This is a genomic window from Desertimonas flava, from assembly GCF_003426815.1.
Lineage (GTDB): Bacteria > Actinomycetota > Acidimicrobiia > Acidimicrobiales > Ilumatobacteraceae > Desertimonas > Desertimonas flava.
Genome location: NZ_QKYK01000018.1, coordinates 1 through 57,266 on the forward strand (window position 1 = coordinate 1; position 57,266 = coordinate 57,266).

Sequence of the window (57,266 nt, forward strand, 5' to 3'; positions counted from 1 at the left end):
CCAAGCCGACCTCGACGAGATCGCAGCGCTGCTCAACGGCCGCCCACGCAAGACCCTCGCGTGGGATACTCCAGCAGAACGGTTCAACCACTTTGTCGCGACCGCCGCTTGAATCCGCGGTTTTCGTCACGATCCAGCCCTAGATCACCGAATGCCGGGTTCGCCTCTGCGAGCGCGCTGGGTCGGCACTAGCGCCCGAAACGCGACGAGCCGGACCCGCATCGGGGGCGGGTCCGGCTCATCAGTGCGGTTCGACCGCAGTCGCCTCAGTCGGGCTGGGCGGCAGCGTCGCCGACTGTCGGCGGCTCGTCGCCGAGACCGGGATCGGTCGGGGCGTCGGGCGCCGGAGCGGTGGTGGCCAGTTCGACCGCAGCCGGTGGCACGAAGCCCTCGACGGCGGAGAACTTGATGCGCTGCTGGCCCGGGTTGTCGGGGTCGTCCTCGGTGTCGACCACGATGATCTGGCCGGCCGAGAACTCCTTGAACAGCAGCTTCTCCGACAACGGGTCCTCGACGAGCCGCTGGATCGCCCGGCGCAGCGGGCGGGCGCCGAGCTGCGGGTCGTAGCCCTTCTCGGCGAGCAGCGACTTGGCCGACTGGGTGAGCTCGATGCCCAGACCCTGGCCCTCGAGCTGGCCGATCAGGCGCTTCGTCATCGTGTCGACCATCTGCATCACCGCGGCGCGGTCGTGCTCGTGGAAGACGATGACCTCGTCGATGCGGTTGAGGAACTCGGGACGGAAGTGCGTCTTCAACGCATCCATCACCTTCTCCTTCATCCGCTCGTAGCTCATCGCCGAGTCGGCGGTGGTGAAGCCGACGTTGGCCTTGCGCAGATCGGCGGTGCCGAGGTTCGACGTCATGATCAGCACCGTGTTGCGGAAGTCGACCGACCGCCCCTGGCTGTCGGTGAGGCGACCCTCTTCGAGGATCTGCAACAGCGTGTTGAACACGTCGGGGTGGGCCTTTTCGATCTCGTCGAAGAGCACCACCGAGAACGGCTTGCGCCGCACGGCCTCGGTGAGCTGACCGCCCTCCTCGTAGCCGACGTAGCCGGGAGGCGACCCGACGAGCCGGCTGACGGTGTGCTTCTCCATGTACTCGGACATGTCGAGCGTGATCAGCGCGTTGTCGTCACCGAACAGGAACTCGGCGAGCGTCTTGGCCAGCTCGGTCTTGCCGACCCCGGTGGGACCGAGGAAGATGAACGAGCCGCTCGGCCGCTTGGGGTCCTTGAGGCCGGCGCGGGTCCGGCGCATCGCCTGGGAGACCGACGCGACGGCCGACTCCTGACCGACGATGCGCTTGTGGAGCTCGGCCTCCATGTTGATCAGCTTCTGCGTCTCTTCCTCGGTGAGCTTGTACACCGGGATGCCCGTCCAGATGCTGAGCACCTCGGCGACCGCTTCCTCGTCGACCTCGTCGAACAGGTCGACGCCCGACTCGCGGACCTCGGACTCCTTGGCGGCCTTCTCCTCGAGGAGTGACTTCTCCTGATCACGGAGGCGACCGGCCTCCTCGAAGCGCTGCTCCTCGACGGCCGACTTCTTCGCTTCCTGCACCTGCAGCAGCTTCTGCTCGACCTCGCGCAGATCGGGCGGCGTGGCCATGCGCTTGATGCGCAGGCGGCTGCCGGCCTCGTCGATGAGGTCGATCGCCTTGTCGGGCAGGTGACGGTCGGAGATGTAGCGGTCGGCGAGGTTGGCCGCGGCGACCAGCGCCTGGTCGGTGATGGTGACCCGGTGGTGCGCCTCGTACTTGTCGCGGATGCCCTTGAGGATCTCGATCGTGTGGGCCAGCGTCGGCTCGTCCACCTTCACCGGCTGGAAGCGACGCTCCAGGGCGGCGTCCTTCTCGACGTACTTGCGGTACTCGTCGAGCGTGGTGGCGCCGATGGTCTGCAGCTCGCCGCGGGCGAGCATCGGCTTGAGGATCGAGGCGGCGTCGATGGCGCCCTCGGCGGCGCCGGCCCCGACGAGCGTGTGGATCTCGTCGATGAACAGCAGGATGTCGCCGCGGGTCTTGATCTCCTTGAGCACCTTCTTGAGGCGCTCCTCGAAGTCGCCGCGGTAGCGGCTGCCGGCGACGAGAGCGCCGAGGTCGAGGGTGTACAGCTGCTTGTTGCGCAGCGTGTCGGGCACCTCGTCGGCGACGATCATCTGGGCGAGGCCCTCGACGATGGCCGTCTTGCCGACCCCCGGCTCACCGATCAGCACCGGGTTGTTCTTGGTGCGGCGCGAGAGGATCTGCATGACGCGCTCGACCTCACGGCTGCGGCCGATCATCGGATCGAGCTTGTGGTCGCGAGCGAGCTGCGTGTAGTTGCGGCCGAACTGGTCGAGGATCTGGCTGTTGCCGCCCTTCTCGCCGCCGGCCTCCTCCTTCGAGGACCCCCCGACGCCGGCCGGAGCCGACTCGCCGCCGCCCTCGGGGCGGTTGCCGGAGCCCTGGTAGCCCGACAGCAGCTGGATGACCTGCTGGCGCACGCGGGAGAGATCGGCGCCGAGCTTGATGAGCACCTGGGCGGCCACCCCTTCGCCCTCCCGGATGAGGCCGAGGAGGATGTGCTCGGTGCCGATGTAGTTGTGGCCGAGCTGCAGCGCTTCGCGCAGTGACAGCTCGAGCACCTTCTTGGCGCGCGGTGTGAACGGGATGTGCCCCGATGGCGAGGAACCGCCCTGGCCGATCATCTCCTCCACCTGGCTGCGCACGGCCTCGAGGGAGATGCCGAGGCTCTCGAGTGCCTTGGCCGCGACGCCCTCGCCCTCGTGGATGAGGCCGAGGAGGATGTGCTCGGTGCCGATGTACGAGTGGTTCAGCAACCGCGCTTCTTCTTGCGCAAGCACGACCACTCGACGGGCCCGGTCGGTAAATCGTTCGAACATCTGCGCCCTTTCTCTGGGCCACCCTGAGTACGTCACGAGCGGGATCGTCCGCACCGTCACGCCCGGTTGGGGGGTCGGATCACCAGTGTACCGGCGATCCCCGGACGGACGGAGGAGATGGTGCGGTCGGACACGGTGGTACTTCTCGGTCGGCCTCGGCGGTCGCGGGACTAGCCTGGCGTCGATGCCGGACCCCTCCCGCCGCCGCCCCGGGCCCGAGGGCGACAACTCGCCGTTGCTCGCGCTGCCCTCGGCTGCCGCGGACCGGGACCGCATCGAACAGGCCATCCACGACGCGGTGCAGACGCCCGACCCGTACCTCACCGAGTTGGCGTCGCATCTCGTGGTCGCCGGCGGCAAGCGGCTGCGCCCGCTCGTCACCGTCGTGGCCGCCCAGGTCGGTGGTGCCGAGGCCAGTGACGACGTCGTCCGCGGCGGCGTCGCGTGCGAATTGGTCCACCTCGGCTCGCTGTACCACGACGACGTCATCGACGAGTCCGACCAGCGGCGCGGGGTCGAGACCGTCAACGCCAAGTGGGGCAACCTGCAGGCCATTCTCGCTGGCGACTTCCTCCTCTCGAAGGCGTCCGAGCTCGCCGCCGCCCTCGGCACCGAGGTCGCCGCCCTCCTCGCCAGGACGATCGGCTGGTTGTGTCAGGGCGAGATCGAGCAGCTCCGCCACACCTACGACACGAGGCGCCCGGAAGAGAGCTACTTCTCGTCGATCAACAACAAGACGGCCGTGCTCTACGGCACGGCCGCGCGCATCGGCGCCCTCGTCGCCGGCCACGACCGGGCGATGGTCGACGCCCTCACCGAGTGGGGCAGCGCCTACGGCATGGTGTTCCAGATCGTCGACGACATCTTGGACATCGTCAACACGAGCGAGCAGCTGGGCAAGCCGGCCGGCCACGACATGGAGGAGGGCGTGTACACGCTGCCCGTCCTCCGGACGCTCGAACTCGACCACGGGGTGGGCGACGAGTTGCGGTCGCTGCTCGGCAAGCCCCTCGACGCCACCGAACGGGACAAGGCGCTGGCCATCGTGCGGGCGAACGAGGGCGTGGAGAGTGCGCGGGCCACGGCCCGGCGGTTCGTCGCCGACGCCGAGACGGTGTGCGACCGCCTGCCCGCCGGCGACGCCACCGACGCCCTCCGGGCGGCGCCGGGCGTGCTGCTCGAGTCCGTCGGCATCCCCGCCTGAGCGCTGCGCCGGCCCGGCAGAGCGGTGAACCGGATCACCGAACGGTTCACCTGAATTTCCCGCGCGATGGTGGAAGTGTCGTCTGTCGTGCTATCTTGCCGGCAGCTTCGAAAGGGGCGGAAAAACGACTCTTGCGGACGAGTCGACCTTTCCGGAGCAATCGAAAAGGCGGACACTCATGTCTCTCAGCACGTCGGCGCGCATTGCGGGCGCGTCGATGCTCATCGCCGTCGGCGGCGCGGTCATCGCGCTGCCCCAGACGGCGTCGGCTCACTACAACAACGCGTCGGCGTCGTGCGACGGCCTCTTGGTCGAGGCGCGCTACTACGAACCAGGCGCCGGCAGCACGATGACGGTCACCGTCAACGGTGTCACCACGTCGTGGACGTTCGAGGAGGAGACCTCCCGATGGTTCCCGTTCGTGTCGACTCAGCCGAACACCTGGACCTATCAGATCGACGCGCCGGGCACGGAGTACGACGACTACGACTCGGGCACGGTGGACGGATGCGACATGTCGACCACCACCACGGAGGCGCCGACCACGACCGCGGCTCCGACCACGACTGAGGCGCCGACGACGACTGCGGCTCCGACGACGACTGCGGCTCCGACCACGACTGCGGCGCCGACCACGACTGCGGCTCCGACCACGACGAGCCCGTCGCCCACCACGCAGCCGACGACGCCGGAGGCCCCGACGACGGCGCCGCCAGCAACGACGCGGCCCGCCCTCCCCACGCTGCCGCCCGCGACCACACCCCCGACGTCGAGCAGCAGCACCACCACCGAACCGTTCGAAGCCACGTCCAGCATCTCGGCCTGCGCTCCGGCGGCCGTCGTCGATTCGACCGAAACGACCGTTGCCGGCATCGACCAGGACGGACTGGTCAACCCCGACGTCAACGACGAGGCGGCCGACCCAGATCTGCGGTGCGAGGGTCGTCCCCTCGCCGACACGGGAGCTGGCCCGGCCGCGACCAGTGCTCTTGGTGCTTCACTCATCGGACTGGGCGGACTCGCCCTGTTCGCCGGTCGTCGCAAGCACGCTTCGGCCTGATCAAGATCGCTGAGTGCGACGCTCGTCATGCGAGTGTTGCGCCGGCGTCGAGGCGGGCGGTGCGCCCACCACCACACCCTCGCACCGCCCGCCTCGCTTCAGACCGGCATCGGTAGGAACCATCCCATCGCACGCCGGCCACTCGACGGTGAGGACGGCGCCGGGAACGAGCAGCTCGCGCCACGAGCCGCTCACCACCTCGAGCGCCATCACGTACGGGACCTCCGAGTGGTACCGCTCGCAGGACCCGGGTGATTCGTCGAGACACGGGGCCATCTCCGCCCCGTCGACCAGCCGCCCGTCGGCGTCGAAGAACGAGACCGACAGTGGCAGCGGGGTCTGCCACATGTAGAAGGCGGCCGTCGTCGGTCCGTCGAACACGAACAACATGCCATCAGCGCCACCGAGATCGGTGACGCCCATCAAGCCTCGCTGCTGGAGGGCCGGAGTGTCGGCCAACCAGAAGCACAGACCGACCGCCTCCTCGGCACCGCCGGTGAGACGCCCTGGGATCATCAAAAATCCCTCGGGCGCCGCCGCAGGGATTGAGTCCGGCGGCGGCAAGGTTGCGGCGATCCGGGATGTCCGCCCTGGATCGCCGCAGCCGAGTTCTTCCCCCGGCCCCGATGACGACCATGGGCCCGTGACCGCTAGAGCGACGGCGAAGGAACCGGCGAGCAGCCGGCGCCGCTCGGCGCTCGGCCGGTGCGTCACTCCTGCCCGCTGCGGCGTTTCACCGCCAACCCGGCGATCTCCCGCATGATGCGGGCCAGGTCGAAGTCCTTCGGCGTGTACACCGCAGCCACCCCGGCGTCGACGAGCCGGGGGCGGTCGTCCTCGGGGATGATCCCGCCGACGATGACCGGGGCGTCGACTCCGTGGCGGGCCAGTTCGGCGAGGACGTCGGGCACCACGTCGAGGTGGGCGCCCGACAGGATGGACAGCCCGATCACGTCGGGGTCCTCGTCGCGGGCCGAGGCGGCGATCTGTTCGCTGGTCACCCGGATGCCAGAGTAGACGACCTCCATCCCGGCGTCGCGGGCGGCGACGGCGATCTGCTCGGCGCCGTTGGAGTGGCCGTCGAGACCCGGCTTCGCCACGAGCAGCTTGGGCGGACCGCCGTCGATCGTCCGAACCCAGTCGGCCACCTGCTCCAACGTCTCACCGCCATCGTGCCGACCGGTGGCCCCCGCCCCGGTCGCCCCGGCCACGCCGGTCGGACCGCGGTACTCGCCGAAGACCTCGCGCATCACAGCGCCCCACTCGCCGGTGGTGCCGCCCGCCTTGGCGAGGACGATGGACGCGGGCATGACGTTGTCGCCCTCGGCGGCGGCCCGACGGAGATCGGCGAGGGCGGCATCGACCGCGGCCTGATCGCGGTTCGCCCGCCAGGCGGCGATCGACGCGACCGCTTCGGCCTCCACCGTCGGATCGACCCGCAGGATCGCTCCCTCGCCGCCCAGCGGCGACGGTTCCGACTCGGTGAAGCGGTTGACGCCGACGACCACCTGCTCGCCCGACTCGATCCGGCGGGTGCGACGCGCCATCGAGGCGACCAGTCCGGCCTTCAGGCTGTCGACCTCGGCGAAGGCCCCGCCCCGGGCGATGATGTCGTCGAGCTCGGCCTGGGCGGCATCGACGAGATCGGCGGTGCGGCCCTCGACGACGTGTGAGCCGTCGAAGATGTCGTCGTACTCGAGCAGGTCGCTCTCGTAGGCCAGCACCTGCTGCATGCGCAGTGACCACTGCTGGTCCCACGGCCGGGGCAGACCGAGCGCCTCGTTCCATGCCGGCAGCTGGATGCTGCGCGCCCGCGCCGACTTCGACAGCGTGACGGCGAGCATCTCGAGCACGATGCGCTGCACGTTGTTCTCCGGCTGCGCCTCGGTGAGCCCGAGGCTGTTCACCTGCACCCCGTACCGGAACCGCAGCGCCTTGGGGTCCGAAACCCCGTAACGATCGCGTCCGATGCGCTCCCACAGCACGCCGAAGGCACGCAGCTTGCAGATCTCCTCGATGAACCGGATGCCGGCGTTGACGAAGAACGAGATCGACCCGAAGACCTGGTCGAACCGCTCGGGCGCCACCTGGCCGGAGTCGCGGACGGCGTCGAGAACGCCCACCGCCGTCGCCAGCGAGTAGGCCAGCTCCTGCACCGGGGTCGCACCGGCCTCCTGCAGGTGGTATGAGCACACGTTCATCGGGTTCCACAGCGGGGCGTGCTCGCTGCACCACGAGATCATGTCGACGATCAGGCGGCGCGACGGTTCGGGCGGGAAGATGTACGTGCCCCGCGACAGGTATTCCTTGACGATGTCGTTCTGCGTCGTCCCGCGCAGCTCGCGCGACTCCACCCCCTGCTCCTCGGCATTGGCCACGTAGAGGGCCAGCAGCCAGGCGGCGGGAGCGTTGATCGTCATCGACGTGTTCATCCGTCCCGGCGGGATGCCATCGAGCAGTGTGCGCATGTCGCCGAGGTGGCTGATCGGCACCCCGACCTTGCCGACCTCGCCCTTGGCCATCGGCGAGTCAGGGTCGTAGCCGGTCTGCGTGGGCAGGTCGAAGGCAATCGACAAGCCGGTCTGACCCTTGGCGAGGTTCGTGCGGTACAGCTCGTTCGACGCCTTCGCCGTCGAATGACCGGAGTACGTCCGCATGATCCATGGGGCGGCCGGTGGGCGCTGAGGAGTGTCCGTCATGGCGATATCGCTTCCGTGAGCAGTGAGAGATAGGAGGTACGGGGCACGGCGACGGCCCCGAGCGATGACAAGTGTGGCGTGAGCCATTGCACGTCGAGTAGCCGACCGCCGGTGGAGTTCAGCCAGTCGACGAGGGCGACGAGGGCGACCTTCGACGCGTCGGTGGCGCTGTGGAACATCGACTCGCCGGCGAACAGGCCGCCGATGCGCACGCCGTAGAGCCCGCCGACGAGTTGTCCCTGGTCGTCGCGACACTCGAACGAATGGGCCCAACCGAGGTGATGGAGCCGGGTGTAGGCGTCGAGGAAGGCGGGCGTGATCCAGCCGCCGGGTCGGCGCGGGTCGCCGCAGCGCGCCATCACCTCGGCGAAGGCGGTGTCGCGGGTGACCGTGTAGCGCCGGATGCTGCGCCGCAGCGACCGGCTGACGACGAGGCCGTCGAGCGGGATGATCGCCCGGGGGTCCGGCGAGAACCAGATGATGCGACGGCGCCCGTACGGCATCGGGAACAGGCCCGACCGGTACGCGGCCAGCAGTGTGCCGGGCTCGAGGTCGCCGCCCACTCCGACCACACCGTCGCGGTCGGCCCGCGACGGGTCGGGCAACCGCCACCGTGTCGGCGGTGGTTCGTACGGCTTCGGCGATCCCGACACGGCGTCCATGATGTCGGCCGGGACCGGGAATTCAGTACGCGTAGAACCCCCGGCCCGACTTGCGCCCGAGCTGGCCGGCGGCCACCTTGCGCCGCAGCGTCGGCACGGCTGCATAGTTGGGATCGCGGAACTCGGCGTAGAGCGCGTCGAGGATGGCGAGCGACGTGTCGAGCCCGACGAGATCGAGCAGCGCGAACGGGCCCATCGGAAAGTTGCACCCGCCCTTCATGGCCGTGTCGATGTCCTCGATCGTGGCCGTGCCGTTCTCGTACATCCGCACGGCGTTGTTGAGGTAGGGGAACAGCAGGGCGTTCACCACGAAGCCGGCGCGGTCGACCACCTCGACGGCGTCCTTGCCGCAGGTCGTGGCGAAGGCCATCGCCGTCTTGATGGTGTCGTCGCTGGCCGTGATGGGACGGATCACCTCGACGAGCGACATCGCCGGCGCCGGATTGAAGAAGTGGATCCCGCACACCTGGTCGGGTCGCTGCGTGGCCATCGCCATCTCCACGACCGGCAGGGTGGAGGTGTTGGTGGCGAGAATGCCCGACGGCTTGACGATCTGTTCCAGCTCGGCGAACAGCTCGCGCTTCACGTCGAGATCCTCGACGACGCTCTCGATGACGAGATCGCAGTCGGCCAGCCGTCCGAGATGATCGGTGGCGCACACGCGACCCAGCACGTCGTCACGTTCGGCCTGGGAGATCTTCTTCCTGGCGACCTGACGGTCGAGACTCGTCGTGAGCCCGGCGACGACTGCATCGGCACCGGCTCTCGTGCGGGAGCGGACGATGACGTGGTACCCCGACTTGGCCGCCACTTCGGCCAACCCCGACCCCATGATCCCCGAACCGACGACACCAACCGTCTGGATGTCACTCATGGCGAGACAGCCTAGTTACCGGTGGGTAACTAGTCGAAGTCGGATGAGACCCTGCGAACTCCGTACGCTCGGGCGTCATGGCATCTCTCCAGGGTGGCGGCACGTTGGCCTTCTTCGGCGGCGGACCGTTCGCGGCGAACGACGACACCGACCGCAGACTGATCGCCGCCGCGGGCGCCGATCGAGTCGTGGTCCTGCCCACGGCCGACGCCTTCGAGGAACCGGCCGCCCTGGTGGCCGCATCGATGTCGTGGGCCGAGCGGCTCGGCCTGGACGTGGAAGCCCTGATGGTGCTGCAGCGTCACGATGCCGACGACCTCGGCGCGGCCGGCGTCATCGACACGGCTGCGGCGGTGTACCTCGTCGGCGACTCGTCGATGCACCTGCGCAGCGTGCTCAAGGACACGCCGGTCCTCCGATCGATCGAGGGCGTGCTCGAGCGGGGCGGGCTGGTCGCCGCCGTCGGGCCGTCTGCGGCCGCGCTGTGCGATCCGATGCTCGATCAGCGAGGCGGCGCGTTCACGCTCGGCCTCGGGCTGGTGTCGGGCATGGCGGTGATCCCCGCCACCGAGGAGTGGAGCGAAGAGCGCCTGCACCGCACGAGGGCGCTGGCCAACACTCCGCTGGTCGAGCTCCCCACCGGGTCGGCGGCCATCCTTACCGCCGCCGGCTGGGAGCTCACGGGCGACGCCGTCGCCCACGGCGAACTGCCGACCTGACGGTTGGTGCCTCGCACCAACCGTCAGGTGGATGCAGCGGGCGGCGTCAGGATTGGGTGATGGTGACGGTCTCGAGCGTGATGTCGCGCGACGGCGTGCCGCCGGGGGTGCCGAGGGCGGTGATCGCCTGGGCGACGTCGAGGCCCTCGGTGACGTGCCCGAACACGACGTACGTGCCGTACTGCTTGAGGTAGTCGGCCAGCGGCCCGGTGGTGATGAAGAATTGGCCGCCGGCGGAGTTGGGAGCGCTCGTGCGTGCCATCGCCAGCGTGCCGGGCTCGTACGTGTAGCCGGTGCCCTCGTCGGGGATGGTGTAGCCCGGTGACGCGGTGTTGTTCTCGCCGCCGGCCTGCCACAGATCGATCGTGGGGTCGGACCGGAAGATCGGCGTGTCGTCGTAATAGTGGTAGCGGGCCAGGACGACGAAGTTGTTGACCGTCAACGGGGCGGTGTCGGTGGCCAGTTCGACGACCACATCGCCCTCGCTGGTGACGAACGTGGCCGTGTACGTCGCGTCGGGGTCGATGCACAGCCCAGGTGCGTCGTCGAAGTCGCGGACCGGTTCGTCGACGTCGTCGGGTGGGCAGGCGCCGGTGCCATAGCCGAGCCCGCCCGCGATCTCGGCGGCCGCCGGGGCGGTCCCGGTGCCGTCCGCGTCGTCATCGTCGCCGCCGCAGGACGCCAGAACGAGCGCGGCCACGGCCGCCACGGCGAGCAGGTGACGGGGGCGCATCAGCTGGTGGACGCCGGTCCGGTGTCGTCGGCCCTGGTGGACGCCGGTTCGGTGTCGCCGGCCGACCCGGCGGTGTCGTCCGCCGTCGTGTCGTCGGCGGCCGTGTCGGTCGTCGTGTCACCCGCCGCCGCGGCATCGGTGGACTCGGCCACAGCGACCGTCGTGGTGGTGGTCGGCGTGTCGTCGTCGTCGTCGCCGGCAGCGAGGGCGATGACGAGGATCAGCACGAACAGCGCGGCGACGATCGCCCCGCCGATGACGATCCGCTTGGTGAGTCCCCGCCGACGCTCGACCTTGGCCTCTTCGACCTGCTTGAGGGTTCGATTCGCCTTCTGACGTTGCCGCTTCTCCGTAGCCACGAGGTCGAGAGGCTACAGGCGCTGGACCCCGGCGTCGGAAGCGCCCGCCGGTGCCGTCGCGAACCGGCCCGTGGCGGTCACCACTGGCGACGTTCCGTCGCTGCTCGGCGTGACGTCGAACCAGCACCCTCCCAGGTTGGGGACGGGGCCGTCATGGCCGGGGTGGAGCGACAGGAGCGAGCGGATGATGCCGGCGTGGGCCACGACGAGGGCCCGCTCGGACGATGCCGCGGCGATGTCGCCGAGAGCGGCGATGGCGCGAGCGACGACCGACGTCGTGGGCTCGAACCCATCCGGCCAACGCCCCGCCTGCCGGTGACCGGGCCAGCGGGCGTCGATCTCCCGGTTGGTGAGCCCCATCCACTCGCCGACGCTCCGCTCGGCGAGTCGCTCCTCGATCGCCACACGAAGGCCGAGCCGCTCGGCGATGATGGCGGCGGTGTCGCGGGCCCGCTGCAGGGGTGAGCTCCACACGACGCCGTCGATCGACGGCACGAGTTCGGCGAGCGATCCCGCCAACTCGTCCGCGGTGCTCCGGCCGGCGTCGGACAGGGGTGGATCGGCGATGCCCTGCCACCGGCCGAGGGCGTTCCACTCCGACTGGCCGTGCCGGACGAGCAGAACGGGGCGTGGTGTCGACACGACCGCCGAGCCTAGGGTCCCCGCCCCGATCGTGGGCGATGAAGTTTGGGTCGTCCTGCACCGCAGGCCGTGCCGTGAGCCCGGCGACGTGGGGCGTCGCCGGGCGCACCCCGGCGCCGAGGGTTGGCGCCGGTACGCTTCGCGCTGTGGCTGTAGTGCGCATGTTCGCGGCGGCTCGCGCCGCAGCGGGGCGAGGGAGTGACGAGCTGCCGGGCGCCACGGTCGCCGACGTGCTCGCCGAGGCCCGACGTCGCTACGGGGCGGCGTTCGCCGACGTGCTCGCCAACAGCCGGGTGTGGGTCAACGGGGAACCGGCCACCGACGCGATGATCGTCACGTCTGACGACGAGGTCGCCGTGCTCCCGCCGGTGTCGGGCGGCGCCGACCTGCGGCCCTTGCCCGAACTGCGGGCTCGTCGGGACGAGCTCCAGGCCATCGACGACGCCGTCTCGTACGTGCGCCGCGTCGCCCAGGGTCGCGCCGACCTCGCCCGCGACGCGATGCATCGCTACAGCGACGACGGCGACCCGACTCCGGTCTACATCCGTCCCGACCTCGAGTCCGGCCTGCGCGACGTGTTGTCGGACCGTCTGCTCGGGGGTGGGGACCGGCCACCCCGACCCGCCGAGGACTTCAGCGATCACCCGCTCAGCGCCGAGCTCGATGCACTGTGCGCCGAGCACGGCTTCAGCCGGCTCGACGTGCTCGACTACGACGAGCTCGAGACGCTCGTGGCCCGGCTCGACGCGTTCGAGCAGCACGTCTCGGCGCAGCGGCGCGAGGTGTTCGCCGAGCTCGACTCCGTCACCGACGAGATCGCCGAGCACTACCGCACCGGCGGAGCTTCGGCATGAACGTGACGCCTCCGTCGCCGACGGAGATCCGGCAGGAGTTCGAGCACCGGTTGTCGGACCTCGGCGACTTCATCCGCAACCAGCGCGAGATCGCCCGGATGTCGGTGCGACGGCTCGCCGATCTGGCCGGGGTGTCGAACCCCTACCTGTCTCAGATCGAGCGAGGCCTGCGCCGGCCGTCGGCCGAGATCCTCCAGCAGTTGGCCGCGGCGCTCAAGATCAGCGTCGAGACGCTCTATGTCCGGGCCGGTCTGCTGAGCGACGACTCGGCGTCCGAGGCGCCGAGCGTGCCCGAGGCGATCGGCCGGGACCCGGTGCTGACGCCCGAGCAGAAGCAGGCGCTGCTCAACGTCTACGAGAGCTTCGTCGCCCACCGCTGACCGGCCACGTGACCGGCCATCCGCACATTCTCGACAGGATCGGTAGGATTTGACGTCTCGTGACTCGCGCGGCCGTCATCTCGTTCCACACCTCGCCGCTGATCCAGCCGGGGTCGGGTGACAGCGGGGGCATGAACGTGTACGTGCGCGAGGTCGCCTCGGCCCTCGCCCAGGCGGGGGTGGCGTGCACCACATACACCCGCGCCGATCGTCCCGGACTCCGCCGAGAGGTCCTCGTCGAGCCGGGTCATCGCGTCGTGCACATCCACGCCGGCCCGTACGACCTGGCCAAGGAGGCCCTGCCCGACTACATCGACGAGTTCACGGCCGGTGTGCGCGACCACATCGATGCGACCGGCGGGATCGACATCGTCCACGGCAACTACTGGCTGAGCGGGGTGGTGGGTCATCGGCTCAAGCACGACCTCGACGTGCCGCTGGTCTCCACATTCCACACGCTGGCGCGAGTGAAGGCCGAGGGCGGCGACCTCGAGCCGGAGTGGCGTGATCGGGCCGAGGCCGACATCATCGCCTGCAGTGACGCAGTCTGTGTGAGTTGCCCGGAGGAGGAGCGCCAGTTCCGCCGCCTGTACGGCGACGCCGACGGGCGGGTCAACGGAGCGGTCGAGATCGTGCCGCCGGCGGTCGAGCACGCGTTCTTCGCACCCGGCGACGTCGCCGGTGCGCGCCGCGCCGCCGGCCTACCGGTCGACCGGCCGGTCATCGTCTTCGTCGGGCGCATCCAGCCGTTGAAGGGCCCCGACGTGGCCATCGGCGCCTTCGCCGCCCTGCGCCACGACGACGCCGTGCTCGTGCTGGTGGGCGGGGCCAGCGGCGTCGACGGTGACGCCGAGGCAGCGCGGGCCCGCCGGCTGGTCGCCGAGCTCGGGCTCACCGATCGCGTCCGGTTCGTCGATCCGCAGCCTCACCACCTGCTGTCGAGCTACTACCGAGCGGCCGACGTGGTCGTGGTGCCGAGCCGCAGCGAGAGCTTCGGCCTCGTCGCCCTCGAGGCCGCAGCGAGCGGGGTGCCGGTCGTCGCCAGCGCCGTGGGCGGTCTGCTCAACGTGGTCGACCACGACGTCACCGGGGTGCTCGTCGAAGGACGGGATCCCGAGCGCTTCGCCGCCGCGATCGATGATCTTCTCGACGATCACGAACGTCGTGGCGCGCTCGGCACGGCTGCCACCGCCAAGGCGGCGCGGTTCACCTGGAGCCTCACCGCGGCCCGGCTCCGCCGGCTCTACGCCGACCTCGTCGACGCCCGCCTGCCACTCGTCACGGCCTGCCGCTGAGGCGGGCTGCCGCCGCGCCGGTGCGGGTACGGTCGTCGCCGTGAGCGACCTCTTCGACGACGACGCCGTGGCCGATCTCGCCGTGCGCATCGACGGCTGGCTGGCGTCGTTCGCCGAGTCCACACCCGTCGTGCTGGCCGTCGACAAGGCGACCGACCACGGCGGCGAGGAGGGGCGGTGGTACGTGCGGATGGCCGGCGAGGAGAAGGACTTCACCACCGTCTGGATCACGCTCGGACAGCGGACGTTGCGGTACGAGACCTACGTGATGCCGGCGCCGGAAGAGAACGCCGAGGCGCTGTACGAGCATCTCCTGCGACGCAACGACCGCCTCGTCGGCGCGCACTTCTCCATCGGCCTCGAGGACGCCGTGTTCCTGCGGGGCGAACTGCCCTTGGCGGTGCTCGACGAATCCGAGCTCGACCGGGCCATCGGCACCCTCTACGCCACCGTGGAGCAGTGCTTCAAGGGCTTGCTGCGGATCGGCTTCGCCTCCCGATTCAGCGGCTGAACGCCGCCGACCGATCGGCGCCGGCCGACCGGTCACTGGCCATCGGTCACTGCTGAGCGAGCTGGCGGCTGCGCTCGGCGGCGGCGGCCACCGCCGCCACGAACGCGTCGGCGACGCCCCGCTCATCGAGCACGGCCAGACCGGCCGCCGTGGTGCCGCCGGGTGACGTGACGGCCACGCGCAGCGCTCCGGGATCGCCGCGCTCGGCGAGCAGCTTCGCCGAGCCGACGAGGAGTTGGGACGTCAGCGCAGCGGCCAGGTCGGGGGAGAGGCCGGCACGCGTGCCGGCGTCGATCAGCGCCTCGGCCACGTAGAAGAGGTACGCCGGGCCCGACCCGCTGAGCGCCGTGACGGCGTCGAGCTGGTCCTCGGTCACCTGCACGACAAGGCCGACCGACCCGAGTATCGACGCCGCCCACGCGAGGTCGTCGTCACCGGCGGCGGCGCCCCCGGCGATGGCCGACGCTCCCTCGCCGACGAGGGCCGGGGTGTTCGGCATCGCCCGCACGACGGCGACCGGCTCGTCGGTCGCCGTCGCCGCCGCCGCTTCGATCGACGCCGTCGTGACGCCGGCGGCGATCGACAGCAATCGCCGGGCGCCGGCCCCGACGGCCGCGGTGGCGGCACCGGCGACGTCGCCGGGTTTGACGGCGAGCAGGGCGGCCTCGGCCCCTTCGATCTCGGACGTCACGGCGACGCCGGGGAACATCGCGGCGAGTTCCTCGCGCCGGGCCGGCAACGTCTCGACGACGCCGACGGCCTCCGGCTCGACGGTGCCCGAGGCGAGCAGCCCGCCGAGCAGCGCGGCGCCCATGTTGCCGCCGCCGACGATGACGAGTTCGCGGTTCATGGGCCCGGATTCTCGCGCCCCGCCGGTCGCCCACGAATTCCTGCGGTCGTCGGCACTGAGAAGTCTTTTCCGTTTCTCGGTTCCCGTGACGCTCTGGGAGGGTGTCCGGGCCGGAGCACATCGGGGATGTCGGTTTCCACGCGCCGGCCCGGACGGCCGCTCCGGGAACAGGTCGGCCTTGGTTTATGAATTACGTCACTGTTTTTCGAACGTGACACTTTTCGCACGACCTTTTCCGACGTAGGATCTCCATCCGTTGAGACGCGCCGGCCGTCATTCATGACAGCGGGCAGCGCCGACGGGGCTGGTGCCATCGGGGGGTTGGCATCAGCCCTCGTCGCGTCCATGGGTCGATCCCTGGACGGCCGGGTTCGCTGCGGCAGCCCGACGAGCGGCGGCCGCCGTAGCCTGCGGGCGATGGGACGTCGCTACGAGACCGTGTCGCTGCTCACCGACTACGGCGTCGCCGACGAGTTCGTCGGGGTCGTCAAGTCGGTGATCCGTGACCTCGCGCCGCACGCCACCCTGCTCGACCTGACCCACGGCATCCGGCCCTACGACGTCCGCGCCGGTTCGCTGGCGCTCGCCCGGGCCATCCCGTACGTCCCCGAGGGGATCGTCGTCGCCGTCGTCGACCCCGGGGTCGGCACGGCGCGGCGCGCCGTCGCGGTCGAGGTGGCCGACGGTGCCGGCGTGCTCGTCGGTCCGGACAACGGCCTGCTGGCGCCGGCGGTGGCGATCACCGGCGGGGCGACCCGGGCGGTCGAGCTGACGAACCTGGAGTACCAGCTCGAGGCGCCGGGCGCCACCTTTGCCGGCCGGGACGTGTTCGCCCCCGCGGCCGCCCATCTCTGCAACGGTGTCGACCTCGCCGAGCTGGGGCCGGCGGTCGATCCGACCTTGCTGATGCCGGGCATGGTCCCCCTCCCGCGCATGGAGAGCGACGGCATCCACGCCGAAGTGCTCTGGGTCGATCGCTTCGGCAACTGCCAGCTCAACATCGGCCCGGACGAACTGGACGAGGGCATCGCGGGCCCGCGGCCCGACACGGTGGCGGTCCGCATCGGCGATCAGCAGCGAGCGGCCCGGCTGGCGACGGCGTTCGCCGAGCTGCCGTCGGGGATGCTCGGTCTCGTCCTCGACAGCCATGGCATGTTGGCCCTCGCCCTCGACCAGCGGTCGGCGGCGGCCGAGCTGTCGCTGGCCCAAGGTGACCCGGTCATCGTCGCGGGCCTCGACGAGCAGGAGACGGGCGCCGCCCTCGGTGGTGTGACCAGTCCGGTCGAGCTGCGCCGGCCGTGACGCGAGTCCCCAGATAACGTCGACACCGTGCGTCCCGCGACCTCGCTCACCATCGTCCTGCTCCTCGCGGTGATCCTGGTTGCCGGCATCATCTCGTTGATGACGATGTAGGGCCCGGCGGGCGGGGTTGCCCGTCCCGAGCCGAAACGGACCGCGTGTACAGTGACCCGCCGATGCGGAGGGGTCATCTCGAATCGGGTCTCGATCCACGGCGGCCGCACGCGGGCGGTGTTCGGTGAACCTGGCGTCGATCATCGACGGTCACCAACCGGATGACGTTGCGATCATCAGCCGGAATCAGTCCACCACGTATCGCGAACTGGTCGAACTGGCCGGACGGGCGAGAGGCGGGCTGAGCCGCCTCGGCGTGCAGCAGGGCGACCGGGTGGCGCTGGTGTGCGCCAACGGTCGGCCCTTCGTCGCCTCCTACCTCGGCATCCTCGGCATCGGCGCCGTCGCCGTACCGCTCAACCCCACCAGTCCGGCGAACGAGCTGCAACGGCAGCTACGCGTCGTCGGGGCGAAGATGGCCATCGTCGACCGGTCGGCGGCGGCATCGTGGGCGGGTGTCGACCGCGCGTCGCTCCCGGCGCTCGAGACCGTCATCTCCGTCGACGGGGCGGGACTGGCCGACGCCGTCGTCGCCGCCGACATGCTGGACACCTCACCGGTCCCCATGGTGGACGTCGCCGACGACCACCTCGCGGTGCTGATGTTCACCAGCGGAACCGCCGGCTCGCCCCGCGCGGCGATGCTCACACACCGCAACCTGCTGTCCAACCTCGAACAGATCGCCACGACGGTCGACCGCGTCGGCGCCCACGACGTCGTGTACGGGGTGGTCCCGCTGTTCCACATCTTCGGGCTCAACGTCGTCCTCGGGATGGGCCTGTACATGGGGGCGACCGTGCTCCTCGTCCAGCGGTTCGATCCCGTCACCGCGCTCGAGTCGATCCGGGCGCGAGGGGTCACCGTCGTTCCGGGCGCGCCGGCGATGTGGCTGGCGTTCAGCCACCTCGACGATGCACCGGCGGATGCCTTCGCCGGTGTCCGGCTGGCGTCGTCGGGGGCGGCCAAGCTCGCCGTCTCGGCGATCGAGCGGATGCGTGAGCGATTCGGCGTCGACATCGGCGAGGGCTACGGGCTCACCGAGGCCTCCCCGGTGGTGACGTCGTCGAGCGGGATCGCCTCCCGCCCCGGGTCGGTGGGTGTCGTGCTCGCCGGGATCGAGATGCGCATCGTCGACGACGAGGGCCACGACGCCCTGGTCGGCGACGCCGGTGAGATCTGGCTGCGCGGTCCGAACGTCTTCGCCGGTTACCTCGACGATCCCGAGGCGACGGCGAGGGTGCTCACCGATGACGGCTGGCTGCGCACCGGCGACATCGGCTACTGCGACGACGACGGATACGTGTACCTCGTCGATCGGGCGAAGGACCTCGTCATCGTCTCGGGATTCAACGTGTTCCCGGCCGAGGTCGAAGAGGTCCTGGCCGAGGCCCCGGGCGTCGTCGACGTCGGCGTGGTCGGGATCCCGCACCCGCACACCGGCGAGGCGGTCAAGGCCTTCGTCGTGCTCGCGGAGGGCGCCGAGCTCGACGAGGAGGCGCTCATCGACTACGTGGGCGACCACCTGGCCCGCTACAAGGTGCCCTCGAAGATCCTCGTGGTCGACGAGCTCCCCCGCAACGCCAACGGCAAACTCCTGCGATCATCCCTGGTGTAGTTTCGTCCTCGGCGGCATCGCTTCGCTCGCCGCCTGCGGCGAGTTTGATCGAGCTCGCTTCGCTCGCACGAAGAGTTGAAAGAGGCGGCGGCGCAGCAAGCTGCGCTGATCGCCGCATCGAGGGGGAATCCCCCTCGAGCACCCCCGACGGAGTCGGATCGTGGAACGGGGACCGACCGGGTCCGGCCACCGCCCGGCGATGAGCGGCGCCCTGAGGGCGAGGACGAACGATGGGCCGGCTTGTGAACGCATGCACGAGCGGAATAGCGTGAGGCTCTGATGGCTATGTCGAGCGGACGCCGGATCCCCGAAGCGACCGTCGCCCGGCTACCCGAGTATCTGCGGTTACTGACCGAGACGCTCGACGCGGGCATCTCCAACGTGTCGTCCGACGAGCTGGCCGACATGGCCGGCGTCAACGCCGCCAAGGTGCGCAAGGACCTCAGCTATCTCGGCACCTACGGAGTGCGCGGCGTCGGCTATGAGGTCGAGTACCTCATCTACCAGGTACGGCGTGAACTGGGCCTCGACCACGACTGGCCCGTCGTCATCGTCGGCGCGGGCAATCTCGGCCAGGCGTTGGCCGGCTACGGCGGCTTCCGGTCCCGCGGCTACCCCGTCGCCGGCATCGTCGACATCGATCCGGCCAAGGTGGGCACGATGCTCGGCGACATCGAGGTGCGCAGCGTCGACGAGCTCGGCGACATCGTGGCGTCGGGGGCGGTGTCGATCGGCGTGGTCGCCACGTCGGCGATCTCGGCACAGGATGCCGCCGACAAGCTGGTGGCGGCCGGGGTGACGAGCATCTTGAACTTCGCGCCCGTGCTGCTCAACGTCCCGCCCACCGTGACGGTGCGCAAGGTCGACCTCGCCGTCGAGCTGCAGATCCTCAGCTACTACGAGCAGCGGCGCGCCGAGCCGCCCGCATCCCATCACGCCCGGCGCAGCGGAACCGCCTCGTGACCGGGTCGTCCGGCGTTCGCAGCCGCCGCGCCGGGCTCCGGGCTATGAGCCACCAGCACCCCCGCTTGTAGGCTAGTCGCCGCATGTCCATCATCGTCGTTGGCGTCAATCATCGGAGTGCGCCCCTCGCCGTGCTCGAGCGGTTGGCCATCGCGCCCGACGAGCAGGCCAAGGCCGTCACCGGACTGGTCCAGCGCGACAACATCCGCGAGGTGGCGCTGCTGTCCACGTGCGGCCGGACAGAGATCTATCTCGTCGCCGAGCGCTTTCATGGCGCCTACGCCGATGCCACCGAGTTCCTCGCCGACATCGGCTCGCTGGCGGTCGACGATCTCAGCCCCTACCTGTTCACCCAGCACGAGGACGGTGCGGCGACTCACCTGTTCGAGGTTGCAGCCGGCCTCGACTCGGCGGTCATCGGCGAGAGCGAGATCCTCGGGCAGGTTCGATCGGCCTGGAAGGTCGCCCAGGGCAACGGGGGGGTGCGGTCGACGCTCGACCTGCTGTTCCGCCGGGCCCTGCGGGTGGGCAAGCGGGCGCGGACCGAGACGGCGATCGGACGCGGCACGGCGTCGATCAGCCATGCCGCCGTCGAGATGGCCACCGAGCGCTTGGGGTCGCTCGACGGTCGACGCGTGCTCGTCGTCGGCGCCGGAGAGATGGGACGCGGCGTCGCCACCGCCCTGCACCACGCCGGTGCCGGCAGCATCGTCGTCGCCAACCGCACACCGTCGCGCGGGGCCGCCCTCGCCGAGCGTGTCGGGGGGACCCTGATCGGCTTCGACGGGCTGGACGATGCCTTCGCGTCGGCCGACGTCGCCGTCACGTGCGCCTCCGGCGACACCATCGTCACCCCCGAGCTTCTCGCCCGGCGGACGGACGCGCCCGCACGACCGTTGCTCGTCGTCGACATCGCCGTGCCCCGCAACGTCGACCACGCGGTGTCGACGCTCGATGGCGTCACCCTCCTCGATCTCGACGATCTGCGGGACTGGGCGCAGCGGGGCCTCCAGACACGGGCAGCCGACGCCGACCGTGTGCGTGGGATCGTGGCCGACGAGCTCGAGCAGTTCCTCGTCGAGTCCACGGCGCGGCTCGCCGCCCCGCTCGTCGCTCGGCTTCACGAGCGGGCCGAGCAGATCCGCGAAGCCGAGTTGCGGCGCTACGCCAATCGTCTCGGCGACCTCGACGAGGCCGGCCGGGCTGCGGTCGACGCGCTCACCAAGGCCATCGTCGCCAAGCTGCTGCACTCGCCGTCGGTGCGACTCCGCAACGACGCCGGTACCCCGCAGGGCCAACGCAACGCGGCAGCCGTCAGCGACCTGTTCGAACTGGAGTGAGCGGCGCACCGCTGCGGCTGGCCACCCGAGGCAGCCCGCAGGCGTCCACCCAAGCCGCGGCTGTCGCCGACGCGATCACTGCGGCCACCGGCCGGCCGGTCGAGCTGGTCATCGTCGAGACGACCGGTGACCGGCGCTCGACCGTCCCGCTGCACACGATCGGCGGGCAGGGTGTGTTCACCAAGGAGATCCAGCTCGCCGTGCTCGAGGGACGAGCCGATGCTGCGGTGCACTCGGCCAAGGACCTGCCCACGACGACGCCCGACGCCCTGACCGTCGGCGCGTTCTGCGCGCGCCGCGATCCGTCCGACGCGCTCATCGGCAACCGCTTCGACGAGCTGCCGGCGGGCGCGACCGTCGCCACAGGTTCCGTTCGCCGGCGCGCCCAATTGGCGTCGGCACGCCCGGACCTCGGCTTCGTCGAGCTGCGCGGCAACATCGCCCGCCGGCTCGAGCAGATCCCCGACGGTGGGGCCATCGTCATGGCCGTCGCCGCCCTCGAAGTGCTCGGCATGACCGACCGGATCGCCGAGCGGCTGCCGATCGATCGGTTCGTGCCGGCCGTCGGCCAGGGCTGCGTGGCCGTCGAATGCCGGGCCGACGACGATGCCGCGCTCGCCGCCCTCGGCGTGGTGGACGACGTGACGACCCGGCACGCCGTCGAGGTCGAGCGGGCCTACCTCGCCGAGCTCGGATCCGGGTGCTCGTTGCCGGTGGCGGCCCACGTGACCGACGTTGGCCTGCACGTCTTCCTCGCCGCCACCGACATCATCACCCCCGGCGAGACGCCGGTGGTGTTCCGCGAGACCCTCACCATGAGCGGCGTCGTCGACGACGACCTCGAGCTCGCCCGGACGGCGGCCGACCGCGCCCGGCAGGCGGTCGGCTGGTCGGGGTGATCGGGCGACGGCGATGAGGATCGCCGTGACCAGCGCGGAGCGGGGCGCCGTGTTCGACCGACTCGTCGCCCTCGGCCACGACGTCATCCACGTCCCGCTGATCGCCATCGGCCCTCCCGCCGACGACGGCGCCGCCCTCCGGGGCGCGCTCGGCCGGCTCGGCGAGTTCCGGTGGCTCGTCGTCACCTCGACCAACGGCGCGCGGGCCGTCGGGGCGGCCGCGCTCCAGCACGGCCGCCTTCGCCTGGCCGCCGTCGGCGCCCGGACCGCTCAGGTGTTGGCGGACGTCGCCGGTCGTCCGGTCGATCTGGTGCCGGAGGTCGAGCGGGCCGAGGGGTTGCTCGCAGCCTGGCCGGCCGATGAGCGCGGGCCGGCGCTCCTCGCGCTCGCCGACCGAGCCGCCCCGACGCTCGCCGACGGATTGCGGTCCAGGGGCGTGACGGTGGAGGTGGTCGACGCGTACCGCACGACGCTTCGCACACCCGCCTCCGACGAGATCGAGGCGCTCGCCGCCTCCGACGCCGTCCTCCTCGCCAGCGGGTCGGCGGCCGAATCGCTGGCCGCGCTGCCGATCGCAGGCGGCGAACGGCGCATCGTGGTGATCGGCCCGTCGACGGCAGCCGCCGCCGAGCGCCTCGGCCTCGCCGTCGACGCGATCGCCGCGTCGCCCCACACCGACGACGTCGTCGCCGCCCTCGCCGCTGGATAGGGCCCCGCACTCTCCCGCGAGTCTGACGGGATGTGCCAGGGGGTCTGCGGAGAGGGCATCTCGTTGTCGGTGAGGCGGTGGGTGACGTGGGGACACCTCAGGTGCGGACGGGAGGGTACATACCCCACCGAAGCGTGGTATTTACCCTCCGGTTGGGACGGCGACCAGCGGACGGCCCTGCGCCTCGTACGCCCTTTCCGCTGGAGAGTGCCCAGGCACGTCCCGTCAGGTCGGCGCGGAGTCCGTAGCCTGGCTGGCGATGAGCTATCCGATCACCCGGCTGCGGCGGCTGCGCCGCACGCCTGCCCTGCGGGACCTCGTCGCCGAGACGTCGGTGCGCCCCGCCGATCTCGTCGCCCCGCTCTTCGTGCGCGAGGGCATCAGCGACCCGCTCCCGATCGAGTCGCTGCCCGGCGTGGTGCAGCACACCCGCGACAGCCTCCGTGCCGAGGTCGCCGAGCTGGCCGAGCTCGGCGTGCGCAGCGTGATCCTCTTCGGCGTCCCCGCCCACAAGGACGCCGTGGGAAGCGGCGCGTTCGATCCCAAGGGGATCGTGCAGCTGGCGCTCACCGACCTGCGCTCCGACGTCGGCGACGACGTCGTGGTGATGGCCGACCTGTGCGTGGACGAGTACACCGACCACGGGCACTGCGGTGTGCTCGACGAGTCGGGCACCGTCGACAACGACGCCACGCTCGAGATTTACGGCAAGGCCGCCGTGGCCCAGGCCGACGCCGGCGCCCAGATCGTGGCGCCGAGCGGGATGATGGACGGCCAGGTGGCCCACATCAGAGGTCAGCTCGACGACGCCGGATTCACCGACGTGGCGATCATGGCCTACGCAGCCAAGTACGCGAGCGGCCTCTACGGCCCGTTCCGCGACGCCGTGGACGTGACGATCGCTGGAGGCGGCGACCGCAAGGGCTACCAGCAGGACTTCCGCAACGGCCGTGAGGCCCTCGCCGAGATCGAGGCCGACCTCGCCGAAGGCGCCGACATCGTGATGATCAAGCCGGCCGTGACCTACCTCGACCTGATCCACGCCACGCGGGCCCGGGTCAACGTGCCGCTGGCCGCCTATCACGTGAGCGGGGAGTATGCGATGATCAAGGCGGCGGCGGCCAACGGCTGGATCGATCACGACACCGTGACGCTCGAGCAGCTGACGGCCGTGAAGCGCGCCGGGGCCGACATCATCCTCACCTACTTCGCCCGCTGGTTCGGTGAACTGGCCCGGTCGGCGTGAGCAGCATCTCGTTCTGCGACCCGGTGGCGTGCCCTGCCGCCGGTTGCGACCCCGTGGTGTGCACCGGCCGGGGCGTGCCGTCGAACACCGAGCTGTTCCGGCGCTCCACCGACGTGATTCCCGGTGGGGTGAACTCGTCGATCCGTGCCTTCCGGGCCGTCGGCGGCGAACCGTACGTCGTCGCCCGGGCCGAAGGCCCCTACGTGTGGGACGTCGAGGGCCGCCGGTACATCGACCTCGTCCAGAGCTACGGCGCCGTCATCCTCGGGCATGCCCACCCGGCCATCACGGCGGCGATCACAGCGGCGGCGGTCGACGGCACCTCGTACGGCGCTCCGACGCCGCGCGAGATGAAGCTGGCGACGACGATCTCGGAACGGGTGTCCAGCTGCGAGCAGGTGCGGCTGATGAACTCGGGCACCGAGGCCACGAGCACGGCGGTGCGGCTCGCCCGCGGCTTCACCGGTCGGGACCGCGTGGTGATCTTCCACGGCAACTTCCACGGTGCCACCGACGCCCTGCTCGCCGCGGGCGGCAGCGGCGTGGCGACGCTCGGCCTTCCGGGCACCGCCGGGGTCCCGTCGGGCGCCGTCGCCGAGACGATGGTCGTGCCGTACAACCAGGTGCCCACGCTCGACGAGTCGGTCGCGGCAGTCATCGTCGAGCCCATCGCTGCCAACATGGGCGTCGTCGCCCCGGCGGCCGGGTTCCTCGACGGGCTGCGGGCCGAGTGCGACCGCGTCGGTGCGCTGCTCGTCTTCGACGAGGTGATCACCGGGTTCCGCGTCGACACCGGCGGGGCGCAGGCCAAGTACGACGTCACCCCGGACCTCACGACGTTCGGCAAGGTGATCGGCGGCGGGCTGCCGATCGGCGCCGTCGGTGGACGGCGAGAGGTGATGCAGACGCTGTCGCCGCTCGGACCCGTCTTCCACGCCGGCACGTTGGCCGGCAACCCGATCGCCACCGCCGCCGGACTCGCCGCGCTGGGCGAGCTCACCCCCGACGTCTACATGGAACTGTTGGCCCGCTCGCACCGTCTCGCCGCGCTGCTGCGGGACGCCTGCGCGGCGGCCGGCTTTCCGGCCCGCTTCCCGGTCGTCGGCACGCTCGTCGGCATCGTGTGCGGCGACGGGCCCGACCCGGTCGACTTCGAGAGCGCCAAGCGCACCGACGAGGCGGCGTACGGCGCGTTCTTCCGGGCGATGCTGGCCGAAGGGGTGGCGCTGGCGCCCGGTGCCTACGAGGCGGTGTTCGTCGGCCTCGGGCACACCGACGAGGTCCTCGCCGACATCGCCGCGGCCGCCGAGCGCGCCGCTCACCGCGCCGTCACAGAGCTCGCCTGAGCTCCGAGCGATCCGCGGGTCGCCGGTCGCGACGTCGGCCGGCGGGCCTGCCCCCGCCGGCCGGGGTGCGGCCAGTACGCTCGAACAGCGATGCGGCAGCTTCTCTCGTGGCGGTTCCTCGCGGCCGTCGTCGCCGTCGGGGTCCTCGCCCTGGGCGCGGTGCTCCTGCAGTCCGGGCAGTCGGGATTCTCCGGACTGGACGGTCAGGAAGGCGTCGAGACCCGCCGCATCGACACCGTCTCGCTCGTCACGGCGTTCCAGCAGGAGAACTTCGCAATGACCGAGCACGGGAGAGTGAGCGGTCGCCTCGGGCTCAACATCCTCGTCGACGGTGAACCCCGACTGGTCGAGGTCTTCCCCGGCACCCCGGGCGTCGTCGAGTGCGAGCAGCTCGTCGAGTACGGGTGCGCGGTCCTCGTCCAGGCCCTCGGTGACACCATCGTCTGGTTCGCCCTGGTCCCGATCGATCCGTTGGAACCCAACCGCTTCCAACTCCCGGCGATCGTCGACCTGCAGGGCGGCTACGCCCACCTCGACAACGGCTGGGAACTGCCCTACGCCAGGGCGATCGACCGGTCCTGCGATCCCGGCGTCGCCAGCTTCACCGAGTTCCTCGACAAGCACGAGGGCGACTTCCGGTCCGTGTACGACCTGCGCGAGCAGGCGATCGTGGCGGTCACCGACTGCGGCGATCGCACGGGCTCGGTGCCGGTCGACACCACCGGCGCCACGTCCTGACGCCGACGGCTCCGGTCGTCAGCCCGCGGCAGCGGCAGCGGGCTCGGCGTCGACGAGCGTGGACCGGTAGGCCGTCTCGGCGCGCGACAAGAAGTCGCCCAGCACGCGGTTGAAGGTGGACGCGTGCTCGATCATCAGCCCGTGCGCGGCGCCGCTGATGACGACGAGTTCGGCGGTGGGAATGCGCTCCACCAGCTCCTCGCTGTCACCGCGCGGCGTGAGGATGTCCTGGTTGCCGACGATGACCAGCGTCGGCGCCGTGATCTTCCCGAGGTGCTCGACGAGCGAGTCGTCGGCCGCGTTGATCGCCGCGACCTGCGCGGCGAAGGCGTGGCTCGGCCGGCCGAGACCGAGGGGCCCGAGCCAACCGAGCAGCGGGACGACCCGCCGGAACGAGCGCGGCCCGATCATCCAGCGGGCGGCCTGACCGGCCATGCGGCCGAGACCCTCCCGTTGCGCCTGATCGGCCCAGTCGCCGAGCAGTTCGGTGCGCCACGGCTGATTGCGACATGCCGTGCAGGCCAGGGTGAGCGACCGGATCCGGTGCGGGTGGAGCACGGCGAGCACCTGCGTGATCGCACCGCCCATCGAGGCGCCGACGACGTGGGCCTGCTCGACACCGACGTCGTCGAGCACGGCGATGGCATCGCTCGCCATCTGCTCGAGGCGGTACTCACCGTGGGGCTTGTCGCTGCGGCCGGCGCCGCGGTTGTCGAGAGCGATGACGCAGTAGCGCCTCGAGAGCGCCAGCCGCTGCAGGTCCCACCCGTGCTTGTCCATGCCGAGGCCCTGGATCATCAGCACCGGAGGCGCCGAGCGGCGCCCGGTCACCTCGTAGTGGATGCGGCATCCGTCCTCGGTTCTCACGAACGCCATGACGCCTCCCGCCAGTCGGTGGTGGGCATCAGCGGCCCCCGCTCAGGCCGAGGGGAATCCAATCCAGCGGCGTTCCCGTGCGAGGCGCCGCTGACGAGTCGAGCAGCTCACCGAGGGCGGCCTCGAGGCGGTCGGCCAGCTCGAGCTCGGCGAACGGGCCGCGTCGGCGTCGAGGTGGTCTGACGGCGTCGGCCACCTCGATGCGGGCGCTGCGCCCGATGGGCGAGACCGACACGGCCGCAGGGAACACGGGGGTGGACGTGCGCACGGCGGCGCCGATCACCCGGTGGTCGATCTCACCGACCTTGCCCGGATCGAAGACACCCGCAGCGCCCACCACCAGAAGCTGGCCGTCGCGGAGAGCGGAAGCCACCTCGTCGGGGCGGTCGAGGAGTCCGCCGAGACGTCGGGCCAGGGCTCCGACGGGGGCGGTGTCGGGCCGGCCGACGAAGCGCACGGGCCGGCCGACCTCGTGTCCGAGCGCCAGGGCGGCGATCCACGGCGTGAGCATGAAGTGGCGGGCGTTGACCACGACGAGCCCCGGGCCCTCGGCCGGGAGGCGCTCCTGGCCGCCGACGGCGACGTTCCAGCGCAGGCGCAGCAGACCTCCGGCGATCCGCGCCAGGGTGGCGTCGCGTCCCCAGTCGTCCACGTCCCACGTGGTGACCGCCGTCGCGCTGGCCGCGGCCGACGCCACCTTCTGCACCGGCAGCGAGATCACCTGCGCCATCACGCCACCCGCTTCCGGGCGGGGATGCGGATGACCGACGGCCAGTGGTAGAGGTCGTCGATCACCTCGACCGTGGTGCGTTCCGAGGAGAAGCCGAGCAGTTCCCGCATCCGCCCGTTGTTGGCCAGCCGGCCCCGGTGGAGGATCTCGAGCACGTGATCGGGGATCGGCGCGCCGAGCAGCTCGCTCGCCCTCTTGGCGATGCTCCACTCGGGTCCGACGAGGGGGACGGGGAAGCGGCCGCCCCGGCGGAGGGCCTGGAGCGCCGTGATGGCGCCGTTGGCCGTCACGTTCACGGCCCCGTCGAGCTGGCGGCGGGCCGCGGCGACGAACGCCCGGGCGCTCTCGACGTCCTCGACGACGGAGAACGGCGGGTCGGCCAGCAGGCTGAACGGCACCGCGGGCATGCGCAGGAGGCGACCCAGCGGGCTCGGCACATGGGGGCCGAGCACGTTCCCGAGCCGCACCAGGGCGACCGGCACGCCGATGCGACGCCCGATGTCACGGGCGGTCTCCTCGACCCGGGCCAGCGTGTGACCGAACTCGCACGTCGGGTCGATCGGCGCCGACTCGTCGGGGCGGGTGGCGCTACCGCGGGCCCGGCCGTACACCTCGATGCCGCTGCGGACGACGATCGACTCGAGCGCCCGGCATTCGGCGACCGCTCCGAGCATCGAGATGCCCGCCTGGTCGGTGAGCTCACGGGCCGTGCGCGGCGCGACACGGCTGAACGGCTCCCAGACCGACAGATGGACGGCGACGTGCGGGTTGAAGGCGCTGATCAGCGACACGACGCGGTCGTGGTCGCGAGGCGAGGCGAGGTGGATCTGGGCCCGGTCGAGTCGGCGTCGGGGCGGGTCGGTGTCGATGCCGAGCAGCTCGTCGACCCACGGTTCGGCCTCGAGCACCTCCGCCACGCGCGAGCCGAGGTCGCCGCCCATCCCGCTGACGAGCACCCGCTTGCCGGACATTCCTCAGACCGTACCCATTTCGCCCCGTTCACCCCGCTACTTTCCGTCGCCGCACGATCAACGCGCGGATGGAATCGGTCGCGAGACGATCAACGCGCGGGTGCCGAAGGGGGATGCTCGAAGGGGGATTCCCCCTTCGATGCGGCGATCAGCGCAGCTTGCTGCGCCGCCGCCTCTTTCAACTCTTCGTGCGAGCGAAGCGAGCTCAGCCAAACTCGCCGCAGGCGGCGAGCGAAGCGATGCCGCCGAGGACGAAGGCGGTCAGCCGAAACCGCGGGCGTCTTGCTTGAGGGCGGTGTCGACGGAGAGGGCGGAGGCCACGATCAGCGTGTTGAGCGGTTCGGGCTGCTGCGAGTGCTTCTGCACGACGTAGTTGTCGGCCGTGGTGAAGGCGGTCTTCAGGACGCCCTCGAACGTCTTGGTGATGCGGGCCACCTCGGTGCCGGAGGCGTCTTCGATGCGGAAGTTCCACGCCCGCCAGTTCTCGCCGAAGATGCCGCCGAGGCGCTGGCCGTTGGACTCCAGCGAGAAGTTGATCTTGCCGATCATCTTCTCCTGCACGATGCGCCCGATCTCCCGATCGTTGGCGTCGGAGACCACGACGGTGGACTTGAAGACCTTGCGGGGCCGGGTGAGCTGCATGAGCACCTGCCCCGACGCGTCGGTCACCTGCAGCTTGTGCGTCATGAACTGGTCGAGGCTCGAGACCATGCGGAGGACCTTCTTGGCGGTGCTCTGGCCCACCTGGTTGACCGCGGCGATCTTGTTGCCCTGCTGGTCGAACACGGAGTATTGGTTGTTGAGCTCGATGAGCTTGGCCTTCTGGTTGACGACCAGCACCGGTTCGTCGAACACCGAGCCCGTTCCACCGCCGACGACACCTCGCAGACCGGCGCCGCGATAGCCGTCGGCCGTCAGCTGCTGGGCGATCTTCACGCGATTGCCTTCGTCGCCGACGGTGAGGAACGAGTCGACCTTGTCCATCGCGCCGGAGGGAGCGCTTCCGTTGAGCGGGTCGATCGACGGCTGGCCGTTGTCGCTCACGTGGTCGGTCCACGCGTTGCCGTCGTAGTAGCGGTGCTCGTGGCGCCCTTGAGGATCGGGGTACCAGTTCGCCGGGTGAGAAGTCATAAGGCGGTCACTGTAGGACGCATTTTGCTGCCGATTCACGCAGTTGTTCGACGGCGCGGAGCAACCGCCGGTTCGCCGATCCTCAGCGAAGTTTGGTGGCGTTGAGGATGACGTTGCGGGCGAACGGGTCGAGCTGCCGCCCGGCGAGCCGCTCAGTGACGGTGATCGCCTTGGTGTCGTCGTCGACGAGCCCCGCCCAGCGGATGTAGCCGCCCATGATGCCGACGATGCGGTCGCCGACCTCCTCGCCGTGCACCAGCACCTTGGTGCCGGACTTCAAGAGGTCGTTGAGCTCGCGGTAGAACGCCTTCAACCAGGGGTCGAGGTCCTCGCCGTTGAACGGGCGGTGCCGTGCGGTGACGCCGAGCTCGTCGTAGTTGTGGAGGTTGTGCGGTGCTTGGATGATCGACAGCACGCACCCGAACCCGTTCTCGCGGATCCAGATGATCTCTTCTTGACGGCGCACGCGGCGATGGTTGTCGCCGTAGCCTCCCGGGCGTTCGCAGATCGCCACCTTGTCCTTGAGGATCCAGGTGAAATGCCGCGGCTTGATACCCAGCGCCCAACGACCGCGCAGCCGGGTCGCCATCTAGAAGGTCCCCCCGTGGGAAGCTGCAGCGGAGCGGTCACACGTCGTCAACACCGTCCGAGGAGGCTAGTCCGGGTCGGTGCCGGATGCTCAGACGGCCCGAGGATCGTTCCACTCGGATCCCGCCCGTCAGCTCACATGCCTTCACGGCGCCGATCGCCACCTCGTACACGCGATCGACAGCCGCCCGGTCGGGTGGATACCCGGTGCCGGTGAGCCAGCGGCGCAGCACGCGCCGGGCCAGCGCCGGGTCGGCGGCAGCGAGGGCCCTGGCGTCGGTGGGGTCGACCCCGGTCGCGTCGACCAGGCGGTCGAGCAGGGCGAGATCGGCACCCACCACGTCGGCGGTGCGGACGAGCAGTTCGGCGACGTCGCGCCCGGCGATGTCGTCGAGGAGCGGCAGGACGTCCGAGCGCACCCGGTTGCGGACGAAGCGAGGGTCGAGGTTGGACGGGTCGGTCACCGGCACGATCCCGAGGTCGGCGCAGAGCTGGCGGGTCTCGGATCGGCGGAGGGCGAGGATCGGGCGGGTGGGGTGAGGGCCGAGGGCGGTCAGGCCGTCACCGCCGGTCCCCCGCATCAGGTTGATCAGCAGCGTCTCGGCGCGGTCGTCGGCGGTGTGGCCGGTCAGGTGGCCGGCGGGCAGGACGGCCCGGCGGGCGTCCCGGGCCCTGGCCTCGAGGTTGGGACCGTCGTCGATGTCGACGGTGACGCATCGGAACTCCACAGCGAGCCGGTTGGCGATCGCTGCTGCTGCGGCGGCCTCGCCGGATGAGGAGGCCCGGAGCCCGTGGTCGACGTGCACGGCCATGACCACGCAACCGGCCGCAGCGGCGAGGGCGACGAGCGCGGTGGAGTCGGCGCCGCCCGAGAATGCGCACGTGACCGGCGTCTCGGCCGGCGGGAACGAGCAGCGGCTCAGCAGGTCGTGCGTGGCCGTTCCTCGATCGTGCACACGACGACGGCCGACCGTGTCAGTCGTCTTCTTGCTTGCGGCCCGGGTACTTGAGCGCCGTGACGTTCTTCAAGTAGCCGGCGATCAGGGCGATGACGGACAGGACGCCGACACCCGTGAGGATCACACCGATCCACCAGTACCAGATCTCCGCTGCGAGCATGGCCGTCAGCGTACCGAACCACGCCGCTCGGCAGAAGTTCGCCGCTCCGGCGGGACCGGTGTCACTCCGTGGCGCCCTCGGCGGGTTCGTCATCCAGGCACTGGCGGATGCGGCCGATGAGGTCGCCCGGCATCGGGTCGTTGCGGCACTTGATGGCGATGATCTGCTTCAGCTCCGCATGGAAGTCGAACGCCTGGTAGCACTCGAGGCATGCCTCGATGTGGGCGAGCACGTGTGCTCGCTCCCCCTCGGGCAGCTCCCCGTCGAGGAACAGCTGCAGCTCCTGCAGCGTCTCGCTGCAGTCGCCTGGGGCCTTCTCGGCGTCGCTGGATGCTGGTTGGTTCACGTCATCGCTCACTGTTTGGCCGCGGCGTCACGGGCGCCGCCTGTGAAGCCGTGGGCCTCGGCATAGTCGTACAACGACTTTTGCATCGCCTTTCTTCCCCGATGGAGCCGCGACATCACGGTACCGATCGGGATGTCGAGCATCTCGGCGATCTCCTTGTAGGCGAAGCCCTCGACGTCGGCCAGCAGCACGGGGAGGCGGAACGCCTCGGGGAGGTCCTCGAGCGCCTGCTTGACGTCGTCGTCGGCGATCGCGTCGATCAGCTGGTCCTCGGCGGACGCCGTGGCGGTCCGGTTGGCCACGGCGGCTTCGATCGTTCCGACGCGGCGGTACAGGTAGAGGTCGTCGACGTCCTCCAGCTCGGTCTCCTGGGGTCGCCGCTGCTTCGCCCGATAGCTGTTGATGTAAGTGTTGGTCAGGATGCGGTAGAGCCAGGCCCGGAGGTTGGTGCCCTCCTTGAACCCGGCGAACCCCCGGTAGGCCCGCAGGTACGTCTCCTGCACGAGATCGGCGGCGTCGGCCTCGTTGCGGGTCATCCGGAGCGCGGCCGAGTAGAGCTGCGGCGCGAACTCCATCGCCTCGTCGGCGAACTGGGTCTGGTCGGCCACCGGCTAGCGGTTCCCAGGGAGCGCGTAGCCCGGCAGCTCGCGGTCGAGACGGCGACGCACGGCGGCCCACGTGATCGGGGCGTCGTCGCGCTCCTCTTCGAACTGCTCGGCGGCCCGGATGGCGACCGCCTCCGGCATGGGCGTCAGCCGCTGCCCGGTCGATGCGGCGAGCACCTGCACCATGGCGGCCCGCTCGAAGAAGTACAGGTCCCACCACGCCCTGGCCACGGTCTCGCCGATGACGAGCACGCCGTGGTTGGCGAGCAGGACCACGCGAACCCCGCTGGCCGCCAGCTCGACGATCGGTGCGCACTCGTCGGGCGTGAGGAAGCGGGCGCCATAGTCCCGGTAGAACGCGTACCGGCCTCCGTGGAACTTGGCCGCGTTCTGCGACAGGCGGGTGTCGAACCCGCCCTCGGTGAGGGCGAGGGCGGTGGCGTACGGCATGTGGGTGTGCACGACGCAATTGGCGTCGGGCCGTGCCGCGTGCACGGCGGCGTGCAACGAGAAGGCGGTCGTCTCGTAGCTGCTGACGCTGTCACCCACGACCGTCCCGTCGGGGGTCACCTCGAGCAGGTCCCCGGCACACAGCTCACTCCAGTGTGGGCCGTACGGATTGAGCAGGAAGCGGTCGGCGACACCAGGCACGGCCACGCTGCAATGGTTGTCGATGCCCTCGTGGAGGTCGTGGAGCGCGCACGCGCGGAACAGGGCGGCGAGGTCGACGCGCGCGTTCCAGGCGGCGTCGCCGCTGTCCGTCTGGCCCGAGACGTCGGTCGTGGCGGTCATCTCAGCCTCGGCGCGAGGCGCCTCCGGTACCGGGCTCGAAGGACTTGCGGAAGTCCCAGCTGGTGATCTTGCCGGGCGTGACCCGGAGCCAGCCGTGCCGGCCGTCGTTGATGAACGTGCCGCCCGTGTACTTCTCGGCGAAGAGACGCTCGGGCTCGGTGAGCTCGGGATGCTCGGCGGCGTCGGTCGGGCGGGGGGCGTCACCCACCACGGTGACCGTACCGGCGATCTCCACTCCTCGAAGCTCGGCGTAGTCGGTTCCGGCGTCGACGATGACGGCGACACGCGGATCTCGTTGCAGGTCGGCCCACCTCTGGCTCTTGACGATCGACGTCAACCACAGGGAGTTGCCGTCCCAAGCGAACCACAGCGGTGTGTTGTGCGGACCGGCTGGTGAGATGGTGGCGACCCGGCACGTGCGCTCGGCGGCGAGGAACTCGTCGAGCTCGGCCTTGGTCATCGAGATCGACCGGCCGCGCCGCTGGCTACGGGCGCCCGGTATGGCGGCCGTGGTTGCCGACGAGTCGGCGGCGACGGTGGTGGGTGCGTTGCTCGGAGAGTTGGTGTCTGCAGCGATGGTGGCGACTGTACGCGGCCGCACTATGGGGCGTCGAGAGCGAAACCATCGTGGTCGGGGTCCGTCGATCGGTCGCCGGGATGATCGGAGGACGACGCGGCGGGGAGGCTGACGGTGAACCGGGCGCCTCCCGAGGGCGAGGCGCCGGCGGCGACGCGTCCGCCGTGGGCCACGACGATCGACTGCACGATCGACAGTCCGAGGCCCGAGCCACCCGAGCCGGCGGTGCGGGAACGCGACCGCTCGGAGCGGTAGAAGCGGTCGAACACGTGGGCGACGTCGGCGTCGTCGAGGCCCGGCCCACTGTCGTCCACGTGGACGATCACCGTGCGGGCACCGGTGTCGTCCACCCCGGCCGTGAGCGTGACGGCTACCCGCGTGCCCGGCGGAGTGTGCACCCGCGTGTTGGCGAGGAGGTTGTCGACCGCCTGGCGGATGGCGGCGGCATCGGCGTCGACGGTGTGGTCGCCCGGTGTGGTCGTGAGCGTCACCGGACGGGTGTCGTCGATCGTCGCCGCGTCGTCGACCGCGGCGGACACGATGTCGACGAGATCGACACGGATCCGTTCGAGGCCTCGCCCGTGGTCGAGCCGGGCGAGCGTCAGGAGCTCCTCGACCAGCAGGCGCATGCGCTCGCCTTCGCTGGCGATCCGCTCGATGGCGTGGTCCACCTGCTCCGGCGTGCTGGCCATGCCCGTCTGGACGAGCTGGGCGTAGCCGAGCACGGCGGCGAGCGGGGTGCGCAGCTCGTGGGACGCGTCGGCGACGAAGCGGCGCAGCCTGCGCTCCGAGTCGGCCCGGTCGGCGAAGGCCGACTCGAGGCGGTCGAGCATCGAGTTGACCGCCGTGGCCAGGCGGGCGACGTCGTCGACGCCGTCGACGGGGATGCGCGTGTCGAGGGCGCCGGTGCCGACACGCTCGGCGGTGGCGATCATGCTGTTGATCGGACGGGTCACGTAGCCGGCGACGAACGACACGATCACCGACAGCACGACGGCGGCGATGATGGCGACGAGGAGGAAGACGCCGCTGACGGTCTCGAGCGCCCGGTCGAGCGGTTCGAGGGAGGCCGCGGCGACCAGCACCTTCCCGTCGGCCAGCTGGGCGGTCAGGATGCGGAAGTCGGCCAGGCCGTTCGACCCGTCGAGCGTGAACGGCTCCTCGGCCCGGCTCTGGAGCTGGCCGAGCCGCAATGACGAGATGTCGGGGAAGGTCCCCGGTTCGGCGGTGTCGATGTCGGGCAGCGAGAACTCGACGCCGTCGCTCGACACGATGAGCATCACCTCGTTGTCGTCGCCGAGCTGCTGCAGATCCTCGTTGTCACGGATCCGTTGCAACACCTCGAGGTCGAACTCGTCGACCGCCGCCACCATGCCGCTGGTGGTATCTCGCAGGTCGCTGTCGATGTTGTCGACGAACCTCCGCTCGACCAGCTGCAGCGTGATGAGCCCGGCGACGGCGACCACGACGATGACGATCGAGGTCACCCACAACGCCATCCGCCAACGGGTGGACAGGCGGTGGCGGCGCAGTCTCATCGCGGTCAGGCCTCGGAGCGCAGGACGTAGCCGACCCCGCGCACGGTCTGGATCAGCCGCGGCTCGCCCAGCTTGCGGCGCAGGTACGACATGTGGGTCTCGACGATGTTGGGGTCGCCGCCGAAGTCGTACTGCCAGATGTGCTCGGCGATCTGCGTCTTCGACACGACGTGTTCGGCATTGAGCATCAGGTAGCGAAGCAGCTTGAACTCGGTGGGGGAGAGGGCGACGACGTCGCCGTCGCGGCGGACCCGGTGGGCACGCTCGTCCATCTCGAGGCCGGCGAACGACAAGGTGTCGCTCGTCGAGCCCGGGGCGGGCGACGTGCGGCGGAGCACCGCCTCGATGCGAGCGATGAGCACTTGCAGGTCGAACGGCTTGGTCAGGTAGTCGTCGGCGCCGGCGCCGAACCCGCCGAGCATGTCGGTGGACGTGTCCTTGGCGGTGAGCAGGATCACGGGTGTGTCGTCGCCGTCGGACCGGAGGCGCCGGCAGACCTCGATCCCGTCGATGCCGGGCATCATCACGTCGAGGACGATCAGGTCGGCGGCGAACTCGGGAGCCTTGGCGAGGGCGTCGAGCCCGTTGGCTGCCTCGCCAACGGTGAAGCCGACGAAGGACAGCGCCGTCTTCACGAGGTCGCGGATCGAGTCGTCGTCGTCGACGACGAGGATGCGGCGATCCGAGCGGGCGTGACCGGCGGTCTCGGTCCGTCTGGGCACGTTGTGCATCGTCGCAGCGGATCGCCGTGGTGTCACGCGTCACCGCCAACTTTGCGAGGCGATCAAGCCGATCTCCAGGCTTTCCCAAGGTTCGACTGCTTGCGTCGTCGAGCGACGGCGCAGGGCCGTCGTGGACGAGGAGCACCGGACGATGTCGAAGATCCTGTACCGATTGGGCCACTGGGCGGTGCGCCGACGGCGGCGAGTACTGCTCGGATGGTTGGCGGCCCTGGTCGTCGTCATCGGCGCGTCGGCGGCGTGGGGCGGGTCGACGAACGACGTGTTCGACATCCCCGGTGCCGAGTCGCAGCAGGCGATGGATCTGCTCGACGAGCGGTTCCCGGCGCAGGCCGGGTCGTCGTCGCGCGTCGTGTTCGCCACCGCCGACGGCAGCAGCCTGTCTGACGGGACGAGCCGGGCGGCCATCGACGCGACGCTCGCCGAACTGCGCGAGTCCCCCGGCGTCGTCGGGGTGGTCAGTCCGTTCGATGCCGGGACGATCTCGCCCGACGAAGACATCGCCTTCGCCGAGGTGCAGTTCGCGGTGCCCGCCGAACAGGTGCCGACCGAGGACGTCGAAGCGCTCGAGGAGGCCGTGACGCCGGCGCTCGACGCCGGCCTCCAGGTCGAGTTCGGCGGCGACGTCGGCGCCGAGGAGGAGATCGGCCACACGTCCGAGCTGATCGGCCTCGGCGTGGCGGTGATCGTGCTCTTGTTCTCGTTCGGCTCGATCGTGGCCATGGGCCTGCCGATCGTGTCGGCGCTGCTCGGCGTCGGCATCGGCCTCACAGGCATCACCCTGGCCGCCGGCTTCATGGACCTCAACTCGACGGCTCCGACGCTGGCCCTGATGATCGGTCTCGCCGTCGGCATCGACTACGCCCTGTTCATCGTCACCCGGCACCGGCAGAACCTGGCCGAGGGACACTCCGTCGAGGAGTCCGCCGCTCGGGCCAACGCCACGGCGGGCGGCGCGGTCGTGTTCGCCGGCATGACCGTCGTGATCGCGCTCGCCGGCCTCGCCGTGATCGGCATCCCGTTCCTCACCGTGATGGGACTCGCCGCAGCCGTCACCGTGCTGATGGCCGTGCTGATCGCCGTCACACTGCTGCCGGCGCTGCTCGGTTTCGCCGGCCACGGCATCGACAAGTGGCGGATCGGACGGGCTCGCACCGGCTCGGCCGCCGAGGCCCACGACACGCTGAGCGCCCGCTGGGCCCGCAGGGTGATCGGCCGGCCAGGCGTCGCCCTGCTCGGCGGCCTGGCGATCATGCTGGTGCTCGCCATCCCGGCGCTGTCGATGCGCCTCGGCATGCCCGACGCCGGGTCCCAGCCCGAGTCGACGACCGCCCGCCGGGCCTACGACCTGCTGGCCGACGGCTTCGGTCCCGGGTTCAACGGTCCGATGATGATCGTGGTCGATGCCTCCGACGCCGCCGACCCCCAGGCGGCCGCCGACGCAGTGGCGGTCGCCGTGCGGTCCGACGCCGGTGTGCTCCACGCGGAGGACCCGCTGTTCAACGAGGCCGGTGACACCGCGGTCATCTCGATGGTGCCCCGCACCTCGCCCGCCTCGCCGGACACCGAGGACCTCGTCCACCGGCTGCGTCACGACGTGCTCGACCCGGTCGAGGACTCGACGGGCGTGGAGGCGTCCGTCGCCGGTCAGACGGCGACGCTGATCGACATGTCCGACCGGATGACGTCGGCGCTGCCGTTGTTCATGGCGCTCGTCATCGGCCTCACGATGCTCCTCCTGCTGATGGTTTTTCGCTCGATCCTCGTGCCGATCAAGGCGGCGCTGGCCATCCTGCTCAGCATCGCCAGCAGCTTCGGCGTGGTCGTCGCGGTCTTCCAGTGGGGCTGGCTGAAGGACGTCATCGGTCTCGAGGAGACGATCCCGATCATCAGCTTCCTGCCGATGCTCATGTTCGCCATCCTGTTCGGCCTGTCGATGGACTACGAGGTGTTCATCCTGTCGAGGGTCCGTGAGGACTACGTGCGCACCAAGCAGGCCCGCCACAGCGTGCTGACCGGCCTCACGTCGTCGGCCCGGGTGATCACGGCGGCGGCGCTGATCATGATCAGCGTGTTCGCCAGCTTCATCATCGGCGACGATCCGACGATGAAGATGTTCGGCCTCGGGTTCTCGATCGCCGTCCTGCTCGACGCCACCGTGGTTCGCATGATGATCGTGCCTGCCGTGTTGGCCCTGTTCGGCGACAAGGCGTGGTGGTTGCCGCGCTGGCTCGACCGTGCGCTGCCCGACCTCGACGTCGAGGGCGAGCACCTCATCGAGGCCCTCGAGGCCGAAGAGGCGGAAGAAGCCGCCAGCGTCGACAGCGTCGAAGGGACCGCCCTCGGCGCCATTCCCGACGACCAGCCTGTGTCCGTCTGACCCACCGGAGTGTTGAACGTCCGGACGGGGGTGCGTTCAACACTCGGATTGGTCGGGGTGCGTGGCTAGCGTGCCGGTGGTGAAGGCTGCGGTCTACGACGCGCCGGGCCCGCCCGGGGTGCTCCGCTACGACGACGTCCCCGATCCCGAGATCCGCCCCGGTGCCGTGCTGATCGACGTCGAAGCGATCAGCATCGAGGGCGGCGACACGCTCAATCGCCTCCGAGGAGCCGTCGAGCGGGCGCCGCACATCGTCGGATACCAGTGCGCCGGGACGATCGCCGAGGTCGGCGCGGGGGTGTCGGATCGACACGTCGGCCAGCGCGTCGTGGCGACCGTGCCCCACGGCTCGCACGCCGAGCGGTTGCTCGCACCCGCCGCGGCCACCTGGCTGGTGCCGGACGGTGCCGACATCGTGAAGATCGCCTGCGTGCCCGTCGCGTGGGGGACGGCCGACGACTGCCTGTTCGAGTTCGGACGGCTCGTCGCGGGCGAGACCGTGCTCGTTCAGGCCGGCGCCAGTGGCGTCGGCCTGGCGGCGATCCAGCTCGCCAAGCGTGCCGGAGCCACGGTGCTGGCGACGGCCGGTGACGACGGCAAGCTCGCCCGGCTCGAGGCGTTCGGCCTCGATCACGGCATCAACTACCGGACCACGAACTTCGCCGACGCCGTGTTCGAGCTCACCAACGGCCGTGGTGTCGACCTCGTGGTCGAGTCCGTCGGCTCCACGCTCGCCGACTCGATGAGCTCACTGGCCTACCGGGGACGGATTGCTTACGTGGGCGACGCCGGGCGTGACGATCATCCCGTCGACCTCGGTCCCCTCAAGGCCGGCAACCGCTCGATCCACGGGATCTTCCTCGGGGCCGAGCTGGTGGCCGGGCCAAGAGCCCACGACAACATCGACCGGTTGATCGGCGAGGTGGCGGCCGGGGAGCTCCAAGTGGTCGTCGACCGGACGTTCCCACTCGCCGAGGCCGCGGCCGCTCACGAATACCTCGAGAGCCGCAAAGCCTTCGGACGCGTCGTCCTCATTCCCTGACGAACTTGCGTGACCGTCAGGGACCGGTGCCGCGTCCGGCCGGTCAGCCGCCGTTCTTGGCGTCGCGCCACGCCAGCCAGGCCCGGACGGGCGCGAAGTCGTAGTCGGGACCATTGATCGCCACGGTGTAGAGGCGGGTGCCGATCGAGTAGTAGCGCTCGGCCTCGGCGCTGTCGGTCGCCACCGTCGACACCTCGGTGGAGCGCACGATGGCGCCGGGATCACGGCCGGCCTTGGCGCACCAGTCGTCGAGGACGGCGTGCTTGCGCTCGATGACGTCGGGTGCGCCGAAGCCGTGCCAGATGTCGGCGTGCTCGGCGACGATGCGCAGCGTCTTGGTCTCGCCGCCCCCGCCGATGAGCACCGGCGGGGTTCGCCGCGGAGCCGGGTTGCCGGCCGCGAGACGGGACGTGACGCGCGGGAGGTCGGCGGCGAGACGGTCGAGGCGGCCCCCTGCCGTGCCGAACTCGTAGCCGAACCGCTCGTAGTCCTTCTGGAACCAGCCCGCCCCGATGCCGAGCACGAGACGGCCGCCGCTGATGTGATCGACGGTGCGTGCCATGTCGCCGAGCAGGTCGGGGTTGCGGTAGCTGTTGCACGTGACGAGCGGGCCGAACTCGATGCGCTCGGTCTGCTCGGCCCAGGCGGCGAGCATCGTCCAGCACTCGAAGTGCTTGCCCTCGGGCTCCCCGTACAGCGGGTAGAAGTGGTCCCAGTTGAAGGCGATGTCGACGCCGATCTCCTCGGCGGTGTCGATCGCGCGGCGGATGTCGTCGTAGTCGGCGTGCTGCGGCTCGATCTGCACGGCGACACGGACGGGGTGGCTTGCGTAGGGGCGTGGCGTGGAGCTCATCGGCGCTGCACCCTACGGACGGCGGCGGCGACGGCTACCGACAGAAGGCCCGGACCGTGGCGCTGAGGGCCTCGGCACATGTCACAGTGCTGGCGATGCTCACCCACTCGTGGTCGGCATGGGCGCCGTCGCCGGCGGGGCCGAACACCACGCTCGGGATGCCTGCCGCGCTGAGGAACCCGGAGTCGGCCCAGTAGCTCATGCCGGCGAGCTGCGGCTCGCGGCCCGATGCCAGCGTCACGGCGTCGGCGAGCACGTTGGCGACGGGTGCGTCGATCGGCGTCTCCATCGGCTCGCGGGCGAGCGTCGTCGACGCCGTGACGACGAGCCGGGGATCGGCGGCGCGGCAGGCGTCGAGTACGGCTTCGACGTCAGCCTCGACATCGGCGACCGTCTCGCCCGGGAGCGTTCGTCGCTCGACGACGAGCGAGCAGTGTGCAGGGATCGTGGACTCCTCGGTGCCGCCGGACACGAGCGACGCGTGCAGGTTGCCCGGGCCGAGCAGGGGATGCCCGCGTTCGGCGAGCTGCCGGTCGAGGTCGCCGAGGGCCACGAGCACGGGCCCCATCTGCATCACGGCGTCGACGCCGAGGTGAGGTCGTGACCCGTGGGCGGCGACGCCGTCGATGTCGATACGGGTCCACACGAATCCCTTGTGGGCCACGCCGATGGCCAGTTCCGTCGGCTCGAGCACGATCGCTCCGGCGGCGCCGAGCTCGACGAGGCGCTCGCTGACGACCTGCACGCCGTCGCTGGCGAACTCCTCGTCGGCGACGGCGGCGACGATCACGGCGCCGGTGATCTCGTCCGCCGCGGCCAGCTGGGCCGCGGTCCGGCACGCCAGCAGAGCGGCGGCGAGGCCGGCCTTCATGTCGTAGGCCCCACGGCCGACGAGCCGGTCGCCGTCGATGCGCGGAACGAGGGGATCGGGCTGGTCGCCGAGCCCGACCGTGTCGAGATGGCCGCACAGCACCAGCACGGCGCCGTCGGGCGGCTCCCCGCGGAAGCTGGTGACGAGCAGCGACGGACGCTGGGGCGGCCCGAACCACTCGGTGGCGAGTCCGTGCCGGTGGGCCCAGTCGGCGACGAACCCGGCGATCGCCGCCTCGCCGGAGCCGCTGGGGGCGAGGCTGGGGTTGACCGACTCGATGCGCACGAGATCGGAGAGCAGGGAGATCACCTCGTAGTCGATCGCCCCAGCGGGGACAGGAGCTTCCGTCACGACATCAGCATGGCCGCGGCTGCCTCCCGCGCCGGCTTTCGATCGGCCATCGCGACCGGGCCGGGTGAATCACGCGAGTCGGATCGCCGGACGGATCGCTACACTCGCGTGCCGCCGCCCAGATAGCTCAGTCGGCAGAGCATTTCACTCGTAATGAAAAGGTCGAGGGTTCGATTCCCTCTCTGGGCTCCATCAACCCCCGGTCACGGTCCTCTTCGGTCCGCTGACCGGGGGTTCTGTTGTTTCCGGCCTCACGGAATGGATGGTCGACAGCGGGCTACCACTTGACGAAGGTCGCCTCTCGCTTCGGGCGGACGCCCGCTCTCAGGCGAGCCCGGTGAGCCGTTCGGTCAGCGCCACGGTCCGCAGTGGACCGCTCCGCGGACCGAATCGCACCCAAACGACGATCCGGAGCGCGTGCCCCCCCGCCGTGGGCGTGCCGCGGTCATCACGTCCTCGCGGCCTCAGCGATCCGTTCGGTCGAGGCCGAGGGCACCGGCGACCTCGGCGAGCACCTCGAGGTGGCGGTCCAGTGATCCGAGTCCGGCGTTCATCGTGCTGACCGAGAGGTGGGTGGCGCCGAGTTCCTTCCAACGACCGGCGTGGTCGAGGAGCCGGTCGATCCCGCCGTCGGCAGACCAACCGACGCGGCCGTCCATGCCGATCGACGCCGGATCGCGGCCGGCCTCGACCGCGGCGTCGGCGATGATGGCCCGCGCCTCGTCGAGCTCGGGTCCGGGGACGAGCAGCGGGAACCAGCCGTCGGCGAGTCGACCGGCGCGCCGGTAGGCCTGGGGCGACCGGCCGCCGATCCAGATCGGGACCGGAGTCCGCGGGAGTGGGGCGATACCGGCGCCGGTGATCCGATCGAACTCCCCGTCGTGGGTCACGATCCGCTCGCTGAGCAGACGACGCAACAGCGGGATCTGCTCGGACAGGCGGCGTCCCCGCTGGTCGAAGCGTTGGCCCAGAGCCTCGTACTCGACGGCGTTCCAGCCGAGGCCCACCCCGAGGCGGAGCCGTCCCTCGGCCAGCAGGGCGACCTCGGCCGCCTGCTTGGCGACGAGCGCCGTCTGCCGCTGAGGCAGGATGATGACGCCGGTGACCAGTTCGAGCGTGGTGAACGCAGCGAGGTGACCGAGGAACACGAACGGCTCGCGGAACGTGGTGTCGATGTCGTAGGGCCCGGTCCACGGCGCGTGCACCTGCGGGTCGGCCCCGAGGACGTGGTCGTAGACGAGCAGGTGCCGGTAGCCCAGGCCCTCCACGGTCGTGGCGTAGCGCCGAAGGTCGGACACGTGGGCGCTGCCGATCTCGGTTTGCGGGAAGACGACACCGATCTGCATGGGCCCGTTCTACCGGTCCCACCCACAGCGGTCGTCAGCGGGGCGGCGCGTCAGCCGGCGAGCCCCAGCGACTCGACGAAGTCGGCGGCGACCGCATCGTGGTCGCCGCCCCGGTCGGCGTACGTGACGGCGACGAGCCGTGACCCGGTGTCGACCACCACGGCGGTGACGGTGGCGCCGCCGGCGTCGAACGTCGACGCCACGGCCGGAGATCCGTCGACGTCGATCTGCTCGCCGTCGGCCGTCACCGCGGGAAAGCCCGGCACGGTGGCGCCGTCCCAGCGGAAGCCGGCCGGGATCACCAGCGCCCGGACGGCGAGGACGTCGCCGTCGATCTCCGCCCGGTACTCGCTGTAGGCGAAGCCGTTCTCGGTGGCGGCGGTGGCGACCACCTCGGCGTCCTCCGGGAACGTGACCCACCAGGCACCGTCGGGCGCGACGACCGAGCCGACCGGCGCAGGTGGCGGTGGCGGTGGCGGAGCGGCGAGGGTCGATCCCGGCCCGCTCGCGGCCGTGGCGACCGGATCCGAGGTGACAGTGGTCGTGGCCCCGCTGGTCGTGGGCGTCTGCTCGGAGCCCGGTGCCGCGGTGGCCGCCGGAAGCGTCGACGGCGGCGTCGTCGTGCTCGTCGTCGTCGGTGCGACCGGGACGGGGGACGGCAGCAGCGACGTGAACGAGGACACGAACTGGCGGGCCCGGTCGGCGTCGTCGCCGCCGATGTCGGTGGCGAAGGCGTAGATCACCTCGCCGGCCCCGACGACCACGAGGCCGTACACCACGGCCGGTCGGCCGTCACCCAGGGTGAGCCGGGCGATGAAGTGGGCGGCCGGTGCGGCGCCCAGCCACGTGGCGGTGTTGGCGAGCCACTCGACGGACGAGCCCGACGCGGAGACGAAGAGCTCGGCGCGCGCCGTCGGACCGGCACCGGCGGCGGCGCCGAAGGCATCCAGCCCGAACCGGGCGATGTCCTGGCCGTCCTCGTCGGCATCGGCGTGAAGCCGTTCAGGCACCCCGTCGGCACTCGGCGCGTAGACCGGCGCGGTGGCGAAGGCTGCGGAGAACGAGCCGTCGGGAGAGATCGCCACGCCGTTCGCGTACGTGACGGTGGTCGGTGGCGGCTCCGGCGCGGTCGACGCCGCGACGATGGCGGCGGGTGCGACGACCGCGGTGAGTGCCGATGCCGCAACGAGCGCGCTGACACGGAGGGGAAGCTGGGATCGGCGCACGAGCCCCTCAGTCAAGCATCCGGCGAACGGCGCAGCCGGGACCACAACCGCCCGGCCAGGTCGCGGACCCGCTGCACGAGGCCGACCGGCGGCTCGTCGTCCTCGCCCAGTTGCCGCCGGCCGCGGGCCTCGAGGTACAGCTGTTTCGCCGCGCCGGCGAGCGGCGTGGCCACGAGGGCGCCTGGAATCCCGAAGACGGCGCCGCCCACGAACGCGGCCACCATCGTGGTGGGCGGCGAGAGGTCGACCGACTTGCCCACGATGGCCGGCGAGATCACGTGGTTCTCCAGGTTCATGTAGACGACGAACAGCGCCGCGGCCGCGAGGGCGACGGGCACGCTCTCGGTGACGGCGAGGAGCACGAAGAACGACCCGCCGAGGAACCCGCCCACCTGCGGGATGAGGCTGGTGAGCATCGCCCACACGGCGGCCAGCGGCGCGAGTGGCACCCCGAGGAGAAATCCGACGGTCAGGACGTAGAGGCCCATCATCATGGCGACGGTCAGCGAGCCGCCCACGTAGCGACCAAGCGTGCGGTAGACGACGCGGCCGACCTCGTCGGCCTGCTCGCGTCGCGCCGGGCTGAGCAGGCGGCGGAACCGGTTGACGAGGTTCTGCCCGTCGATCAGGACGGCGACGGCGACCACGGCGACGATGGCGACGGCGGCCACGCCGGACACGAGCGTTCGCGCCGTCTCGGTGATGCGCTCGTCGGTGAACTGCGAGGGCAGGTCCGCGACCCAGCGCTCGGCGCGGCCCCGCAGGTCTTCGTCGCGGATCCGGTCCCCCACGAGCGGGAGGTCCTCGAGCTGACCGACCGTCTCGGGGAACTGCTCGGAGAAGTCGCGGACCTCGCTCACCGCTCGAGGCCCGAGGACGCCGATCACGAGGGCGGCGACGCCCAACACGAGCGCAGCCAGCACGGCGACGGCGATGCCGCGGCGGCCGCCGAGCCGGCGCTCGAGCCGATTGGCGAGCGGATCGAGGGCGAGGGCGATCAGCACCCCGACGGCGATCCGAGTGAGCATCGTGCTCGTACCGCTGATGATCGCCAGGGCGGCGAGGAACATCAGCACGGCGACGACGATGTACACGAACGATCGCCGATCGAGCCGCCACCGCACGAGGGGCTGGGGCGCATCGTCCAACCTCAGCGGCGAGGGCTCGCTCATCACCGCAGATGATGTCAGTGCGGCGCGTCCCGGCGGGGGATGTCGCCTCGATCATCCTCGGCCACGATCCCGCCGCTCGGTACGGTTGGCCGCGGATGTCTGACCGATCCACGGGCACGAGCACGACGCCGGGGGCGTACGCGGACCGGACACGACTCGTCGGGATCACCCCGGCCTCGGCCGTGCTCGTGGTCGCGGCGGTCGTCGTGGCGTACCTCCTCCGGGATGCCTTCGTCGCCGCCCATCGCACGGTGGGCTGGGTGGTCGCCTGCTCGATCGTCGCCCTGCTCATCGACCCGGTGATCGGAGTGCTCCAGCGGCTCCTGCCCCGGTGGCTCAGCGTGATCGCCGTCCTCGTCGGCGTCGTCGGTGTGGTCGGTGTGGTAGTGGCCGGGCTCGCCAACGAGATCCTCAACAGCATCGAAGATCTCCGTTCGGCTGCTCCGGACGCGGCGAGCCGGCTCGAGGAGCGGTATGACTGGGCCGCCGACGTCGGCGTCGCCGAGCGGGTGGAGCGCATGGTCGAGCAGCTCGAGACCGGGGTGCGAGAGTCGGCCGTCGATCAGGCCTTGGCCACCCTGCCCACCTACCTCGTCACCGGGATCTTGATGCTCTTCCTCCTGGCGTACGGCCGGCGCTACCTCAACGCCCTGCTCGATCAGTTCGACGACGTGGAGCGACGCCTGCGGTGGCGCGCCGTCGGGGAGCGGACCATCAGCCGCGGGCGCATCTACTTGCTGTGCACGATCGCCCACGCCGTCGTCAACGGGATCGTGTTCGGCCTGGTGTGCTGGTTCTTCGACCTCCCGGCGCCACTCAGTCTCGGCTTCGCCGTGGCCGCCCTCACTCCGATCCCGGTCGTTGGTGTCATCGTCGGCGGGATCCCGGCCCTCCTGCTGGCGTTCGGCGCAGAGTCGGGCGACGTCGGCGCCGCCACGCTCATCGTCATCGTCGCCCTGCAGGTCGGTGAGACGATCATCGTGCGGCCCCTCGTCGACCGCCGATCGGTGCGCCTGGGTCCCACCGTCCCCATCGTCGTCGGTCTCGCGGCGTTCGAGCTCTACGGGGTGGGCGCCGCGGTGTACGCGATCGCCCTGGCGGTACTCTCCTTGGCCGCGCTCGACGCAGTCGGGTGGGTCCAGGGTGACGATCCTCACCCCGAGAACTTGAAGGAGAGTGGCATTGCGATCGACGAGTCTCCCGGCGGAGTCGCAACCGGCTGACGGGCGCCAGGCCGTCAGCCGTCGGGCGATGTTCCGCACGGTGCTCAGGACGGCCGGCGTCGGTGCGGCCGCGGCGGTGGTCCTCGCCGCGTGTGGCAACGACTCGCCGCCCGAAGCGCGTCCGGTCGTGGTGGGCGATCCGTGGGCGGCGATGACGCCGGAGGAGCTCGTCGCCGAGTACCCCGGTCCGCGTGTCGACATCATCTCGCGTGACAACACCTTCCAGCCCCAGGACGTCGAGGTGGCCGCCGGAACGCTCGTCGTGTGGACGAACCGTGGGCGCAACGAGCACGACATCCTCCCGGTCGAGGGCGATGCCTGGGGCGTCGAGCCGGAGGATTTCCCGCCCGGGGCCGTGTACGCCGTGCTGTTCGACGAGCCGGGAACCGTGCCGTACTTCTGCTCGATCCACGGCACCCACGACATCGGCATGGTCGGCTCGATCACCGTCACGCCGGCCTGAAGCCTGATTCTCAGCCGTCTGTGGTCGCGAAACGGGCGCTCCTGTCGCGTTCGTGGGTTCTGAACGGTGGAAGTGCCTACGGGGTGGGCCTGCTGTGGCGCGCTGGGTCGGCACTTCGGCGGGGCCGTCGCGCCTGTCTCGTCTTGTGCTGGCCGCAGGTTGGGCTGTGTCGCCGGCGACGGCTGCTGCTCCGAAGGAGAGGTGATCGACGTCAGCGGCCGGGTGGACGCTGGACACCGTCGAGGATCTGGGGCTCGATCGTGCCATTCGGTGATCGAGGGCTGGATCGTGACGAAAACCGTCACGAACCAGCCCTCGAAACATCCCCACGAGCCGCGCCGGCGTCGAGACCCGAGGTCGGTGACGGAGATTGCGGCAACCGCAACCGGCGACCCAAACCGTCCCGTCGCACCGACAAGGTGCCGGCGTCCGACGACGGCACTCCAGCCTCACGAGCAGACCATCGTGCCGCAGCACAGCGAACACACCTGTACCTGACCCACAGGTCCGACAGGAGCTCGCGAAAACGCGACGAGAGCGTTACAGGAATCGACGCGCCGGCATCCATCGGTCGGCGGTCACCCGATCGATGGTGTCGTTACCAGCGGTACGACTAGGGTCACAGCCACATGTCCGGGGGAGGAGCTCCATGAACAAGCGTTGGGTCCGTGGACTGGCGGCGGTCAGTCTGTTGGCGGTCGTCGGCGGCGCCCACCCGGGTGCGTCGGCCAGCACCGAAGTGCCCGAGGGCGGCGGGGCGGTGCTCGCCGTGCCGGCCGACTTCCCCACCATCCAGGAGGCGGTCGACGCCGCCCAGCCGGGCGACCTCGTGCTGATCTCGCCGGGGACCTATCACGAAGCGGTCAACGTGGTCACCCCCGAGATCACCATCCGCGGCCTCGATCGCAACGAGGTGATCCTCGACGGTCAGTTCGAGCTCGACAACGGCATTCGGGTGCTCGGTGCCCCCGGCGTCGCCGTCGAGAACATGACGGCGATGAACTACGCGTACAACGGGTTCTTCTGGACCGGTGTCGACGGCTACCGCGGCTCCTACCTCACGTCCTACCGCACGGGGGACTACGGCATCTACGCCTTCGATTCCACCCACGGCCAGCTCGAGCACTCCTACGCCGCCGGCAGTCCCGACGCCGGCGTGTACATCGGTCAGTGCTATCCCTGCGACGCGGTGATCGACGACGTGATCGCCGAGCACAACGGCTTGGGCTACTCCGGCACGAACTCCGGCGGCAACCTGCTCATCGTCAACTCGCGGTTCAACAACAACCGCGCCGGCATCGTCCCCAACTCGGGCAGCTACGAGCTCTGCTACCCCGAACGCGAGACCACCATCGTCGGCAACCTCGTCTACTCCAACAACCAGCCCGACACGCCGGCCATCGACGTGGCCATCCTGGCGATGGGCAACGGCATCGTGATCGCCGGTGGCGTGGGCAACGTGGTCTCCAACAACCGGATCTGGGACCACGACAAGACGGGCATCGGTCTGGTGCCGTTCCTCGAGGAGGGCGCCGCCGACGACATCCCGTCGCCCGACGACGACGATCGCCCGTGCGAGGACACGAAGAACGATCCGATCAACACCAGCCCGCCGACCGAACCGTTGATCTGGAACTCCCGCGACAACGTCGTGACCGACAACGTGCTCAGCGACAACCGCACCGCCGACATCGGCATCGGTGTGGCCGACGCGCCTGAGGCGGCAGCCGATCTCGACAACTGCTTCGCAGGCAACGAGCTCACGGTGACTGCGCCGGCCGACCTGGAGACGCTCGCTCCGTGCGACGGTGAGGGCGACGGTGATTGGGCGGCCGAGCCGCTCGATGTCGTGTCGTGGTTGGTCGAGGCCGAGACCCGTCCACCGTCGGTGCCGTACGACGAGGCCGAGCTGCCCGAGTTGCCCGAGCTCGAGGGCATGCCCGACGCCGAGACCGCCCCGGCGGATCCGGCCACCGACATGCCCCGCGCCGTCGATCTCGACGCGATCGAGACGCCGGCCGCGCCCGACGGTACCGCCGGCTCCGAGCCCGCCACATCCGAGGGCGCCGCGTCGGAGGCCCCGGCGACCACCGGATGAGGCGTCGGGCGGCACGGGCCGCCGCTGCGCTCGTCGTGGTCACCGTGACCGTCTGGTCCGCCCCGAGCGTGATCGCGGCCGGCTCGGGAACCTCCGATCCGCCGGACGCTGGCGCGCATTCGGGACACGGTGGCCACGACGAGGCGACTGCCGATCATCCCGACGCCGTCGTCACCGGACCGCAGGGTGCCGAGGGCCAGTTCGTCGTCGAGTGCGAGCTGTCGCACACCGCCAGCGACGACCCGATCGTGCACGCCGGCCATGCCGGCCTCAGCCACCTCCACGACTTCTTCGGCAACGAGGCGACGGCGGCGGGGTCGACGTACGGCGACCTCGTCGAGGCCGGCACGTCGTGCCAGAAGCGCAGCGACACCGCGGCCTACTGGGTGCCCGCGCTGCTCGACGGTGACGGCGAGGCGATCGCACCGGTGCGGTCGGTGGCGTACTACCGGGCCGGAGCCGGGGTCGATCCGGCCGCCGTGCAGGCCTACCCGCCCGATCTGATGATGATCGCCGGTGACGCCGACGCCACGGTCGAGCAGCCGACCAGCGTCGTCGCATGGACGTGCAACGCCGGAGGATCCCGTCTGGCGGCGCCTCCCGACTGCGGACCGACCGCCGGCCTCCGTCTGATCGTCACGTTCCCCGACTGTTGGGACGGCGAGCACACCGACAGCGACGACCACCGCTCGCACATGTCGTACAGCCACGCCGGCCGGTGCGACGATGCGCACCCGGTGCCCGTTCCGCAGCTGCAGTTCGCCGTCGACTACCCGATCGTGGGCGACGAGTCGGCCCTCACGCTCGCCTCGGGGCCGGTGCACACCGCCCACGCCGACTTCTGGAACGTGTGGGACCAGGACGACCTCGAGCGCGAGGTCGAGCTCTGCGTGGTCCAGCAGCACGTGTGCGGCGTGTCCCACCGTCGCGCCGCCCAACCCTGACGTTCCTGTACCGGTTCTGACCCGCGTACGGGCCAGAAGCAGTACAAGAACTCACGCGGGTGGCGCGGTCCAGGCCGGGTTGCGGCCGGTGCCGGCCACGAGCCGGTCGAGCGGTGTCGCGTCTGCCGCGGTCGGCTGGGCCGCTCCGAAAGCGTCACCGCGGTCGTCGTCGGTGAACATGGCGACGAAGGCGGCGGCGCCGGCGATCGATGCCTCGTCGACGTCGAACGGCGCCCCGAGGGCGGCGGCGACGTCCCAGCCATGGACGACGATCTCGTCGAGGGCGACGAGGCCGGCGATCTCGCCGGGCATCTCCACCGGCCCGGCCATCGTCATGCCGGACCATGCCGCCGGGTCACGCCACGCCGCGGCGAGCTCGGCGAGGCGCGCCGGGATGCGATCGCGCCAGTCGTCGCCCAGGCGGGAAGCGTCGCCGGTCGGTGCCAGATCGCCGGCGCCGTCGGGTAGCTGTTTCGTCGCCGCCGACGTGAACGCCTGCGAGAGGCCGTCGATGTGGTCGAGCAGGTCACCGAGGGTGTAGTCGGGGCACGGCGTCGGCAGGCCGAGCTGATCGTCCCGCACACTGCGCACGAGGTCGCCGAGTTGTCGGGTCGACGGGCCGAGATCGAGAAGTTCGCTCATGCCTGTGTCGACGCCGTTCGCCGGCGCGACTCATCGCTCGCCGCCGGATCGACTCAGCGGACGACGGGCATCGACCAGAACAGCGACTGGAGCAGCAGCGTCTCGTTGGGGTTGTTGTCGAGCGCCTCGATGCTGTCGTGCAACCGGTGCACCGCGGCGATGACGCGTTCGGGATCGGCCGCGGTGCCGGCGACGAGGGCGTCGCGGTAGCGGCCCGCCATCACGGCCAGGCCGCTGCGCAACTCGTCGGTGCGGTGGCGGCGAATCTCCCGCTTGTGGCGGGCCTCGATGGCGGCGCGGCCGCTGCCGCGGCTTCCCAGCCGCTTCTCGCGCTCGTCGAGCCGGTCGATCTCGTCGGCGTGGCGGGCGCTGAGCGGCTCGGCCGCTGCCTCGATGCTGGCCAGCACCTCGGCCGCGGCGCCGACCACCGTGGACCCGGTGCCGTCGAGCCGCGCCGGCAGCTCGGCGAAGAGGCTGCGCCTGGCGGCGAACTCGGGATCGGCGGCCAACAGCCGGGCCCGATCGAGCCGGCCCGACGAAGATGCCGCGGCCTCGGCGGCCGCCGCAGGATCGTGACCTTCGGCGACGAGCCGGTCGGCGAGCACCGACGCTGGGATCGGCATGAACTCCACGCGCACGCAGCGAGAGGCGATGGTGATCAGGTCGATCGGGACGAAGTCGGCGAGTACCACGAAGTGGGTGGAGGCCGGCGGCTCCTCGATGGTCTTCAGCAGCTTGCCGGCCCCGTTGGCGTTGAGTAGGTGGAACTCGTGCAGGATGAGCACCTTGCGGTCGCCCTCGACGGGGGCGAGGGTCGCCTGGCGGACGATCTCGGACGCCTGCTCGGCCGAGATCGCCGGACCGACGCGCATCACCTCGCGGACGTCGGGATGTTCTCCGGCGAGGACGAGGCGGGAGTCGCGCTCCGTCGGATCGTCGCGTCCGGTGAGCAGGGCGGCGGCGAACGCCCGCGACGCCTCGTCCTTCGTCGAGCCTGGCGGGCCGACGAACAGGTAGGCGTGGACCGGATTGGTCGCAGCGCGCTGCAGGGAGGCCACGGCACCCGGCTGGCCGACGACGGCGTCCCAGATGCTCATGGCCGCGCCGTCCAGCGGAGGCCGGGGAGATGGGCGTCGACGGCCTCGGCCACCGCTGCGGCCACATCGTCGATCGAGCCATGGGCGTCGATCACCACCCACCGGTCGGGATCGGCCGCCGCCATCTCGCGATAGCCGGCCAGCACACGCTGGTGGAAGTCGTCGCCGGCCAGCTCGAAGCGGTCGAGATCACGGCGGTTGAGGCGGTCGGCGACGACGTCGGCGGGTGCCTCGATGAACACGACGACGTCGGGCCACACGCCCCGCATCGCCCAGTCGTTGATCCGCCGCAGCTCGTCGAGATCGAGCCGCCGGCCGTATCCCTGGTACGCCAGCGTGGAGTACACGCTGCGGTCGCTGACGACCGCCCGGCCGCCGGCGAGGGCGGGCAGCACCACCTGGGCGAGATGCTGGGCCCGGTCGGCCGCGGCGATCAGCGCCTCGGCGCGCGGGTCGAGGTCGACCACGTCGTTGTCGTGCAGCACCTGGCGCAGTCGCTTGCCGACCTCGGTGCCGCCGGTCTCCTGTGTGAGCACGGCGCCCAGCGCGGCCGCCAGGCGCGCGGCCTGCGTGCTCTTGCCACTTCCTTCGGCACCCTCGAGTGCGATGTACGGCGGTCGACCCACGGCCGACACGATACGCGAGGGGTGTCGCGTTGCCGCCGGCCCTACCCCGAGGTTCTGGTGGAGCAGAAAGGCCGTGGCCGGGCGTCATCCCTCCAGCAGAACGACGGCGGGTGTTCTGGTGGCGCGAAAAGGCCGTGGCTGGGCGTCGTGGCTCCAGCAGAACGTTCGGCGGTGTCAGCTGGTGGACTTCTTGGCGGCGGACTTCTTCGCCGCCGCCTTCTTCGCCGGCGCCTTCTTGGTCGGGCGCTTCGCCGCCGACTTCTTCGCCGGACCGCCCTTGGCGGCCACCTGCTCACGGCGGATCGCCAGCAGCTCGTAGGCCCGCTCGGGCGTCATCGCCTCGATCCGGTCGCCGCGGCCGATCGACGCGTTCGTCTCGCCGTCGGTGACGTACACCCCGAAGCGCCCGTCCTTGGCGACCACGTCGCGCTGGCTCACCGGATCGGTGCCGAACTCGCGCAGCGGGCCCTTGGCCGCCATGTTCTGCCCGCCGCGCCGGAACACCTTCGGCTGCGCCAGCAGCGCGAGCGCCTCGTCGAGCGTGATGGTGAGCAACCGCTCCTCGTTGTCGATGGAGCGGTAGTCCTTGCCCTTCTGGACGTAGGGGCCGTAGCGACCGTTGTTGGCGAGGATCGGCTCGCCGTCGGCCGGATCGTGCCCGAGCGTGCGCGGCAGGCTCAGCAGGGCTTCGGCATCGGCTAGGGTGATGCGGTCGAGCGACATCGTCGCGAACAGGCTCGACATCTTCGGCTTGTCGAACCCCGGCGGTGGCGCGTCGGGCGTGCCCCACTGTACGTACGGTCCGAAGCGCCCGTTCTTGGCGAACACCGGCAGGCCGTCGAGTTCGCCGATCGGCTCGTCGCTCTTCGGAGCGGCGAGCAGCTTGAGGGCGACGTCGAGCGTGAGCTCGTCGGGCGCCATGTCCTCGGGGACACCTGCCGTGTCCTCGCCCCGCTTGACGTAGGGGCCGAACTTGCCCGGCTTGACGACCACCTCGTTGCCGTCGGAGTCCTGGCCGAGCGGGAACGTGTTGATGGCCGCGGCGTCGATGTGGTCGAGGTTCTCCTCCACCAGCCGCTTGAGCCCGGGCATCGCCCCGTCGTCGACGGCGGGCGTGAGACCGTCGGGCCCTCTCGTGCCGAAGTAGAACTCGCCGAGCCACTCGTCCTTCTTGCGCTGGCCGGCGGCGATGGCGTCGAGGTCGGTCTCGACTCGGGCGGTGAACTCGTAGTCGACGAGGTCGTCGAAGTGCTGCTCGAGCAGGCCGACCACGGCGAAGGCCGTCCACGTCGGCACCAGGGCCTGGCCCTTCTTCCACACGTAACCGCGGTCCTGCACCGTCTGGATGATCGACGCCCACGTGGACGGCCGACCGATTCCTAGCTCCTCGAGCCGCTTCACCAGCGACGCCTCCGTGTAGCGGGCGGGAGGCGACGTGGAGTGCCCCTCGGGTTCGAGGGAATCGACCGGGACGACGTCGCCGGTGGCCAGCGCGGGGAGCAGCGCCTCGCGCTCGGTGGCCGACGTGGCGTCGTCGCCCTCGTCGGAGATCTGGGGAGTCGCCATCGCCGCGTACACCTGGCGGTAGCCGGGGAACGTGATGGTGGTGCCGGACGCGGCGAACTCGCCGTCACGACCGTCGGTGGCGACCGCGCCCAAGCGGACGCTGACCGTGACGCCCGTGGCGTCGGCCATCTGGCTGGCCAGCGTGCGCTGCCAGATGAGCCGGTAGAGCGCCAGTTCCTGCGAGTTGAGCTCGCCGCGCACCTGCTGCGGGGAACGCAGCGGCGTCGTCGGGCGGATGGCCTCGTGGGCCTCCTGGGCGTTCTTGACCTTGGAGGCGTACACCCGCGGTTGGGGCGTGAGGAAATTGGCGCCGTACTCGGACGCGACGGCGGCCCGGACGGCGGTCATCGCCTCCTCCGACAACGAGTTGTTGTCGGTACGCATGTAGGTGATGTAGCCGTTCTCGTAGAGGCCCTGCGCGACGCGCATCACCTGCGACGACGACAGGCGCAGGCGACGGCCGCCCTCCTGCTGCAGCGTCGACGTCATGAACGGCGGGCGAGGCGACGAGCGGTAGGGCTTCTCCTCGACGCTGCGCACCGTGAACTCGGCCTGCTCGAGGCCGGTGGCCAGCGATCGCGCCGACGCCTCGTCGAGGGCGACCACGCCACCGGCGAGCCGGCCGTTGGCGTCGAAGTCGCGGCCGGTGGCGACGCGTGTGCCGTCGACGGCGACGAGCGTCGCCGCGAACGACGGCGACGTCGACGTGGTCAGCTCGATGTCCCAGTAGTCGGCGGAGACGAAGGCGATGCGCTCCCGCTCACGCTGGACGATCAGCCGGACCGATGGGCTCTGCACCCGGCCGGCCGAGAGACCCCGGTTGACGCGGCGCCAGAGCACGGGCGACACCTCGTACCCGTACAGCCGGTCGAGGATGCGGCGGGTCTCAGCGGCATCGACGAGGCCGTAGTCGATGCCACGCGGGTTGTTGACGGCGTGGTCGATCGCCGCCGCGGTGATCTCGTGGAACACCATCCGCTTGACCGGCACCTTGGGCTTGAGGTTCTCGAGGAGATGCCACGAGATCGCCTCGCCCTCGCGGTCTTCATCGGTTGCGAGAAAGAGCTCGCTGGCGTCCTTGAGCGCGGCTTTCAGGTCCTTGACGACCTGGCGGCCTCGTTCGGTGAGCTCGTAGGTGGGTTTGAAGCCGTTCTCGACGTCCACGGCCAGGCCCTTGGACGGCAGGTCGGCGACATGGCCCACCGAGGCGCGCACGTCGAACGTACTGCCGAGGAACTTCGAGATCGTCTTGGCCTTTGCAGGGGACTCGACAACCACCAGGGGCTTCGCCATCGGGGCCACACACTAGACAGCTCGGCCGCGAACACCTATGGCGCGACCGACGTGGGTTCCTCCGAGGTCTCTTCCGAGGGGGTCGGGGCGTCCTCGCGGTGGTGCCCCTCGACGTCGATCTTGGGCAGGATCCGGTCGAGCCACTTGGGGATCCACCAGTTGCGGTCGCCGAGCAGCTCCATCGTCGACGGCACCAGCACCATGCGGACCACGGTGGCGTCGATGAGCACCGCCATCGCCAGGCCGAGGCCGAACATCTTCAGGGCCCGCTCGTCGCCGAGGACGAACGCCCCGAAGACGCAGAACATGATGAGCGCCGCCGCGGTGATCACGCGGGCCGTGATGGCCAGGCCGTCGGCCACCGCCGTGCCGTTGTCCGGCTTGCCGCGCCGCACCGACTTGTCGTACTCCTCCTTCATCCGCGACAGGAGGAAGACCTCGTAGTCCATCGACAGACCGAACACGATGGCGAACAGGAACATCGGGATCCAGGCCTCGATCGGACCGTTGCGGTCGACTCCGATGATGCCCGACAACCATCCCCACTGGAAGACCGCAACGAGCACCCCGTACGCGGCCCCGACCGACAGCAGGTTCATCACCACGGCCTTGAGGGGCACGAGCAGGCTGCGGAAGACCGCCATCAACAGGATGAAGCTGAGCAGCAGTACGACGCCGATGAGGATCGGCATGCGGCCGGCGAGGTAGTCGGCGAAGTCCGACGCCCCGGCCGTGGCCCCGCCGACCATGGCGTCCACTCCCGTCCCGGGGATGATGTCGTCGCGAAGGCGATTGACGAGGGAGGTCATCTCGGCGTCCTGCGGCGCGGCCGTCGGGATCACGATCACGAGGGCGACGTTCTCGTTGATGGGTCGCGGGCTGGCGAACTCGATGCCCCGCTCGTGGCCCTCGGCCTCGGCGATCTCGAGGTCGCGGGCGACGAGATCGTCGGCGAACGCCTGGAGGGCATCCGGGTCGGTCGCCGTCGGACCCTCGACACTCACGAAGATCGGTCCGTTGACACCGGGACCGAAGCCCTCGGCCATCAGGTCGTACGCGCGACGCACCGTCTGGCTCTCGGACTGGTTGCCGTAGTCGCCGAACCCGAGGCGGATGTCGAACATCGGCAGGGCGAGGGCGACGAGCACGGCGGCACCGATACCGAGGTTGAGCCACGGCCTGTGCTGGATGTTGCGGCTCCAGCGGTACCAGAACTGCTCCTCGCGAGGGCGCACCCTGCGATGGGGAACGAGCCTGCGCAGGGAGTCGCGGCCGATCCAGAAGCTGCCGACGAACAGCACGAGCGAGAGCACCAAGCCGACGAGGACGACACCCGCGGCGCTCGCCGTCACGCCGATGAACACGGCGACGACCATGATGCCGATGGCGATGAGCGCCACCCTGGTGGTGTTCTCGATGCGCGTGCCGACCCAGCCGAGCAGGGCCGGTAGGAGGGTGAGCGAGGCGACGACCATCAGGAACACGCCGACGGCCGAGGCGACGGCGACGCCGGTGACGAAGGGCAGACCCATGATCGTCAGGCCGAGCAGGGCGATGACGACGGTCATGCCGGCGAAGATGACGGCGCGGCCGCTGGTGTCGATCGCCTCGACCACGCAGTCCTCCACGCCGAGGCCGGCGTGCAACGCCTCGCGATAGCGGGTGACGATGAACAAGGCGTAATCGATGCCCACACCGAGGCCGATCATCGCCACCATCGCAGTGGTGAAGTCGGGCATGCTCAGCGAGTTGCTCAGCACGGCGACGATCGCCGACGCACAGCCGAGGCCGAAGAGGGCGATGCCGATCGGCAGACCCATGGCGAGCACCGAGCCGAAGGCGATGATCAAGATGATGACGGCGGCGAGGATGCCGTAGATCTCGGCTTCGGGCAGTTCGAACTCGCCGAACAGGTCGCCGCCGTACTCGACGACCAGCCCGTCGATCGGATCGGCTTCGTTGAGCTCGTCGCCGTAGTCGCGGATGCGGTCGCCGATGTCGGCCAGATCCTCGAACGGGCGGTCGCTCACGTCGAGCTGGGCATAGGCGATCTGCCCGGCGGAG

Annotated in this window: 54 protein-coding genes and 1 tRNA gene (1 of these 55 running past the window's edge); 23 read left to right on the forward strand and 32 right to left on the reverse strand. The window is 70.6% G+C overall.

All coding sequences use genetic code 11. The annotated features are described in order from the left end of the window. Positions 1-266 precede the first annotated feature (266 nt). Entirely contained in the window at positions 267-2,885 is a 2,619-nt protein-coding gene (locus DN771_RS18560; RefSeq protein ID WP_116999056.1) for an ATP-dependent Clp protease ATP-binding subunit, read from the reverse strand. 184 nt (positions 2,886-3,069) lie between these two features. Here DN771_RS18560 and DN771_RS18565 point away from each other — a divergent pair, with 184 nt between their 5' ends. Together DN771_RS18565 and DN771_RS30105 are read left to right on the forward strand one after the other, a co-directional pair. Next, the gene (locus DN771_RS18565; RefSeq protein WP_162942117.1) at positions 3,070-4,089 is read left to right on the forward strand and encodes a polyprenyl synthetase family protein; all 1,020 of its coding nucleotides are present in this window, start codon (positions 3,070-3,072) and stop codon (positions 4,087-4,089) included. Between the two features lie 178 nt (positions 4,090-4,267). After that, positions 4,268-5,149 carry a hypothetical protein gene (locus DN771_RS30105; protein WP_193615386.1) on the forward strand — a complete coding sequence of 294 codons (882 nt, stop codon included), beginning with the start codon at positions 4,268-4,270 and terminating at the stop codon, positions 5,147-5,149. On the opposite strand, the gene DN771_RS18575 is transcribed toward DN771_RS30105, so the two are convergent. From DN771_RS18575 to DN771_RS18590, 4 genes are all read right to left on the reverse strand, one after another. Beyond that, positions 5,150-5,665 carry a DUF192 domain-containing protein gene (locus DN771_RS18575; protein WP_116999058.1) on the reverse strand — a complete coding sequence of 172 codons (516 nt, stop codon included), beginning with the start codon at positions 5,663-5,665 and terminating at the stop codon, positions 5,150-5,152. It abuts the gene before it with no gap. 194 nt (positions 5,666-5,859) lie between these two features. Next, positions 5,860-7,848: a protein meaA gene (locus tag DN771_RS18580; protein WP_116999059.1), complete on the reverse strand. Its 1,989-nt coding sequence runs from the start codon at positions 7,846-7,848 to the stop codon at positions 5,860-5,862. After that, on the reverse strand, positions 7,845-8,501 hold the full coding sequence (aat, locus tag DN771_RS18585; protein WP_227462407.1) for a leucyl/phenylalanyl-tRNA--protein transferase: 657 nt from the start codon (positions 8,499-8,501) through the stop codon (positions 7,845-7,847). The genes DN771_RS18580 and aat overlap by 4 nt, the downstream gene beginning before the upstream one ends. Before the next feature lie 31 nt (positions 8,502-8,532). Then, entirely contained in the window at positions 8,533-9,384 is an 852-nt protein-coding gene (locus tag DN771_RS18590; protein ID WP_116999061.1) for a 3-hydroxyacyl-CoA dehydrogenase family protein, read from the reverse strand. Positions 9,385-9,461: 77 nt separating this feature from the next. Between DN771_RS18590 and DN771_RS18595 the strand changes: the two genes are divergently transcribed. Continuing rightward, positions 9,462-10,103, forward strand: coding sequence for a type 1 glutamine amidotransferase family protein (locus tag DN771_RS18595; protein WP_116999062.1), 642 nt, complete (start codon positions 9,462-9,464; stop codon positions 10,101-10,103). Between the two features lie 46 nt (positions 10,104-10,149). Here DN771_RS18595 and DN771_RS18600 read toward each other — a convergent pair whose 3' ends face one another. The 3 genes from DN771_RS18600 to DN771_RS18610 are packed head-to-tail and all read right to left on the reverse strand — an operon-like array spanning position 10,150 to position 11,837. Next, positions 10,150-10,836, reverse strand: a complete 687-nt coding sequence (locus DN771_RS18600) for a peptidylprolyl isomerase (protein ID WP_116999063.1) — start codon at positions 10,834-10,836, stop codon at positions 10,150-10,152. Then, positions 10,836-11,195 carry a hypothetical protein gene (locus tag DN771_RS18605; protein ID WP_116999064.1) on the reverse strand — a complete coding sequence of 120 codons (360 nt, stop codon included), beginning with the start codon at positions 11,193-11,195 and terminating at the stop codon, positions 10,836-10,838. The genes DN771_RS18600 and DN771_RS18605 overlap by 1 nt, the downstream gene beginning before the upstream one ends. 12 nt (positions 11,196-11,207) lie before the next feature. Then, entirely contained in the window at positions 11,208-11,837 is a 630-nt protein-coding gene (locus DN771_RS18610) for a histidine phosphatase family protein (RefSeq protein ID WP_162942118.1), read from the reverse strand. Positions 11,838-11,983: 146 nt separating this feature from the next. Here DN771_RS18610 and DN771_RS18615 point away from each other — a divergent pair, with 146 nt between their 5' ends. From DN771_RS18615 to DN771_RS18630, 4 genes are read left to right on the forward strand one after another with little or no spacing between them, the layout of a single operon-like run. Beyond that, positions 11,984-12,691 carry an RsiG family protein gene (locus DN771_RS18615; RefSeq protein ID WP_162942119.1) on the forward strand — a complete coding sequence of 236 codons (708 nt, stop codon included), beginning with the start codon at positions 11,984-11,986 and terminating at the stop codon, positions 12,689-12,691. Next, positions 12,688-13,071, forward strand: coding sequence for a helix-turn-helix domain-containing protein (locus DN771_RS18620; RefSeq protein WP_116999067.1), 384 nt, complete (start codon positions 12,688-12,690; stop codon positions 13,069-13,071). The genes DN771_RS18615 and DN771_RS18620 overlap by 4 nt, the downstream gene beginning before the upstream one ends. 59 nt (positions 13,072-13,130) lie before the next feature. Beyond that, complete coding sequence (locus DN771_RS18625; RefSeq protein WP_116999068.1) at positions 13,131-14,366, forward strand: glycosyltransferase; 1,236 nt, start codon at positions 13,131-13,133, stop codon at positions 14,364-14,366. 40 nt (positions 14,367-14,406) lie between these two features. After that, a complete protein-coding gene (locus DN771_RS18630; protein WP_116999069.1) occupies positions 14,407-14,877 on the forward strand; it encodes a YbjN domain-containing protein in 471 nt (156 codons plus the stop codon). Between the two features lie 46 nt (positions 14,878-14,923). On the opposite strand, the gene proC is transcribed toward DN771_RS18630, so the two are convergent. Next, positions 14,924-15,727, reverse strand: a complete 804-nt coding sequence (gene proC / locus DN771_RS18635; protein ID WP_116999070.1) for a pyrroline-5-carboxylate reductase — start codon at positions 15,725-15,727, stop codon at positions 14,924-14,926. Positions 15,728-16,144: 417 nt separating this feature from the next. Between proC and DN771_RS18640 the strand changes: the two genes are divergently transcribed. The 9 genes from DN771_RS18640 to DN771_RS18680 all read left to right on the forward strand — a co-directional run bounded on the left by DN771_RS18640 (position 16,145) and on the right by DN771_RS18680 (position 25,996). Continuing rightward, entirely contained in the window at positions 16,145-17,029 is an 885-nt protein-coding gene (locus tag DN771_RS18640) for an SAM hydrolase/SAM-dependent halogenase family protein (RefSeq protein ID WP_162942120.1), read from the forward strand. Between the two features lie 235 nt (positions 17,030-17,264). Beyond that, on the forward strand, positions 17,265-18,755 hold the full coding sequence (locus tag DN771_RS18645; protein ID WP_116999072.1) for an AMP-binding protein: 1,491 nt from the start codon (positions 17,265-17,267) through the stop codon (positions 18,753-18,755). A gap of 279 nt (positions 18,756-19,034) precedes the next feature. After that, complete coding sequence (locus DN771_RS18650; RefSeq protein WP_116999073.1) at positions 19,035-19,718, forward strand: redox-sensing transcriptional repressor Rex; 684 nt, start codon at positions 19,035-19,037, stop codon at positions 19,716-19,718. Between the two features lie 83 nt (positions 19,719-19,801). Then, entirely contained in the window at positions 19,802-21,058 is a 1,257-nt protein-coding gene (locus DN771_RS18655; protein ID WP_116999074.1) for a glutamyl-tRNA reductase, read from the forward strand. Further along, entirely contained in the window at positions 21,055-21,957 is a 903-nt protein-coding gene (gene hemC / locus DN771_RS18660) for a hydroxymethylbilane synthase (protein WP_116999075.1), read from the forward strand. Before DN771_RS18655 ends, hemC begins: the two co-directional genes overlap by 4 nt. A 25-nt stretch (positions 21,958-21,982) precedes the next feature. Continuing rightward, positions 21,983-22,666, forward strand: coding sequence for a uroporphyrinogen-III synthase (locus DN771_RS18665; protein ID WP_162942121.1), 684 nt, complete (start codon positions 21,983-21,985; stop codon positions 22,664-22,666). 259 nt (positions 22,667-22,925) lie between these two features. Beyond that, positions 22,926-23,912 carry a porphobilinogen synthase gene (gene hemB / locus DN771_RS18670; RefSeq protein ID WP_116999077.1) on the forward strand — a complete coding sequence of 329 codons (987 nt, stop codon included), beginning with the start codon at positions 22,926-22,928 and terminating at the stop codon, positions 23,910-23,912. 56 nt (positions 23,913-23,968) lie between these two features. Next, entirely contained in the window at positions 23,969-25,258 is a 1,290-nt protein-coding gene (locus DN771_RS18675) for a glutamate-1-semialdehyde 2,1-aminomutase (protein WP_420810933.1), read from the forward strand. A gap of 90 nt (positions 25,259-25,348) precedes the next feature. Beyond that, positions 25,349-25,996: a hypothetical protein gene (locus DN771_RS18680; RefSeq protein WP_116999078.1), complete on the forward strand. Its 648-nt coding sequence runs from the start codon at positions 25,349-25,351 to the stop codon at positions 25,994-25,996. Between the two features lie 18 nt (positions 25,997-26,014). On the opposite strand, the gene DN771_RS18685 is transcribed toward DN771_RS18680, so the two are convergent. The 13 genes from DN771_RS18685 to DN771_RS18740 form a co-directional block, all read right to left on the reverse strand. Continuing rightward, the gene (locus DN771_RS18685) at positions 26,015-26,872 is read right to left on the reverse strand and encodes an alpha/beta fold hydrolase (RefSeq protein WP_116999079.1); all 858 of its coding nucleotides are present in this window, start codon (positions 26,870-26,872) and stop codon (positions 26,015-26,017) included. Positions 26,873-26,900: 28 nt separating this feature from the next. Beyond that, a complete protein-coding gene (locus tag DN771_RS18690; protein ID WP_116999080.1) occupies positions 26,901-27,602 on the reverse strand; it encodes a lysophospholipid acyltransferase family protein in 702 nt (233 codons plus the stop codon). Beyond that, entirely contained in the window at positions 27,602-28,573 is a 972-nt protein-coding gene (locus DN771_RS18695) for an NAD-dependent epimerase/dehydratase family protein (protein WP_116999081.1), read from the reverse strand. Before DN771_RS18695 ends, DN771_RS18690 begins: the two co-directional genes overlap by 1 nt. Positions 28,574-28,834: 261 nt before the next feature. Beyond that, the gene (locus tag DN771_RS18700) at positions 28,835-29,704 is read right to left on the reverse strand and encodes an LURP-one-related family protein (RefSeq protein ID WP_116999082.1); all 870 of its coding nucleotides are present in this window, start codon (positions 29,702-29,704) and stop codon (positions 28,835-28,837) included. Between the two features lie 82 nt (positions 29,705-29,786). After that, positions 29,787-30,293: a protein-tyrosine phosphatase family protein gene (locus tag DN771_RS18705; protein ID WP_116999083.1), complete on the reverse strand. Its 507-nt coding sequence runs from the start codon at positions 30,291-30,293 to the stop codon at positions 29,787-29,789. 37 nt (positions 30,294-30,330) lie between these two features. Next, entirely contained in the window at positions 30,331-31,248 is a 918-nt protein-coding gene (gene tilS, locus DN771_RS18710; protein ID WP_116999084.1) for a tRNA lysidine(34) synthetase TilS, read from the reverse strand. A gap of 19 nt (positions 31,249-31,267) precedes the next feature. Then, positions 31,268-31,411, reverse strand: a complete 144-nt coding sequence (locus DN771_RS29630) for a hypothetical protein (protein ID WP_162942122.1) — start codon at positions 31,409-31,411, stop codon at positions 31,268-31,270. A 61-nt stretch (positions 31,412-31,472) separates the two neighbouring features. After that, positions 31,473-31,757: a zf-HC2 domain-containing protein gene (locus DN771_RS18715; RefSeq protein ID WP_162942123.1), complete on the reverse strand. Its 285-nt coding sequence runs from the start codon at positions 31,755-31,757 to the stop codon at positions 31,473-31,475. An 8-nt stretch (positions 31,758-31,765) separates the two neighbouring features. Continuing rightward, entirely contained in the window at positions 31,766-32,365 is a 600-nt protein-coding gene (locus DN771_RS18720; protein WP_276113873.1) for a sigma-70 family RNA polymerase sigma factor, read from the reverse strand. A gap of 3 nt (positions 32,366-32,368) precedes the next feature. Beyond that, positions 32,369-33,154 carry a class II aldolase/adducin family protein gene (locus DN771_RS18725; protein WP_116999086.1) on the reverse strand — a complete coding sequence of 262 codons (786 nt, stop codon included), beginning with the start codon at positions 33,152-33,154 and terminating at the stop codon, positions 32,369-32,371. Position 33,155: 1 nt separating this feature from the next. Beyond that, positions 33,156-33,614: a pyridoxamine 5'-phosphate oxidase family protein gene (locus DN771_RS18730; RefSeq protein ID WP_116999140.1), complete on the reverse strand. Its 459-nt coding sequence runs from the start codon at positions 33,612-33,614 to the stop codon at positions 33,156-33,158. A gap of 140 nt (positions 33,615-33,754) precedes the next feature. After that, positions 33,755-35,269, reverse strand: a complete 1,515-nt coding sequence (locus DN771_RS18735; protein WP_116999087.1) for a sensor histidine kinase — start codon at positions 35,267-35,269, stop codon at positions 33,755-33,757. A gap of 5 nt (positions 35,270-35,274) precedes the next feature. Next, positions 35,275-35,991, reverse strand: a complete 717-nt coding sequence (locus tag DN771_RS18740; protein ID WP_227462409.1) for a response regulator transcription factor — start codon at positions 35,989-35,991, stop codon at positions 35,275-35,277. A gap of 151 nt (positions 35,992-36,142) precedes the next feature. On the opposite strand from DN771_RS18740, the gene DN771_RS18745 reads away from it, so the two are divergent. Together DN771_RS18745 and DN771_RS18750 are read left to right on the forward strand one after the other, a co-directional pair. Next, on the forward strand, positions 36,143-38,389 hold the full coding sequence (locus DN771_RS18745; protein WP_116999141.1) for an MMPL family transporter: 2,247 nt from the start codon (positions 36,143-36,145) through the stop codon (positions 38,387-38,389). A 79-nt stretch (positions 38,390-38,468) separates the two neighbouring features. Further along, on the forward strand, positions 38,469-39,431 hold the full coding sequence (locus DN771_RS18750) for a quinone oxidoreductase family protein (protein WP_116999142.1): 963 nt from the start codon (positions 38,469-38,471) through the stop codon (positions 39,429-39,431). Between the two features lie 43 nt (positions 39,432-39,474). On the opposite strand, the gene DN771_RS18755 is transcribed toward DN771_RS18750, so the two are convergent. Further along, on the reverse strand, positions 39,475-40,284 hold the full coding sequence (locus DN771_RS18755) for an LLM class F420-dependent oxidoreductase (RefSeq protein WP_116999089.1): 810 nt from the start codon (positions 40,282-40,284) through the stop codon (positions 39,475-39,477). Between the two features lie 34 nt (positions 40,285-40,318). Then, complete coding sequence (locus DN771_RS18760) at positions 40,319-41,506, reverse strand: M20/M25/M40 family metallo-hydrolase (protein WP_205528660.1); 1,188 nt, start codon at positions 41,504-41,506, stop codon at positions 40,319-40,321. 116 nt (positions 41,507-41,622) lie between these two features. Here DN771_RS18760 and DN771_RS18765 point away from each other — a divergent pair. Then, positions 41,623-41,698, forward strand: a tRNA-Thr gene (locus tag DN771_RS18765). 272 nt (positions 41,699-41,970) lie between these two features. Here DN771_RS18765 and DN771_RS18770 read toward each other — a convergent pair. From DN771_RS18770 to DN771_RS18780, 3 genes are read right to left on the reverse strand one after another with little or no spacing between them, the layout of a single operon-like run. Beyond that, positions 41,971-42,852 (reverse strand): LLM class F420-dependent oxidoreductase, encoded by an 882-nt coding sequence (locus tag DN771_RS18770; RefSeq protein ID WP_116999090.1) that lies wholly within the window; start codon positions 42,850-42,852, stop codon positions 41,971-41,973. A 50-nt stretch (positions 42,853-42,902) separates the two neighbouring features. Beyond that, positions 42,903-44,078, reverse strand: coding sequence for a hypothetical protein (locus DN771_RS18775; RefSeq protein WP_162942124.1), 1,176 nt, complete (start codon positions 44,076-44,078; stop codon positions 42,903-42,905). Positions 44,079-44,089: 11 nt separating this feature from the next. Beyond that, positions 44,090-45,250, reverse strand: coding sequence for an AI-2E family transporter (locus DN771_RS18780; RefSeq protein ID WP_116999092.1), 1,161 nt, complete (start codon positions 45,248-45,250; stop codon positions 44,090-44,092). A 95-nt stretch (positions 45,251-45,345) separates the two neighbouring features. Between DN771_RS18780 and DN771_RS18785 the strand changes: the two genes are divergently transcribed. The 4 genes from DN771_RS18785 (at position 45,346) to DN771_RS18800 (ending at position 49,978) form a co-directional block, all read left to right on the forward strand. Continuing rightward, entirely contained in the window at positions 45,346-46,473 is a 1,128-nt protein-coding gene (locus tag DN771_RS18785) for an AI-2E family transporter (RefSeq protein WP_162942125.1), read from the forward strand. A gap of 40 nt (positions 46,474-46,513) precedes the next feature. Then, a complete protein-coding gene (locus tag DN771_RS18790) occupies positions 46,514-46,936 on the forward strand; it encodes a cupredoxin domain-containing protein (protein ID WP_162942126.1) in 423 nt (140 codons plus the stop codon). Between the two features lie 649 nt (positions 46,937-47,585). Continuing rightward, the gene (locus DN771_RS18795) at positions 47,586-49,034 is read left to right on the forward strand and encodes a right-handed parallel beta-helix repeat-containing protein (RefSeq protein WP_116999095.1); all 1,449 of its coding nucleotides are present in this window, start codon (positions 47,586-47,588) and stop codon (positions 49,032-49,034) included. Then, positions 49,031-49,978 carry a DUF1996 domain-containing protein gene (locus DN771_RS18800; RefSeq protein WP_116999096.1) on the forward strand — a complete coding sequence of 316 codons (948 nt, stop codon included), beginning with the start codon at positions 49,031-49,033 and terminating at the stop codon, positions 49,976-49,978. Before DN771_RS18795 ends, DN771_RS18800 begins: the two co-directional genes overlap by 4 nt. Positions 49,979-50,029: 51 nt before the next feature. Here DN771_RS18800 and DN771_RS18805 read toward each other — a convergent pair whose 3' ends face one another. From DN771_RS18805 to DN771_RS18825, 5 genes are all read right to left on the reverse strand, one after another. Continuing rightward, positions 50,030-50,620: a TIGR03086 family metal-binding protein gene (locus DN771_RS18805; RefSeq protein ID WP_116999097.1), complete on the reverse strand. Its 591-nt coding sequence runs from the start codon at positions 50,618-50,620 to the stop codon at positions 50,030-50,032. Between the two features lie 53 nt (positions 50,621-50,673). After that, positions 50,674-51,717: a hypothetical protein gene (locus DN771_RS18810; protein WP_116999098.1), complete on the reverse strand. Its 1,044-nt coding sequence runs from the start codon at positions 51,715-51,717 to the stop codon at positions 50,674-50,676. Beyond that, entirely contained in the window at positions 51,714-52,343 is a 630-nt protein-coding gene (tmk, locus tag DN771_RS18815) for a dTMP kinase (protein WP_116999144.1), read from the reverse strand. Before tmk ends, DN771_RS18810 begins: the two co-directional genes overlap by 4 nt. A 174-nt stretch (positions 52,344-52,517) precedes the next feature. Then, positions 52,518-55,202: a type I DNA topoisomerase gene (gene topA / locus DN771_RS18820; RefSeq protein ID WP_116999099.1), complete on the reverse strand. Its 2,685-nt coding sequence runs from the start codon at positions 55,200-55,202 to the stop codon at positions 52,518-52,520. Positions 55,203-55,237: 35 nt separating this feature from the next. Then, on the reverse strand, positions 55,238-57,266 hold the 3' portion of the coding sequence (locus DN771_RS18825; protein ID WP_116999100.1) for an MMPL family transporter. The gene runs 434 nt beyond the window's last position; 2,029 of the gene's 2,463 nt are visible here — the last part of the coding sequence; its start codon lies off the right edge, out of view — the gene reads right to left on this strand; its stop codon occupies positions 55,238-55,240.

What these genes read in the sequence shown, in the direction of transcription:
- DN771_RS18560 (WP_116999056.1), bottom strand. Translation starts at nt 2,885, where the DNA reads ATGTTCGAACGATTTACCGACCGGGCCCGTCGAGTGGTCGTGCTTGCG.
- DN771_RS18565 (WP_162942117.1), top strand. Translation starts at nt 3,070, where the DNA reads ATGCCGGACCCCTCCCGCCGCCGCCCCGGGCCCGAGGGCGACAACTCG.
- DN771_RS30105 (WP_193615386.1), top strand. Translation starts at nt 4,268, where the DNA reads ATGTCTCTCAGCACGTCGGCGCGCATTGCGGGCGCGTCGATGCTCATC.
- DN771_RS18575 (WP_116999058.1), bottom strand. Translation starts at nt 5,665, where the DNA reads ATGATCCCAGGGCGTCTCACCGGCGGTGCCGAGGAGGCGGTCGGTCTG.
- DN771_RS18580 (WP_116999059.1), bottom strand. Translation starts at nt 7,848, where the DNA reads ATGACGGACACTCCTCAGCGCCCACCGGCCGCCCCATGGATCATGCGG.
- DN771_RS18590 (WP_116999061.1), bottom strand. Translation starts at nt 9,384, where the DNA reads ATGAGTGACATCCAGACGGTTGGTGTCGTCGGTTCGGGGATCATGGGG.
- DN771_RS18595 (WP_116999062.1), top strand. Translation starts at nt 9,462, where the DNA reads ATGGCATCTCTCCAGGGTGGCGGCACGTTGGCCTTCTTCGGCGGCGGA.
- DN771_RS18600 (WP_116999063.1), bottom strand. Translation starts at nt 10,836, where the DNA reads ATGCGCCCCCGTCACCTGCTCGCCGTGGCGGCCGTGGCCGCGCTCGTT.
- DN771_RS18620 (WP_116999067.1), top strand. Translation starts at nt 12,688, where the DNA reads ATGAACGTGACGCCTCCGTCGCCGACGGAGATCCGGCAGGAGTTCGAG.
- proC (WP_116999070.1), bottom strand. Translation starts at nt 15,727, where the DNA reads ATGAACCGCGAACTCGTCATCGTCGGCGGCGGCAACATGGGCGCCGCG.
- DN771_RS18640 (WP_162942120.1), top strand. Translation starts at nt 16,145, where the DNA reads ATGGGACGTCGCTACGAGACCGTGTCGCTGCTCACCGACTACGGCGTC.
- DN771_RS18650 (WP_116999073.1), top strand. Translation starts at nt 19,035, where the DNA reads ATGGCTATGTCGAGCGGACGCCGGATCCCCGAAGCGACCGTCGCCCGG.
- DN771_RS18655 (WP_116999074.1), top strand. Translation starts at nt 19,802, where the DNA reads ATGTCCATCATCGTCGTTGGCGTCAATCATCGGAGTGCGCCCCTCGCC.
- hemB (WP_116999077.1), top strand. Translation starts at nt 22,926, where the DNA reads ATGAGCTATCCGATCACCCGGCTGCGGCGGCTGCGCCGCACGCCTGCC.
- DN771_RS18680 (WP_116999078.1), top strand. Translation starts at nt 25,349, where the DNA reads ATGCGGCAGCTTCTCTCGTGGCGGTTCCTCGCGGCCGTCGTCGCCGTC.
- DN771_RS18685 (WP_116999079.1), bottom strand. Translation starts at nt 26,872, where the DNA reads ATGGCGTTCGTGAGAACCGAGGACGGATGCCGCATCCACTACGAGGTG.
- DN771_RS18690 (WP_116999080.1), bottom strand. Translation starts at nt 27,602, where the DNA reads ATGGCGCAGGTGATCTCGCTGCCGGTGCAGAAGGTGGCGTCGGCCGCG.
- DN771_RS18695 (WP_116999081.1), bottom strand. Translation starts at nt 28,573, where the DNA reads ATGTCCGGCAAGCGGGTGCTCGTCAGCGGGATGGGCGGCGACCTCGGC.
- DN771_RS18700 (WP_116999082.1), bottom strand. Translation starts at nt 29,704, where the DNA reads ATGACTTCTCACCCGGCGAACTGGTACCCCGATCCTCAAGGGCGCCAC.
- DN771_RS18705 (WP_116999083.1), bottom strand. Translation starts at nt 30,293, where the DNA reads ATGGCGACCCGGCTGCGCGGTCGTTGGGCGCTGGGTATCAAGCCGCGG.
- DN771_RS29630 (WP_162942122.1), bottom strand. Translation starts at nt 31,411, where the DNA reads ATGCTCGCAGCGGAGATCTGGTACTGGTGGATCGGTGTGATCCTCACG.
- DN771_RS18725 (WP_116999086.1), bottom strand. Translation starts at nt 33,154, where the DNA reads ATGACCGCCACGACCGACGTCTCGGGCCAGACGGACAGCGGCGACGCC.
- DN771_RS18730 (WP_116999140.1), bottom strand. Translation starts at nt 33,614, where the DNA reads ATGACCAAGGCCGAGCTCGACGAGTTCCTCGCCGCCGAGCGCACGTGC.
- DN771_RS18735 (WP_116999087.1), bottom strand. Translation starts at nt 35,269, where the DNA reads ATGAGACTGCGCCGCCACCGCCTGTCCACCCGTTGGCGGATGGCGTTG.
- DN771_RS18745 (WP_116999141.1), top strand. Translation starts at nt 36,143, where the DNA reads ATGTCGAAGATCCTGTACCGATTGGGCCACTGGGCGGTGCGCCGACGG.
- DN771_RS18755 (WP_116999089.1), bottom strand. Translation starts at nt 40,284, where the DNA reads ATGAGCTCCACGCCACGCCCCTACGCAAGCCACCCCGTCCGTGTCGCC.
- DN771_RS18770 (WP_116999090.1), bottom strand. Translation starts at nt 42,852, where the DNA reads ATGCAGATCGGTGTCGTCTTCCCGCAAACCGAGATCGGCAGCGCCCAC.
- DN771_RS18780 (WP_116999092.1), bottom strand. Translation starts at nt 45,250, where the DNA reads ATGAGCGAGCCCTCGCCGCTGAGGTTGGACGATGCGCCCCAGCCCCTC.
- DN771_RS18785 (WP_162942125.1), top strand. Translation starts at nt 45,346, where the DNA reads ATGTCTGACCGATCCACGGGCACGAGCACGACGCCGGGGGCGTACGCG.
- DN771_RS18795 (WP_116999095.1), top strand. Translation starts at nt 47,586, where the DNA reads ATGAACAAGCGTTGGGTCCGTGGACTGGCGGCGGTCAGTCTGTTGGCG.
- DN771_RS18800 (WP_116999096.1), top strand. Translation starts at nt 49,031, where the DNA reads ATGAGGCGTCGGGCGGCACGGGCCGCCGCTGCGCTCGTCGTGGTCACC.
- DN771_RS18805 (WP_116999097.1), bottom strand. Translation starts at nt 50,620, where the DNA reads ATGAGCGAACTTCTCGATCTCGGCCCGTCGACCCGACAACTCGGCGAC.
- DN771_RS18810 (WP_116999098.1), bottom strand. Translation starts at nt 51,717, where the DNA reads ATGAGCATCTGGGACGCCGTCGTCGGCCAGCCGGGTGCCGTGGCCTCC.
- topA (WP_116999099.1), bottom strand. Translation starts at nt 55,202, where the DNA reads ATGGCGAAGCCCCTGGTGGTTGTCGAGTCCCCTGCAAAGGCCAAGACG.